Here is a 56,975-nt window from a genome sequence, read left to right on the forward strand (position 1 = left end):
CTTTCAGGGCATCGCTGTCTGCGCTACGGGCGACCAGCATGGAGCCGTCCGCTGATGCTTCGTTGCCGACCAGCAGGGTCGTACAAGCAAAACCTGATGAAACAACGGCCAAATTTATAGAAAGTGCAATCAGGCACTTTTTAAAAGTAAACATTACGTATCCCTCATATGTACGCCAAAAATACACCGGAAACATACCGTTTCCTGAAATGCGATAACGCCTGAACGCTCAGACATTGCTCGCGAGAGAGATAAACGCCCCTGCCCACGTCTTCTCCAAATATCCATCCGTAGGTTGAAGTCTTCTGGGCAAAATATAACGCCCATTTCGCTTAATTATTACGCAACGGATATTATGATATTCAGGATGTTTCCTGATTCGCGATGAAGAATAGCAATGGGTTATGTGTGGATTCAGTGACCCATGTCGCGTAAGTCAATGATGAAAAATGTGAATTTCATTGAGGGGCCGTGCTTTTTGTTTCCGGATATGACGTTACCTTTTGCGGCAATACAGCGAGGGCACATTGGAGCTGGCAAAAATCCATGCACCTTTATACTCCTCCATGACCAGGCTCAGGCTTCGTCCGCTTTGGCGGTAAAATCCAGGTAATGTGTCGTTAATATCCGCTTCATCAGCGGTGTCAGCGAAGGTTTTGACGACCTGCATCGCCTGTAGCACTCGGGCATCGCGCTTTTGGGTGTAGTTAAAATAGATGTTCCTGCTAATGTCTGAGGTATTACGCCCGTACAGTTTGCCGGTAATAGTGGCCAGGCCTTCACTGTTGTACATCCGAAACGATAACGTACCGGTAAAGCGGTTGCTGCCAATATTCCATTCCATGTTACCGATGCAATTCAGCGGTTTGTCGGCATAGCGTGAATGCCATAACCATCCGCCTGAACCGAGCACAGTAACCAGCCCGGCCACGAGCACTATAAGGTGGCGTGTTTTTTTCATTGCCCGCGCATCCAGTAATAATGAGTAGAACAAAATGCGTTAGCATCCACCCGTGCATCTTTATCACAGACAAATGCCACGATCCTTTCCGCTTTGCTGTAACCGGTAAGAAACACGTGCTTGTTGTTTTCACAGAGATAGGGATGTAACTGCATCAGATTGAAATAGCCTTGCTGGTCGTGTTCATTTGGTGAGTAATAGATTTTGCAATTTTGCCGCGATGGCGTTTGCATGGAAGCCTGGACAAATTTACTAAACGGCATAACAGGGCGCGTTTGATACCACACCAGCCAGATGATCAACGTGGCAATCACGACACTGGCGCTAAATAAAACCTCAAACCAGGGTATCTGCGTCGTTTGTTGTGGTGTCGAAGGAATTATCTTTACGGGGGGGATTTCTTCAATAACCGGCGGCGGGGAAACTTCACTCTGTTGAAGCGTTATTGTCTCTACTTGCGTATTCTCATTTAATCTGAGCCCGCGTCGGGAAATAGTTTTCACCGTATCACGAGGCAACCCCACGTCCGCCAGCGCGTTTCGTAGCGTCAGAATAGCCTGGTAAAATGTGTTGGTGGTGGTCACATTATTTCTTTCACCCCAACCAATTGTCATCAACGTGTTCTGGGAAACAATGTCACTTGCGTGAGTAATTAAATAGAGAAAACAGAGCGAGGCAGGGAGCTGGAGCTGAATTGCTCGCCCGGTCTGACGATTGACCAGACTTTTGCTATCAGGATTAAATTCGACCAACTGATTGATAAGGTACAATTGCCCAGCCCTCAGTAACCAAAACGAATCACAGCGTGCGCTAACGCATCCTTTAAATTTTACATCCAAATCGAAAATGCGCCTCACTCTTTGTTCGTGAACGAAGATAAGAATTTCACTTATTCATTAAAACTTCTTTAAATACAACATGTTAGCAATCTTATTTCTTAGGTGAGAATTAACTAAGGTTAAATAATGAGAATTCATTACAGTTTTATCTGAATTATCTTTATATTTGTCCACAACATGACAAGGGTGATTGAGTTATCAGAATTACGTAATTAGTAAGTAACTTTTATGCAGGTTGTTTTTTAGCAAATAGTGCTTTTTTACTGTTTATCCTGGAACCTGAATTTATGCATAAAATTCCTAATGCATAGGTTGTTATTCTGAGATAAAGCTTAAATAAGCTTAGCGCAATCGTATTACTCACAGACCATACATATTAGTACATCAGGAGTTTATTACATTTTATTAGCGCCACTGTTATTAACTGACAAGGAACGTACAACGTGTTGGATTGACACATTTATTTACCAATGAAATATTTATGGAAAAATAACAGGAGTCATTTTTGATGAAGAGATCACCGTCACAGACTGTTCGTTGCATAAGCTGTGAATTATCCTGTCAATTATTTCCGGATACTGCGGTTCGCGCCAGTTACTGCCACCGTGCCGCTTTTGCGATCTGGCCTGAGGGGAATGGTTTTCTGCAAAAAGGAATTATTGAAAAGCTTCTGCTTAATAATCAAAACCATTTGTCGCGTGGGTTTATTTTTGTGGACTTTTCTTTCCCGAATCTGCGCTTGTTTGCCGACCCGCAATGGGTTGACCGGCTTGCCTACAGCGGTATGCATATTGTGTTGATAGCAGACAGGAACCTGGCGCCGTTAGCCAACTACTGGCTGTCCAAAAGCAATAAAATACAAGGGATTATATATTCTGATGATGATGACGAAGTTCAAGATCAGAAAATTAGGCGACTCTTTACTGGTCATCTCGCTAACAGCAAACGTGGACGCTCACTTAACTATACTGAAATGATATTACTGAAGCGTTTTGTGTCAGGGAAAAGTATTCAGCAAATTACCAAAATAGATAATATCGATATTAAGAAAATATATGTCTACAAGCTCAGGCTTGAAGATAAGTTAGGCCATAGTATTCATCAAATATTGTCGAATATTTTATAACGTTTTTTTGAATTTTATTATTTCACATCCTTGCGATGTGGTGGACGCTCTACGCCTGAAAGCAGGAGGCTAATATGCCAAATCCCAAATCTTATTCTCGTATTGCCATAGCGGTTTCAGCCGCATTAACCTCTATGGTATTTTCAGCTCAAGCGGCATGGGTTGACGTTGATAGTCTACCCTCCACCGGACTGGTTAGCAGTCTGCCCCCGGAATTGCAGGCAATAATTCCAGCGCAGGCAAATGCCAGTTTCGCTAAAACCAGCGCCATGCCGAATTATGTTTATCAATGGAGTGCGGGCACGATTCCCGTTTATGGCAATGGATTAACGATTAATGGACCCGGCGCTGAAGCTTTTGAGCACTCTGTTACCGTTATTCAGAACAGTACAACGGGTAGTCCGGGCGTTATTTTTGGGGATGACCTGACGATTCGCACGCAGTCGAAGAATGCCGCCAATAATGGTAAAGATGTTGACGGTATCCGCACGCACGGGGCCAATACGCCGGATAACCCGGTCTTTATCATCACCGGGGATCGCACCAGTATTTATGTGGACGGTCAGGATGGTGACGGTATTAACGCAGGTTACAACTCCTATAGCCAGGGTTGGAAGGGCTCGGCCAGCATTTACGTCGGCGACGATCTGTATATTCAAACCACCGGTTCCCAGGGACGTGGTATCACAGCAAACGCGATGAAAGACGCCACGCAGGCCAAAAATACAATTGTGGTCGGCGATCGGGCACACATTGTGACGACAGGTGACAGTTCAGAGGGTCTTCGCACCGGGCAGAGCGGTTCCTCGATACTGCTTGGCAATGACGCCACCATTGAGACTTCGGGTGCTTCTTCAACGGGGATTTATGCCGCCTCATCGTCCAAAACGGAACTGGGCAACAACGCGACGATTACGGTCAACGGCGTCAGCGCACATGCGGTTTATTCCACCAACGCGACCGTGAATCTCGGTGAAAACGCAACGATCAACGTGAACAGTTCGGCGAAAGCGGCGTCATACAGCAAAGCGCCACGTGGCCTGTATGCGACTTCACGCGGGGCGATAAACCTGGCAGGCGGTGCCGCCATTACCATGGCGGGCGATCATAGCAACGAAAGTTATGCCATCAGCACTGAAACGGGCGGCATCGTAGACGGTTCTACTGGCGGGCGTTTTCTTATCGACGGCGATCTTCATGCCGCTGGCGCGACTGCTGCAACCAGCAGCCTGCCGCAGCAAAACAGTACCATTAAGCTCAACATGACCGACAACTCGTTGTGGAGCGGGGCGTCATACATCACCAGCGCCACTGCCGGGACGGGCGTTATCTCGCTGCAAATGAGCGACGCGACCTGGAACATGACTAACAGCTCAACGCTCACCGACCTGACGCTGAACGGCGGGTCAGTGGTGAACTTTGGGCATGCTGACGGCGAACCGTGGCAGACGCTTACCATCAATGAAGATTTTACCGGGAACGGCGGCAAACTGGTTTTCAATACTGTCCTGAATGACGATACCTCCGAAACCGACAAGCTGAAAGTGCTCGGCAACACTGCGGGTAATGCGTTTGTGGCGGTGAATAACATTGGCGGAACCGGGGCGCAGACCATTGAAGGTATTGAGATCATCGAAGTGGCCGGTAATTCTGACGGTACTTTTGAGAAAGCGGGCCGTATTGTTGCCGGTGCGTACGACTATAACGTTGTGCAGAAAGGCAGTAACTGGTATCTGACCAGCTTTATTCCTGCTCCTCCGGATCCGGAAGACCCGGACCCCGTCGATCCGCATGACCCTGACCCTGTTGATCCGGACCCGGTTGACCCTATTGATCCAGACCCGGTCGATCCTGTAGACCCGATTATCCCTGAGCCGGAAGAACCTGTTGCGCCTCCTGTCACTGAGCAGCAATACCGTCCGGAAGCAGGCAGTTATCTGGCGAACAACTATGCGGCTAACACGCTGTTTATGACCCGACTGCACGATCGTCTGGGTGAAACGCAGTACGTCGATATGCTGACAGGCGAGAAGAAAGTTACCAGCCTGTGGATGCGTAACGTTGGGGCGCATACCCGCTTCAAAGACGGTAGCGGGCAGTTGAAAACCCAAAGCAACAGCTATGTGATGCAGCTAGGCGGCGACCTGGCGCAGTGGAGTAGCGACGGTCTTGACCGCTGGCACCTCGGCGCGATGGCCGGTTATGCCAACAGCCAGAACCGCACGCGGTCCAGCCTGACCGGCTACCATTCACGTGGCCAGGTCACCGGTTACAGCGTGGGGTTGTACGGCACATGGTATGCCAATGACGCCGACAAGACCGGCACCTACGTAGATACCTGGGCGCTGTATAACTGGTTTGATAACAAAGTGATGGGCCAGGAGCAGGCAGCAGAGAAATACAAATCCAGCGGGATAACCGCTTCGGTTGAAGCCGGTTACAGTTTCAAACTGGGTGAAAGCGAGCGCAACAGCTACTGGCTGCAACCGAAAGCGCAGGTGGTATGGATGGACGTGCAAGCCGACAGTCACCGCGAAGCGAACGGTACCCGCGTGAAGGACAACACCGATGGAAACCTGATGACCCGTCTGGGCGTGAAAGCCTTTATTAATGGTCACAACGCCATCGACGACGGTAAATCTCGCGAGTTCCAGCCGTTTGTTGAAGCCAACTGGATCCACAACACACAGACGACCAGCGTGAAGATGGACGATGTTAGCAATGACATGCGCGGCACCAAAAACATCGGCGAGCTGAAAGTCGGCGTTGAAGGTCAAATCACTCCGCGACTCAACGTGTGGAGCAACGTGGCCCAACAGGTTGGTGACAAAGGCTACAGTGATACCCGCGGTATGCTCGGGGTGAAATATAACTTCTGATGCATCACAGGTAATAGAAAGCCGCTGAATAATCGATCGGCGGCTTTTTTTTGGAAGCGGTAGGTTGGATAAATGGCATCCGTCAATAAGGCTCAGTCATAAAGCCATTTACCTGCTTTTGCAGACTCTGTCAGCATACGGAGGGTTAATGGCTGTGGCTCATCGTCATCCCTGCTACAGGTAAAAATTGCATAAAGTATGAATGTCTCAATAGGCCAATATTTATAGAAATCGAAATTGGCGCAATCAACATTGAAAGTTGCAAAGTAAGCATCCATGATGTCTGCGCCCGTTTCACTGGCCCACACATAATCTCCTGTTGAAAGACTTGTGTCGAGGGTGACTGGCCAACGCTTTTTAAAGAATAAGCTGGGTTTATTAAATGTCTCATCGTACCAGGCGATGACATCATTATCACTTACCATAGCTTATCTTTACCTCTGGCTATAGTGTTGTATTTAATTGTGGCTTTGTATGAAATCGCAGTCACGTCATAAGCCATTATGACAATTCCCAATATTGGAATCCATCTTCCAACAAAAGCGCCCAGATTTGTTACATATGCAAATTTTAATCGTCTTATACTTCCTGTAGTTAGGGTGGGTAAACGTCTGGTTTCTATATTTAACCAGTGTCGTAGCTGAGAGCTCAGTGGTGATGTGCCTGCTGTTGCCCCTATCGGCTTACCTCTGGTTGCGATCGTAGGTTGACCAAGTAAAATTAGACCCAAGGTCATGTAATCATTTACGCCAAATTGTTCACTTGTTTCATCCAGGAAAATCCAGAAAAGAAGTTCTCCTGCTGAAAGATTAGCAAACCCTCTGTAAAAATATGTACCGTTAAGCTCTTCGATAGTGTCCATATGATTTCACTTATTCGGTTATGCGTTCATTCCAGGCATCCGAATATTGGATGTTACCATCGAGATAATGCCAAGTAATTTTATCGTAACGCAGCTGTACTTGTTCTCTATGACCAACATTGATGACAGTTTTAGTGTCATGCATCATCGGTGTTACGGATACAACTTTAACCCCTTCGAGGAGCATGTTGTAGTACTCTGCTTCCTGACCTGCATTATTGATCTCGTACCACCTAAATTCTGCCGATTGCAAGCTTTGCCCTGTGGCAACGGCTTTAAAAAGATAAGGTGAAGCGCTATCGAATTCCTTCTCAAAAATCAATGCGCCGTGCACACGTGTGCCAGTAAGCTTTCCTGTATTGCCATCCGTTGGGATGTAAAGGTTATGGCTAAACGATGTCACCTCGATTGAGTGTTCGCGATTGGTTACATCAACAGATCCCTTTATAAGTAAGCCACCATCGTCTTTGAGCCAGAGATAAGCAGGAATTGCCATTTTAATAATCCATTTTGTTTAGAAAATAATATATGAGGGTTTTTGCGATTGGTTTGCAATAGTGAAGGTATTAATAATAGAGAAAAATAAATAAATTATTCTACGGCTGAATTTAAAATATTTATATATAGGCGGGATGATTGGTTATGGAAGAATAATTTATTTTGAAAGTAGGCCGGATAAGCGTCAGCTCCACCCGGCAAATAAGGTGGTGAGCTACAAACGTTGTCCCAGATGTTTTGTTGGTACTCGGCTTTGGTGTAAGACTGCCAATACAACAATATTTGTGTTTTGTGTACTGTAGTAAATCACATGGCTAACATAAGGAAAGCTGTAAATATTTTCACCAAAATCATCAATGCGATGCTGCCCCATGCCTGGCATTTCAGCTAACTGAGAGAGAACTACCTGTAATTTCTTAAGATAATCCCTGGACTGTTTAGCGCCCCAATTTCTTGATGTGTAATCACGGATTTCAATAATATCGTGCTGTGCTTCCCCAGTAAGTTTGTAACTCACTTTTTATCCTTTGTGTTGATCCATCAACTCATCAAAAAAAGCATCACCATCGACAGTATTGCCCAAATGAATATCGTTTTGAGCACGCTGAATTTTGGCTTTCAGTAACTGGAGCTTCATGGCTTCCATTTGTGCATAGTCCTCAATGGAAACGACAACTGCAACAGGCTTACCGTTACGATTAATTTGCACAGGTTCTCGCTGCGCTTTAAGTAGCATATCGCCAAACTGGGTTTTGGCTTCATTTGCCGTAAGAGTATGCATATTGTCACCATTTCGCATGAATCGTTCGATTCGTTCATTATAGTCGATATCTTTCTGGTGGTCACTATGAGGAGGCTAGCAGACAAAGAGGATTGTGAAAGTAGGCCGGATAAGCACAAGCGCCATCCGGCACCAAGTGAACCTGTTAGTACCGCTTGCAGGTTCAGCCGTACTTCACTGAAGAGTCGCCAGTGTGCTCTCAATTCTGTTCAACTTCTGATGTGCCTCTTTCAACTCATCCTGCAACCGTTGTTCCTGCTCGCCGTAGACCATCAGGACGATACAGCCATTCATCACTTTTACGGTAATCTGTTGCCCGGTATCAAACCCCGCAGCGCGTAGCCACTTACCGGAAAGAATAATTTTGGGTGTGGATTTGTCGAAAACATTCGGGCGATATCCCACAATTACCGAACGCTCGGTTCCGGATTGGTCGGTGTCTGGGGTAGAATGCGAATCAGCCATAATCAACTCCTTGATAGTTGGTGAGGTTAGACGCTCCGGCTGTGTTCCCGCACATCGAGGCGTTGTTAGTGTAGAAGGCTTTTAGGTGGCCTCCTATATGATTAAGATAGTTGGATAGGTGGCCCCATGTCAATCATATCGCGCGAAAAAAAACCAAAAGGCGGCGGGCAATCTCCGCAGTTTAAGATGCGTATTGATCCGGCATTGAAGGAACAGTTGGATGCTGTGGCGGCAGAAGAAGGGGTAAGTCTCGCCAGTTGGTTGAAGGAACTAGCGAGGGAGGCATTAAGAGCCAAGGGAATAGAACCTAACGGTTAGAAATTTTATCGTAAAGACCAATGATATGGAACTCTGCTCCAGAGGATTTTATTGCGTTATCTGAACTAACTAATAATACATCAAGCTGTCGCTTAATATTGTTATTTTGCGACTTTGTATAATAGCTCTTGGTTGTGTGAGGCTGTATAACTATTACTCTTGTTTTTATTTTATTAGGATTGGAATTTAAGGATGAAAGGTGCATCAGGAAATATGAAGCCTGAATCAATTTATTATCATGCCAACACATTTTATTTTGTGAGGTTGAAGCTCTATCTGTAAGATCCTGAATAAGATTTTTACGATTTGAATATCTGAGATTTTTAACTGCTTGACTCAAAACAATATCATGCGCACCTACTGATATTCTTCTGCTATGACTACTACTATTAGCGGCTTTGATATGGATAAGAGAAATTATGGTTTTATCATTATAATCATCAATATGAATAAAGTCTGCTTTTTCACCAGATCCATCATCACAATACAGCCATCCAGTAGGTTTCTCGGTTGTATTAAAGGTTTCTGATGAATCCCAACGACTATTCCAACGATTTTTCACCCAACAAAAAAGAGAATTTTGCATTCCGATTTTTGTCAGGTCCAGTTTATCTGAAATTAGCGGTTTCTCTTTGCAAATATCATATTTCTCAAAATCGGCCCAAATAAATCCATTATAAAATACATCTTTATAATCAGTTTTGAAAATCCATGAATTAACTACTGCGTGTCCAGATTCATACCAGCACTTAATAAACTCAGGATGTTTGAATATCTTAGAATAATTATTTAGTAATTCTTTTTTCTGTGCCACAGGTTGTTGATTATAAACCTCAAAGAAAACTTCATAATCTTTAATTGTTAGCCTTACATTTATTTCTCCACAATGAACATTTTCGTAAAAAACTTTCAACGAAAATGATGAGTTCAAGATTGGATAAACTTCAATTCTATATTTATTGGCGATTTTTCTCAGTAGATCAACTTTCGTAGGGCTCATTTCGTAAGGAACGAAGTCAGGATCAACTACAGAAAAATCATATGCGTCATTTACACCATTAAGTTCATTTATTGGACTTGCTAAAATACCTATTGGTGCCAGGTTGATTTGGTTATTAGCGTTCAACATGTCTAATATTTCTATAACGTTTTTTTCAAACGCATTCCAGTCCTTACATGGTCCTTTCCAAATCGATGATTTGAACGGGTTTAACCCTATGGTTTTATTATTAATTCCAATTTCAGTTCTCACTGCTGACATCATGTATGATTGATCTTCAAGAGGATCTAACGACTCAGCAACACTGTTACCGCCTAAAACTTTTGAATCAGCCTTGAAAGTTGTTTTCCCATGAATACCAAGGAGCCAGAGCATTTTGATATTATCTTCATTGATAAATAAGTGATTTAAATGTGATACATTCACAGGAAGTAAATTTGTTAGCGGTGAACTTTTGAAGTGTTCTCTTATTGAATCTTTCATTCCTTTTTCTGAAAAGTAAAATGCTACATAACTTCCAAGAGAAAATGTTAGTGCAATGTGATTCTCGATATCATGTATATCGTTTCTTTTAGTCCAACTGGGTGTTTTATTTATTGAGTAAGGAGAGATAAATACGGTAGCTTCGTTGATTGTTTCAGATTTAGTTAAGTATTGTTGTATATCTCCTTCATTGTATATTTTTTTGTCTATAATTTCCATTATAGAATTATGTAAATATTTAGCTGTGTAGTTTGATTTATTACAACCAATCAATATAGAAAAAAAAGGGGAAAGATGTTCCTTTTGAATATCGTCCATAACGATCTCATTCATTGTTTGCATGTAGAATGAAATAAATATATGAATTTTTGAAAAGATGTAGTGATGATTATCACAAAGATAGGATATATGACATGCATAGAAAAGACGTTTATTTTGGCGGAAGATCACAGGAGTCGAACCTGCCCGGGACCGCTGGCGGCCCCAACTGGATTTGAAGTCCAGCCACCTCACCGGAGATGACGATCTTCCGCGCCTCGATTGCTACATGGAGGCGGGGCGCATTATAGCTACTTCCAAACGTTTCCACACCCCCTCACTCACTTTTTTAACTTCCGTTTCTCCATACCATGACCAGTTTCAAATAAATCCCTACGAAATCCATAAGTTACAGTGATGTATGTTTTTTGACGCTACCCCGATCACAGAAAACAAGAATCGTAATTTGATAACGAGATATCGCAATACCCGCGCTCACAGGGATGGTTTACAAGAACTGTAACCGGTATCAGTGCGTGTGAAAGTGCTAACAAGGATGCGTAATGAAAAGTGAGATTTTGTCCGTTAAAGAGAAGATTGGCTACGGCATGGGTGATGCCGCCAGCCACATTATCTTTGATAACGTTATGTTATATATGATGTTCTTCTATACCGATATTTTTGGTATCCCGGCCGGTTTTGTCGGCACGATGTTCTTACTGGCTCGCGCGCTGGATGCTATCTCAGACCCTTGCATGGGACTGCTCGCCGACCGTACCCGTTCACGCTGGGGGAAATTCCGCCCGTGGGTGCTGTTTGGCGCTCTGCCGTTTGGCCTGGTCTGTGTGCTCGCCTACAGCACGCCGGATCTCAGCCTGCACGGCAAAATGATTTATGCCGCAATCACCTACACGCTGCTGACCCTGCTTTATACCGTGGTGAATATTCCCTACTGCGCGCTGGGCGGTGTGATAACTAATGACCCAACGCAGCGTATCTCCCTGCAGTCATGGCGCTTTGTGCTGGCGACGGCGGGCGGCATGCTCTCCACCGTGCTGATGATGCCGCTGGTGAATCTGATTGGCGGTGAAGATAAAGCGCTGGGCTTCCAGGGCGGGATTGCCGTGCTCTCGGTTGTGGCGTTCCTGATGCTGGCGTTTTGCTTCTTCACCACCAAAGAACGTGTTGAAGCGCCGCCGAGCAGCAACTCAATGCGTGAAGACCTGCGCGACATCTGGCAGAACGACCAATGGCGCATCGTCGGTCTGCTGACCATCCTCAACATCCTGGCCGTCTGCGTTCGCGGCGGGGCGATGATGTATTACGTCACCTGGATTCTGGGTACCCCGGAAGTGTTTGTCGCCTTCCTCACCACCTATTGCGTCGGCAATCTTATCGGCTCTGCGCTGGCAAAACCGCTGACCGACTGGAAATGCAAAGTCAGCGTCTTCTGGTGGACGAACGCCCTGTTGGCGGTCGTCAGTATGGCGATGTTCTTCGTGCCGATGCACGCCAACATCACCATGTTCGCCTTCATCTTCGTGATTGGCGTACTGCATCAGCTCGTGACGCCAATCCAGTGGGTGATGATGTCCGACACCGTTGATTACGGCGAGTGGTGCAACGGAAAACGTCTGACGGGGATCAGCTTCGCGGGCACGCTGTTCGTGCTCAAGCTGGGTCTGGCGCTCGGCGGGGCGATGATCGGCTGGATGCTGGCGGGCGGCGGTTACGATGCCGCAGCGAAAACCCAGAACAGCGCCACCATTAGCATCATTATCGCATTGTTCACGATTGTCCCGGCTATTTGTTACCTGTTGAGTGCCGTGATTGCCAAACGCTTCTATACCCTGAAAACGCCGTATCTGACGGAAATCATGAGTCAGCTGGCTCAGGGTGCGCACCGCAATCAGCAGGATTTTTCGACGAAAGAATTACAGAACTAAGGAACCAACGATGAAAATTAGCGACGGAAACTGGCTGACGCAGCCTGGCCTGAATTTAACTCACCCGATTCAGGTATTCGAGGTCGAACAGCAGGATAACGAGATGATTGTCTACGTTGCGCCGCGCGATGTGCGTGAACGTACCTGGCAACTGGATACTCCACTCTTCACCCTGCGCTTTTTCTCGCCACAGGAAGGCGTGGTTGGGGTGCGTATGGAACACTTCCAGGGTGCGTTGGATAACGGTCCGCACTATCCGCTGAACGTGCTGCAGGACGTCAACGTAGAGATACAAAACACCGCTGAATTTGCCGAACTGAAAAGCGGTAATTTGAGCGTGCGGGTCACTAAAGGCGAGTTCTGGTCGCTGGATTTCCTGCGTAGCGGCGAACGTATTACCGGCAGCCAGCTGAAAAATAACGGCTACGTGCAGGACACCAACAGCGGGAAAAACTATATGTTTGAACGCCTGGATCTGGGCGTTGGCGAAACGGTGTACGGTCTGGGTGAGCGCTTTACTGCGCTGGTACGTAACGGCCAGACGGTGGAAACATGGAACCGCGATGGCGGCACCAGTACCGAGCAGTCTTACAAGAACATCCCGTTTTATCTCACCAACCGTGGTTACGGCGTACTGGTAAACCATCCGCAGTGCGTGTCGTTTGAAATCGGCTCTGAGAAAGTGTCAAAAGTGCAGTTCAGCGTTGAAAGCGAGTATCTGGAATATTTCGTCATCGACGGCCCTACGCCGAAAGCGGTGCTGGATCGCTATACTCGCTTTACCGGTCGTCCGGCGCTGCCACCAGCCTGGTCATTCGGTTTGTGGCTGACTACATCGTTCACCACTAATTACGATGAAGCGACGGTGAACAGTTTTATCGACGGGATGGCCGAGCGCAATCTGCCGCTGCACGTCTTCCATTTCGACTGCTTCTGGATGAAAGCCTTCCAGTGGTGCGACTTTGAGTGGGATCCGGTGACCTTCCCTGACCCGGAAGGTATGATCCGCCGCCTGAAAGATAAAGGGCTGAAGGTCTGCGTATGGATAAACCCCTATATCGGCCAGAAATCCCCGCTGTTCAATGAACTGAAAGAGAAAGGTTATCTGCTCAAGCGCCCGGACGGCTCCCTGTGGCAATGGGATAAATGGCAGCCGGGCCTGGCGATTTATGACTTTACCAATCCTGAAGCCTGCGAGTGGTATGCCAACAAGTTGAAAGGTCTGGTGGATATCGGCGTTGATTGCTTCAAAACTGACTTTGGTGAACGCATTCCTACTGACGTTCAGTGGTTTGACGGTGCCGATCCGCAGAAAATGCACAACCATTATGCGTACATCTACAACGAACTGGTATGGAACGTGCTGAAAGAGACCGTCGGTGAAGAAGAGGCAGTGCTGTTCGCCCGTTCGGCCTCAGTGGGTGCGCAACAGTTCCCGGTGCACTGGGGCGGCGACTGCTACGCCAACTATGAATCAATGGCCGAAAGCCTGCGTGGCGGCTTGTCCATCGGCCTGTCCGGCTTTGGCTTCTGGAGTCACGATATTGGCGGCTTTGAGAATACCGCCCCGGCGCACGTCTACAAGCGCTGGTGTGCGTTTGGGCTGCTCTCCAGCCACAGCCGCCTGCACGGTAGTAAATCCTACCGTGTGCCATGGGCGTACGATGATGAATCCTGCGATGTGGTGCGCTACTTCACTGAGCAGAAATGCCGCATGATGCCGTACCTGTATCGCGAAGCAGCGCGCGCCAATGAGCTCGGAACACCGATGATGCGCGCAATGATGCTGGAGTTCCCGGACGATCCGGCATGTGATTATCTCGACCGCCAGTACATGCTGGGCGATAGCGTGATGGTTGCGCCGGTGTTTAGCGAGGCGGGTGATGTGCAGTTCTATCTGCCGGAAGGGAACTGGACGCATCTGTGGCGTAACGACGAGGTGGCGGGCAGCCGCTGGCATAAGCAGCAGCATGACTTCCTGAGTCTGCCGGTTTATGTGCGCGACAATACACTGCTGGCGCTGGGCTGCAATAACCAGAAGCCGGACTACGCCTGGCACGAACGGACGGCGTTCCAGCTGTTCCATTTGCAGGAGGGTCGGGAGGCGATTTGTGAAGTCCCGGCGGTTGACGGTTCGGTTATCTTCACGCTGAAGGCGACGCGCACGGGTAATACCATCACTGTGCAAGGAAGTGGCGAAGCGCGTAACTGGACGCTGTGTCTGCGTAATATTACGCAGGTTAGCGGCGTGAAGGGCGGCTCATCTGTGGGCAGTGAGTGGGGAACGGTTGTCACGCCGGATGCGGATATGCTGACGATTACCCTGTAAGTAAATCTCAACGTGGGCTGGATGGCGATGCAATGCGTTTTATCCGGCCCACGCTGCGAGCAGCATTCCAGATCTGAAAATCCAAAACATCCTGAATTAAATTTTTATCTCCCCATATTTGCGAGCGATATCACTCTGAATCCCGCGAAAAATGTGATCTGCGCCGTAAATATCTCACTATTTCTCGTTTTTGTCTTATTTCTGTCCGGAATACAGGACACGATTTAGTATTGTTGGCGCATCGTAGTCCTCTTATATTTATCATCACGGATTACACGTGGAGCATAAATGCTTCTTTATAACCTAAATAATTCGAGTTGCAGGAAGGCGGCGACGCAGCGAATCCCCTGAACGTACATAAGTACGTGACTGGGGTGAGCGAGGAAAGCCAACGCACATGCAGCTTGAAGTATGACGGGTATAGATATTTAATCTGGTATGTAATAAGGGTAAATAATGCAAATGATTACCTCGCGACAAAACAGATTATTAAAATTTCTTCTGTCTAAGAAGGAATATGTCACGCTGCTGAAAATTGCCGAATATTTATCTGTTTCAGAGAAAACTGTGCAGCGCGATCTGCGCTTACTGGAACCATGGTTATCAGAATGGAAAATAGCCATCGATAAACGTGCTGGTGCTGGGGTGATATTAAGTGCTGATAATATTACAGACCTTTTATATATGGACCAGTTATTAGGAACGGAGGGTGATGATGCTGACGGCATGATGAATAATTCACGGCGAGTCAAGATAGCCTCACAATTATTAAGCGAAACGCCGCATGAAACGTCGATCAGTAAATTATCCGAACGTTATTTTATTAGTAGCGCATCGATTGTTAACGATCTGAAAGTAATTGAATCCTGGATTACCCCACTGGGCCTGTCGTTGATTCGCAGTCAGAGCGGCACGCACATCGAAGGCAGCGAGAGCGGTGTGCGCCAGGCGATGGCATCGTTGATTAACGGTGTGATTAACCATAATGAACCCGGCAGCGTGATTTATTCACGCCTGGATCCGGGCAGTTATAAAGCGTTAGTGCATTACTTTGGCGAAGAAGACGTTTTATTTGTCCAGACGTTATTGCAGGAAATGGAGAACGACCTGTGCTGGTCGCTCGGCGAGCCTTATTACGTCAATATCTTTACCCATATTCTGATCATGATGTACCGCATCACGCGGGGCAATGCGCTTCCGAGAAAAGAAGAGAGCATCTCTACCTGTGATGAGAACATATTTTCCATTGCCAGTCGCATGATTCAGCATATCGAAAAACGCATTGCCCACCCGCTGCCGGAAGACGAAGTCTGGTTTATATATCAATACATTATCTCCTCGGGTGTGGTGATTGAAGAGCATAATGACGTGAGTGTGATTGGCCATATGCACTCCAGCGACGAAGCGCGTTTGATTACCCATCGGTTGATTGCCACCTTCGCCGAGATGGTCGACAGCGATCTTAGCCAGGACACGGCGCTGTATGACGGATTGCTGATCCACATTAAGCCGCTGATTAACCGACTGAACTACCAGATCCGCATTCGTAATCCGCTGCTGGAGGATATCAAAGGCGAGTTGCAGGACGTGTGGCGTCTGACCCAGTGTGCGGTGAATCGGGTGTTTAGCGGTTGGGGCGAGCGGGCCGTGTCGGAAGATGAAGTGGGATATTTAACCGTGCATTTTCAGGCCGCAATGGAGCGTCAGATAGCGCGTAAACGCGTACTACTGGTCTGTTCAACGGGTATCGGCACTTCTCACTTACTCAAAAGCCGTATTCTGCGCGCCTTTCCGGACTGGACTATCGTCGGCGTGGTGTCGGCAGGCAGCCTGCCCTCTGTACTGACGGACGATATTGAACTGGTGGTATCGACGATTAATTTACCCGCGGTTGCCATGCCGGTCGTGTATGTCACTGCCTTCTTCAATGATGCGGATATTAAGCGGGTAACAGAAACGGTTATTACGGAAAAATTACATCGGGCGACGTCGCTGGTCGTTGAAAATTAATGTCTGAACTCCATGAGGTATGATTGATGGACATCACGAAAATACTCAATACAAATCGCGTTATTTTGGACATGAAGGCTACAAGCAAAACGGAGGCTATTGAGGAACTGACGGATATTCTGCAAAAAGATGGAGCAATTAGCTGTCGCGAAACGTTTATTCAGGATGTCTGGCAACGTGAGTCAGAAGGCTCGACCGGCTTCGAAAACCATATTGCGATCCCGCACGGGAAATCCTCGGCGGTGGTCAATACCACGCTGGCGATTGGGCGTACCCGCGAGGATATTCCCTGGGAAACCCTGGATGGCAGCAATGTACGGTGCATTATTCTGTTTGCCGTACGTCTTGAAGATCAAAACACCACCCATATTCGTCTGCTTTCGCAGGTTGCTGGCGCGTTGGCAGATGACGACATTATTGAACAACTATTAGTTGAAAGTAGTCCACAAAAAATTATTGAGCTTTTTAGCCAATATGCTGAATCCAATGTCTGCTAAATAAAATGTGGAGCATGTTATGAATATTGTTTGTGTTGCCGCCTGTACGGCGGGTATTGCGCACACCTATATTGCCCGTGAGAAGTTAATTAAAGGTGCCAAAGCGCTTGGTCATAATATAAGAGTTGAAACCCAGGGCACCATTGGCACAGAAAACGAACTGCTGACAGAGGATATTTCTGCGGCTGATGTCGTAATTCTTGCTGTCGATGTAAAAATAAAAGGGGAGGAGCGATTTTCAAACAAACGCATTGTGCGAGTAAAAACTGAAATCGTCATAAAATCGCCCATTCAGTTTCTTGAAAAGGTCGAAAAATCATTAGTTAATAATAACCAGTAGCGATCCTCATTCTGGAGGGGTTTCACATGAGTGAAAATAAAATTCCGCTATCTCAGGAAATAAAAAAACATTTATTAACGGGAATTTCGTGGATGATCCCGTTAATTGTCGCCGCCGGGATCTGTATTGCTCTCGGGCAAATACTTGGCGGCACTAACGTCGGTGAAAAAACAGGAACCATTCCCTGGATGCTCAACCAGATTGGCGGCTGGGGGATGGGGTTAATCGTACCGCTGATTAGTGCGGCGATTGCGTACTCCATTGCTGACCGTCCGGGATTCGCGCCGGGCCTGATTGTCGGCTTCGTCTGCGGAGAAATTCATACCGGTTTTATCGGCGGGATGCTGGGCGGATTTCTGGTCGGTTATACCGTCCTGCTGCTCAAGCGCTATATCCGTTTGCCGCAGTCGATGCAGGGGTTGATGCCCATCATGGTGCTGCCGGTACTGAGTACCGTTATCGGCGGCCTGTTGATGATGACGCTAATCGGCAAGCCGATTGCCTGGCTGCAGGACGCGTTGATTCATCTGCTGGAGTCCATGCAGGGCGGATCCCGCTTTCTGATGGGCGCTATCCTCGGTGCGATGGCGACATTCGACTTCGGTGGGCCGGTGAATAAAACCATGTCGCTGTTTGCTGACGGCATGCTGGTCAGCGGCGTGTACGGTCCGGAAGCGGTGAAGTTTGTCGGTTCGATGATCCCTCCATTTGGCATTACGCTCTCTTTCCTGCTGACGCGACACAAGTACACCCGTGCGGAACGTGAGGCGCTGAAGGCCGCATTCCCGATGGGGATCTGCATGATTACCGAAGGGGTTATTCCGATTGCGGCGCGCGACCTGCTACGCGTAGTGGGCTCCTGCGTGGTGGCCTCGGCTATTGCGGGTGGCCTGATTATGGTGTGGGGTGTCGAAAGCCCGGTACCGCACGGCGGCATGTTTGTGGTTCCGCTCTTTACGCATCCGCTGCTGTTTTGCCTGGCGCTGGGGATCGGTACGGTGATTTGCGGCGTCATGCTGTCGCTGTGGAAGAAACCGGTAACCGAGCGTGATGAAGAGTTTGACGAACTCAGCGATCAAAAGCTGAAAGACGAAGAAATCACTTTCACCCTGGAATAACCGGAGGCCGTATGTTTGCCGATATGAAAAGCATGGTGACCAAAGCCTGGCGCGAGCAGTACGCGCTGCTGGCCATCAACTGTATGAACCTGGAAAGCGCCCGCGCAGCGGTGCGAGTGGCGGAGGAACACCGTGCGCCCATCATTCTGAATTTGTATCAGGGGCATCTGGAGCATTTTCCAGCCCCGATAGCGGCGGCGGTGGTCAAAACGCTGGCAGAGGAAGCCTCGGTACCGGTCGCGCTGGCGCTGGATCATGGAAAGGATCCTGTACGCATTCACCAGGCTTTTCGCGCCGGATTCAGCGGCTTAATGATCGACGCCTCCGCCTTTGCGCTGGAGGAGAACATCCGCCAGACCCGGGCGGTGGTTGAGCTTGCAGCCAGCTTTTCTCTGTGCGTGGAAGGCGAGCTGGGTCATTTGGCCGATGCTCCGTGCTATGACCACGCCGCTAACGCTGATTTGATGACCCAGGCCGCCGACGTGGAACCCTTCATCCAACAGACCGGGATCAATTTGCTGGCGGTGTCGGTGGGTACGGCACACGGCATGTACGCGCCGGGTATCACTCCTGCTATTGATTTCCAGCGGCTGGAGGAAATAGCCCGGTTATCAACGGTGCCGCTGGCGCTTCATGGTGGCAGCGGGACGCCGTTTGACCAGCTACAGCGCTGCCCGATGTTTGGTGTCGCCAAGATAAACGTTGGTGCGGCGGTTTTCGAAGCCGGAAAGGCTGCGCTACTGCATACCCTGTGTCGCGACACATCCGGTGAACTCGTTGATGCCCTGGCCCTGATGGAACAGGCCTGCGAGGAAGCCATTATTCCGTACCTGCAGGCCAGCGGCGCTATCGGCAAAGCCTGATTCATTTTCTGTAACGCCTTCTATGCCTCTGCGATGACGCACTGGCAGGGCTTTCTACACCCTGAAACTGGAGAATTAACATGTTAGTTTCGATGAAAGAATTACTGCAACCTACCCGTCAGCACGGTTTTGCCATCGGCGCATTCAACGTGGCGGACAGCTGCTTTGTACGCGCAGTAGTGGAAGAAGCGGAGGCGACCAATACCCCGGCGATTATCTCCATTCACCCCAGCGAACATGATTTTGTCGGCGATGCGTTTTTTAGCTACGTCCGTGATATCACCATGCGTAGCCCGGTTCCCTTTACTCTGCATCTGGACCACGGCGCTTCGGTTGAGCATGTCCTGCGGGCGATTCAGTGTGGGTTTACCTCGGTGATGATTGATGGCTCGCTGCTGCCATATGAAGAGAACGTGGCGCTGACCCGCGAAGTGGTCAAATTGGCGCATGCGGTAGGTGTTTCGGTGGAAGGGGAGTTGGGAACGATTGGCCAGACCGGGACATCAGTGGAAGGCGGCGTGTCGAAGGTTACTTATACCGATCCTGCTCAGGCAGAGGATTTTATCGCCCGAACCGGTGCAGACACGCTGGCGGTGGCGATTGGAACCGCGCACGGGATCTACCCGAAAGGGATGCAGCCTGAGCTGCAAATGAACATCCTGCGCGACATCGCCGGGCGTGTGGATATTCCGCTGGTGCTGCACGGTGGTTCCGCGAACCCGGATGCGGAAATTGCCGAATCCGTGACGTTGGGCGTTGGCAAAATCAACATTTCCAGCGATATGAAATACGCCTACTTCCAGAAAGTCCGTGAAATCCTGGCGAAAGAAACCTGGTGGGACCCGAACGTAATCTATCCGGAAGCCATTAGCGCCGCGCGGGACGTGATCCGCCACAAAATGAAACTGTTCGGTTCAACTGGCAAAGCATCACTTTACTAACGGCATGCAGGCGGGGCGACCCGCCTCTTTCGCAACAAGGAAAAGTGCAATGAAGCGTTCACACATTAATTATGCCGTCGATAAAGCGCATGCCATAGCTGAGACTTTTCGGGTCTGTCTGCCTGATTTCGCGTATTTTACGGTCGATGCCTGGCGGCAACAGGATCAAACTCTGTGGCGTGAAGTGCGTGATCTCCAGTTGGGCTGGGATATTACCGACTTCGGGCACGGAGATTTTGCGCAAACGGGGCTGACGTTACTAACGTTGCGCAATGGTCTGATGGGGTCAGCGGATTACCCCAAACCGTATGCCGAAAAGATGCTGCAAATTCAGCAGGATCAACAAACACCGTGGCATTTTCATCGCCATAAAATGGAAGATATCGTTAATCGCGGCGGCGGTGATTTATGTATGCAGCTGGCGTGGGTCACGCCTGATGATGAGTATGACGCCCGACGCGTTGTTGAGGTTAGCGTGGATGGTCAGCGGCGTACAGTTAACGCTGGCGAGACGCTGGTATTGAAACCGGGACAAGGAGTGTGCCTGCCACCGCGCTTGTATCATCGCTTTTGGGCGGAGAAGGCGTTCGTGCTGGGCTGGGAAATCTCGATGGTCAATGACGACCAGCATGACAACCACTTTCTGGAACCTGGCGGTCGCTTCCCGGTGATTGAAGAAGACGAGCCGGTGAAGTGGCTGCTGTGCAGTGAATATATTCGTTTATGAGCGTGAGTAGGCCCGGTAAGCGAAGCGCCACCGGGCAATAAATCATTGTGCAGGTGGTGGTGCAGTGACTTCACTCCCCGAAACCACGCCCGCCTGCATGGTTTGCGTTACCTGCTGTTTCTCCACGTTCACCGCATGCAGCTGACCGTTGACCGTTGGCTTGAGAGGCGCATCGGCCTGAATATTGCCGCTGGCAGTAAGCTGGATGTTGCCATCTCCGGAAAGCGGCAGTGCGGGCCAGCCCCACTGCTGCAGGATCGTCATTGGCACGCCGCGCCCGTTCAGGCTGACCTGCGTCTGGCGCTGAGGTAGCTGCGAAATGCTGGCGGTGGCCTCCAGCAGTCCTTTTTCCGTATAGGCGCTCAGTTCGCTGATATTGATGGTGCTGCTGTTTGCCGTTAGCGCCAGAGAAGGACGACGCACATCCGTACGGTTAAAGGTAGCGGCAGCGGCGTTGAGGGTGGCGCTACCGCTCCAGATCCCCCACTGATTGTTCTGTACCAGTCCGAGGTTAGCGCCGTAGCCGTCCAGCGCGGTGAGCTGCCACGGGAAATTCGGGTCGATATCAATCACCAGATTGCGGCTGGCGCTGAATTTCTTCAGCGTCAGGCTGTTTAGCCACGCTGGCAGGGGTTTCATCCACAGCTGCTTCCAGTTTTCCGGCAGCGTGTATTCCAGACCAGCAATAGCGGCATCGTCAAGGACCAGCGCTTTGTTGCTGCGCATCCAGTTTCCGGATGTTCTGACCATACCGCCTTCCCAGCGGGTGGTGAACTGGCGCAGCGCAATGCCCTGCGGTGAGAACTCGGCGTTCAGAATCGGATCGAAGAAGTGCAGAGAGCCGTAAATAAACTCGCTGGCGTTCATCGACAATTTTCCTTCCTGAGTTTGCCAGTCGTCCTTACTGAAGGTCATGTTGCGCAAGCTCAGATCGAGATCCGTCACCGCCCAGTCGGGGCCTTGCAGACGGGCATCCGTCACTTCCAGACGACCAATTTGCAGGGAAGGAATAGTGCTTAACGGGGCAAAAAAGTCGGCCAGCGATTTGTCGCTTTGCAGCCGGATATCGTTCAGGCGCAGATTCTCCACAACCCAACTTCCGTCTGCATTGCGTTGCGCTACGCCGGTTAATGCCCCACGCGCCACGTCAGCGCCAATATTGCTTAGCGTCACCCGGTCATGGTCGATGTTGCCTTCAATCAAGACGTTGGTAGTTGGAACATCGTTGAGCGTCAACGAACTGGCGCTGAGCTGAATTTGCGCTTTGCTCCCGAGAATTTTACCTGCCTCAGGGCTCCAGGGAATGACGCCGCCGTTAACGCGCTGGGCGCTGAGGTTCCACTCGCTGCCGGGGCTGTTAAGCGCCATATCCTGCAATTGCAGGCGATCGGCCTGGAACGGTAGCGGCGCGGTTTGCTGGGAAAGATTCAGTGTGCCGTTTTGCAACAAAATGGTGTCTACGTGCAGCGGGTCGGTGATTTGGCGGCTACTCAGCCCAATATCAACCATTTTAGCGACCAGCGTTGCGGGCTGACCATCCCGGCCAAAGGTGACGTTTTCCAGCAGAATATGGGAAGGGGAGGAAAACCGGTGATCGATGGCATCAAACGCCAGATGGTAGCTGCTGTTCTCCGAAACCCAGGCGCTGACGTGCTCTGCCCCCCAGCGGGTTTGCAGTAGAAAATAAAGGCCGAGAATCGCCACTGCAAGGGCGATCAGCACGTAAAGAAGCAGCTTTCCAATAAATTTCATGGTCTTCCATCCCGCGAAGTGCACATAGTCAAGTTATGCACGATTTAGGCGCAATGCTCAAGGCGGGAATGGTGAAAGAGCGTTACAGCGGCGTTGATTCAGAACCAACGCCGCATTTTGCTTATTGCTTTTCTGGCGGGAATACCAGATTCAGAACGATTGCGGTAATACCGCCAGCGGCGATACCGGAAGAGAGCAGGTTTTTCACCCAATCCGGGGCGAACTGGAGAATCAGCGGCTGCTGGGAAACACCCAGACCAACGGCCAGCGACAGCGCGATAATCAGAATCGCGCGGCGGTTCAACGGCTCGCGGGACACGATACGCACACCGGATGCTGCGATAGTACCGAACATCACCAGTGTTGCGCCGCCCAGTACCGGCTCAGGAATATGCTGTACAAAACCGCTGACTGCCGGGAACAGGCCCAGCGCGATTAACATCAGCGCCACCACAAAACCAACGTAGCGGCTGGCAACGCCTGTTAACTGAATAACCCCATTGTTCTGGCCAAAACAGGAGTTCGGGAAGGTGTTGAACACGGCGGAAACAAACGAGTTCAGACCGTTCGCCAGCACGCCGCCTTTCAGGCGCTTCATATACAGCGGACCCGAAACCGGCTGCTCGGAGACATCAGAGGTGGCCGTAATATCGCCGATGGTTTCCAGTGAGGTAATCATAAAGACCAGCATCAGCGGCAGCAGTAAACTCCAGTCGATTCCCAGGCCATAATACAGCGGCGTTGGCACCATCAGCAGGTCCTGGCTTACCGGTGCGGTATTTTGCGGCAGCATGTCCATAAACCAGGCCAGCAGATAGCCTGCCGCCATCGCAATCACCAATGACGCAACGCGCAGGTAAGGGTTGCGTTGACGGTTAAGCAGGATGATTAGCGCCAGCACCACGCCTGCCAACAGTAAATTCTTCGGCGCACCAAAGGTGTTGTCGCTCATTGCGGCATAGCCACCGCCAATCGATGTCAGACCTACCTGAATCAGCGACAGGCCGATAATCATCACCACCACCCCTGAGACCAGCGGAGTAATAATACGACGCGCCAGGTGCAGGACACGCGAGATAACCATCTCGGTGCAGCTTGCCAGCATCAGCGTACCGAACAGCGCCGCCATCATGGTTGGGACATCTGCGCCACCGGTTTTTAGCGCCGTACCGCCCATAATCAGTGGCGCAACAAAGTTAAAGCTGGTGCCCTGAATGGATAGCAGCCCTGAGCCTACTGGTCCCCAGGCTTTAATCTGAATGATAGAAGCCACGCCGGAGGCGAACAGCGACATACTGATAATGTGTTGAGTATCCTGAGCCGGTAAACCAAGCGCCTGGCAAATTAACAGAGCAGGGGTGATCACCGCGACGAACATGGCCAGCAGATGCTGGCAGGCGGCAAACAGGGTCTGGGCTAACGGGGGGCGATCTTCAAGACGGTAAATCAGTTCACTGTTGTGAGTCTGCGCAACCGGTTGCGCATTTGTTGACTCTACGGCGTTAACGGACATCAGAGGCAATCCCATGGTGGAAAAGCGGTGATTTTATCTGACCAGGGCAGAAAAGCAAACGTTTGCTAGCAGGTATTCTTAATATTTAAAACGGATAAACAAACATTTTTATATAACTTTTCATCATTTTCTGCTTAAAATCCACTCCGAAAACTCAATAAGAGCTAAAAATCGGTCTGGAATGCATCGTGCGTGATTGTGCTAAACGCACTAATGGAGCTGTAAATGTTTTATCTCGATACGTTATCAACGCTGGTTGCGGCAACCCTTGTGTTGCTGCTGGGACGTAAGCTCGTCCAGTCTGTTTCCTTCCTGAAAAAATACACCATTCCCGAACCCGTTGCAGGCGGATTGCTGGTGGCGATTGCGCTGCTGGTGCTGAAAAAAAGCATGGGTTGGGAAGTGAATTTCGATATGACCCTGCGCGACCCGTTGATGCTGGCCTTCTTCGCCACTATCGGTCTGAACGCCAATATCGCCAGTTTGCGTGCCGGTGGCCGCGTGGTGGGTATCTTTCTGATTGTGGTTGTTGGCCTGTTGCTGATGCAAAACGCCATCGGTATTGGTATGGCGACCCTGCTGGGTCTGGACCCGCTGATGGGTCTGATCGCTGGCTCGATCACCCTCTCTGGTGGACACGGAACCGGGGCCGCGTGGAGCAAGCTGTTTATTGAACGTTATGGCTTCACCAATGCAACTGAAGTGGCAATGGCTTGCGCAACGTTTGGTCTGGTGCTGGGCGGGCTGATTGGCGGCCCGGTGGCACGCTATCTGGTCAAACACTCCACCACGCCAGACGGTATGCCGGACGATCAGGCCGTGCCGACCGCATTTGAAAAGCCGGACGTTGGGCGCATGATCACTTCGCTGGTGCTGATTGAAACCATTGCTCTGATCGCTATCTGTCTGACGGTGGGTAAAATCGTTGCGCAAATGCTGGTTGGAACAGTGCTGGAATTGCCGACCTTCGTCTGCGTCCTGTTTGTTGGGGTGATCCTCAGTAACGGTCTGGCGCTACTGGGTTTTTATCGGGTGTTCGAACGTGCAGTTTCGGTGCTGGGTAACGTAAGTCTGTCGCTGTTTCTGGCGATGGCGCTGATGAGCCTGAAGCTGTGGGAACTGGCTTCACTGGCCTTGCCGATGCTGGCAATCCTGGTTGTGCAGACTATTTTCATGGCGCTGTACGCGATATTCGTCACCTGGCGCATGATGGGTAAGAACTACGATGCCGCCGTGCTGGCTGCCGGACACTGCGGTTTTGGTCTCGGCGCGACGCCGACGGCGATTGCCAACATGCAGGCGATTACCGAACGTTTTGGACCATCCCATATGGCGTTTCTGGTGGTGCCGATGGTGGGGGCGTTCTTTATCGATATCGTCAACGCGCTGGTGATTAAGCTGTATCTGCTGTTACCGATTTTCGCGCAATAACGGCTGTGCGGCGGGGTAACATCCGCCGCCGCTATGAATTAACTACGCGTTGGAGTAGCGTTCGGTTTCCGGCATCCAGCGCTCTATCAGTGCCACGGCCTGTTGCGGATAACGTTCGTGAATATGGCGGGCAATGCGCTGAACTTCCGGGATAATCGCCTGATCGCGCAGTAAATCTGCGACCTTGAATTCTGCTGTTCCGGTCTGGCGAGTACCTAACAGCTCGCCGGGGCCGCGAATCTCTAAATCTTTTTGCGCAATTACGAACCCGTCATTGCTGTCTCGCAGAACCTGCAGGCGTTTCTGCGCGGTTTTAGACAGCGGTGATTTGTAGAGCAGAACGCAGTGGGAAGCCACCGCGCCACGGCCTACGCGACCACGCAACTGGTGCAACTGGGCCAGACCTAAGCGTTCCGGGTTTTCAATTATCATCAGGCTGGCGTTTGGCACGTCCACGCCCACTTCAATCACCGTCGTGGCAACCAGCAGATGCAGTTCACCCTGCTTAAAGGCCGCCATTACAGACTGCTTCTCGGCGGGCTTCATGCGCCCGTGTACCAGGCCAATATTGAGTTCTGGCAGCGCCAGTTTAAGCTCTTCCCACGTCGCTTCTGCCGCCTGAGCTTCCAACAAGTCAGACTCTTCAATCAGCGTACAGACCCAGTATGCTTGACGTCCTTCGTGGGTACAGGCGTTGCGCACGCGATCAATAATATCGCTGCGGCGGGTATCCGGAATGGCGACCGTAGTGACCGGCGTACGCCCCGGAGGGAGTTCGTCAATGACCGACGTGTCGAGGTCAGCATAGGCCGTCATCGCCAGGGTACGTGGAATCGGCGTGGCGGTCATGATTAGCTGGTGTGGGTGGAAACCCTGCTGCTGACCTTTCTCCCACAGCGCCAGACGCTGATGTACGCCGAAGCGGTGCTGTTCGTCGATGATAACCAGCGCCAGCCCGTTGAACTGCACCTGTTCCTGGAAAATCGCGTGCGTGCCGACAATCATCTGCACCTGACCGCTGGCGATAGCTTCCTGTTGCGCCAGACGCGCTTTACCTTTCTGCTTGCCCGCCAGCCAGCCCACTTCAACGCCCAGTGGCGCGAACCAGTTGCGGAAGTTATTCGCATGCTGTTCAGCCAATAGTTCGGTAGGAGCCATTAGCGCAACCTGCTTACCATGTGCGATAGCCCGCAGCGCGGCCAGCGCGGCAACCAGCGTTTTACCGGAGCCGACATCACCCTGTACCAGGCGCATCATCGGCACATCCAGTGCCATATCGCGTTCAATCTCAGCGGTAACACGGGCCTGTGCGCCAGTAGGTTTGAACGGCAATGCTGCCAGCAGCTTATCTTTTAGCGCGTTGTTAGCACTTAACGGCTGGGCGTGAAAACGCTGTGCCCCGGCACGTAGTGCCAGCATGCTGAGATTATGCGCCAGCAGTTCTTCGAGAATCAGACGTCGCTGCGCCGGATGTTGTCCGGTTTCCAGATCGCTGAGTTGCAGCGAAGGTGGGGGGCGGTGCAATGTGCGCAGTGCTTCGGGTAGGCTCATCATGCCCTGTAACAGCTCTGGCGGCAGCAGTTCGGCAATGGCGCAGGTATCGAGCAGATCCAGTGCCTGATCGGTCAGCTTGCGCAGCGTGGCCTGCTTCACTCCTTCGGTGGTTGGATATACTGGTGTGAGTGTTTCCTGCAATTCTGGCGTGCTGAGATCGCCTTGTACGCGGTATTCCGGGTGAATCATCTCTGCGCCGTATTTCCCGCGTTTGGCTTCGCCGTAGGCCAGTACCCTACGCCCGGTAGCAAGGCTGTTTTTCATCGCTGCGCTGAAGTTGAAAAAGCGCATGGTGAGAATCCCCGAGCCATCGCTGATTTGACAGGTCATCATCCGGCGGCCGCCGAAGGTGATATTGCAGTTCAGCACTTCGCCTTCAACGGTGGCATAGACACCCGGCAGCAGTTCGCCAATTGGGTACAGATGGGTACGGTCTTCGTAACGCAAAGGGAGGTGGAGCAGGAGGTCCTGCACGGTGTGCAGGCCAATTTTAGCCAGTTTACTGCTTTGCGCTGCGCCAACGCCGGTCAGAGAGTTGAGTGGGATGGCATCCAGTAAACGGCCTTTCATCGCGTTTATCTCGCAGATTGCATAGTGGCCCACCACGTTGCATCGGCTTCAATTTCGCCCTGCGTGTTTACGTGAGGGTAGGGAAGACCTTTGCGCTTAGCGACATTCGCCAGCACCGGATAACCGCCTTCAAACAGTAAGCGCTGCTGCTCTTCTTGTGGCAGCATGCTGTTTTCTCGTCGGTACATCCCCGCGTTTTGCCGCTGGCGCTGTGCTTCGTACAGAATCAGCGCGGAGGCGACAGAAACGTTCAGTGACTGCACCATGCCAGTCATGGGAATGATGATGTCCTGATCAGCCAGATCCAATGCTTCCTGAGTGATGCCGGTTTTCTCCTGGCCCATCAGGATGCAGGTGGGGCGCGTGTAATCAATCTCGCGAAAATCCACGGCTTTATCTGACAGATGGGTTGCCAGGACCTGCATGCCCCGGCTTTTTAAATGTGTGACCGCATCGCCAATGGTAAGGTGAGTTTTCACCTGCACCCAACTGTTGCTGCCTGCGGCAGAAGAGGCCATGGTGCGCATACGGCTACCCGGCCAGACGGCGTGGACTTCATGCACGCCGACCGCATCTGCAGTACGAATAATCGCAGAAACGTTATGAGGTTTGTGAACCTGCTCCATGCAGACGGTCAGATCGGGCTGACGACGTGCGAGCATCTCGCGGATACGTGCATAGCGCTGTTCATTCATAAGACTAGTTTCGGTTACGGGTGACTTTTATCACGTCCGGCATGACGCGGATTTTGCGCATGATATTCGCCAGGTGCACACGATCGCGAGCGGTCAGGCGAATAAAGGCGCTATAAACGCGGCCATCTTTCTCTTCCGTATTCAAACTTTGAATATTGGAGGTGGTCGTGTTGATTGCCGCCGTCAGGTTCGCCAGAGCACCCTGGTGGTTAAACATATCCACCTTAATCTCGGTGATGAATTCCTGCTCCGTCTCTTTATCCCATTCCACCGCCATAAACTTCTCTGGCTCTTTCTGGTAGCCACGAATATTACGGCAGGACTCATGGTGGATCACCAGACCTTTACCCGGACTGACGTGGGCAATGATTGGATCGCCTGGAATTGGACGACAGCATTTCGCGAAAGTGATCAGCACGCCGTCTGCGCCTTTGATTGGCAGATGACCATGGCCAGATTGTGCTGGTACGTTCGCTGTTGCTTCGCCCTGCTGGAGGTTTTTCGCTACCACCACGCTCATGGCGTTACCCAGACCGATTTCTGCGAGCAGATCGTCAAGCGTGGCGAGCTTCATACGCTCAAGCTCACGCTGGATGCTCTCTGGCGGGATCTCAGCCAGTTTACGGCTACCGCCCAGGGCATGGTTGAGCAGTCGACGACCCAGACTGACGGAATCATCGCGCTTGAGGTTTTTCAACAGTTGGCGAATCTTGGCGCGCGCTTTCGAACTGACGACGAAGTTTAGCCACGCGGCATTCGGACGTGCGCCCGGCGCGGTGATAATCTCAACGGTCTGGCCGCTAAAGAGCGGTTGTGAAAGCGGGTAAGGCTGTCTGTCGACGCGCGCGCCGACGCAGGCGTGACCGATATCGGTATGCACAGCGTAGGCGAAGTCGACAGGCGTTGCACCAGCGGGCAGTTCGACAATGCGCCCTTCCGGTGTGAAAACATAAATCTCATCCGGGAAGAGATCAGATTTGACGCTTTCAATAAATTCAAACGAGCTACCGGCGCTCTGCTGCAGTTCCAGCAAGCTTTGCATCCAGCGCTGAGCGCGGATTTGCGCAGTGGTGCTGCTTTCGCCGCCGTGCTCTTTGTAAGCCCAGTGCGCTGCGACACCCATCTCTGCCATCTGGTCCATGTCTTCAGTACGAATCTGTACTTCAACCGGGACGCCATGAGGGCCGATCATTGAGGTGTGCAAAGACTGATATCCGTTCGCTTTCGGAATGGCGATATAGTCTTTCACGCGACCAGGGCGTGGTTTGTACAGGCTGTGCATCTGGCCGAGTACGCGATAGCAGGTATCGGAATCATGAACGATGACGCGAAATGCGTAGATATCCATGATGGAGTGAAAACGCTGCTCTTTGAGCACCATTTTGCAGTAAATAGAGTACAGGTGCTTCTCACGCCCGCTTACGCGACACGGAATACCTGCCTCCTGCAAACGCCCTTCGATTTCCGAGAGGATTTTTTGGATCATCTCTTTGCGGTTGCCGCGAGCGGCTTTAACCACTTCTTTAATCACGCGATAGCGGTTTGGGTACAGCGCTTCAAAACCCAGCTCTTCCAGCTCGGTTTTAATGTGATGAATACCTAAACGGTGTGCCAGCGGACTATAGATTTCGAGAGTTTCACGGGCGATGCGGCGACGCTTGTCCGGGCGTAATGAACCCAGCGTGCGCATGTTGTGGGTGCGGTCGGCAAGTTTGATGAGAATGACGCGGATATCCTGCACCATCGCCATAATCATCTTGCGAAAGTTTTCAGCTTGCGCCTCTTTCTTATCGCGAAACTTAAGCTTATCAAGCTTCGATACCCCTTCTACCAGCTCTGCAACGCTTTTACCAAAAAGCTGTTCCATGTCCTGATAGGTGGCTGGGGTATCTTCAATCACGTCATGCAGCAGCGCAGCCATCAGCGTTTCGTAGTCGAGTTTCATCTCGGCCAGAATGCAGGCTACCGCTACCGGGTGCGTGATATAGGGTTCACCGCTTGAACGTGTCTGGCCCTCGTGAGCGTCACGTGCAACGAGATACGCCTGCCGAAGACGCTTAATCTGGTCTTCCGGCAGGTAGTTTTGAATCAGTTGATTCAGGCTTTCAAACAGATACAAGGGCGACCCGCTTTGTGATTAACGACGACCTTCAGCAATAGCGGTAACGGCTTGTAATTCAGCGGCTTCCTGCTCTTGCTGTTCCTGGCGCTCACGCACGTCGAGGATCTGGTTGTTGATCAGACCTTCTTCGATTTCGCGCAGCGCGATAACGGTAGTTTTATCGTTTTCTTCTGGTACGAGCGGATCCTTTCCGCCTACCTGCATCTGACGAGCGCGACGCGCGGCGACCAGTACCAGGTCAAAACGGTTACCAATTTTCTCTACAGCGTCCTGAACAGTTACGCGTGCCATACTTAAAATGCTCCACAGGTGAAGAAATGACTGGGCATGATACTGAATGTGGGTTCAGTCTGCCAACAGTTTGCTGATTAAAGCGTCATGACGCTGCTTTTGGCGGCTCATGCGCAGACGTTCGGCGCGAATGATGGTTTTCAAATCGCCCAGGGCGGTATCGAAATCATCGTTCACAATAAGATAATCATATTCGGCGTAATGGCTCATTTCTGCAACAGCTTGCGCCATACGTTTCGCGATCACGTCTTCGCTATCCTGACCGCGGCCACGCAGGCGGCGGTCCAGCTCAATCTTAGACGGTGGCAAAATAAAAATACTGCGCGCATGCGGCATTTTTTCACGAATTTGCTGCGCACCTTGCCAGTCGATATCTAAAAAGACGTCTACGCCGGATGCTAATACTTGCTCAATGGTTTCACGCGAGGTGCCGTAGTAATTACCGAAAACCTCCGCGTGTTCCAGGAACGCGTCTCTGCCAATCATGGTTCTGAATTCATCATGGTTCACAAAGAAATAGTGTTCACCGTGCACTTCCCCCGGGCGCGGTGCGCGCGTGGTGTGCGAAACAGAAACCTGGGTGTCATACAACGGTTGGGTCTTTAATAAAGCCTGAATCAGGCTGGATTTACCCGCGCCACTGGGGGCAGAAACAATATAAAGCGTGCCTTGAGCCATGAGTATCTTAATGTATGTGATTGTCGAAAGAGAGCCTACATACGGGCTTATTATACACGTAGCCGCTATGTGACGTAGCCCTTGTCACACTTTTTGCGCATGTTTATTGCGTTTTGCGTACCAGTTTCCTGTTTTATCGATGATTTGCAGCAATACATGCAAATGTCCGGAAAGCTGTTCGCAGGATGAATTTTTGCCGCTCTGTTTCTATTTCACTTCGCGCTATACCTGCCGGGAAACGTATCGTTCAGCGGAGATAGCATGGGATTATGGAAATGCATAGGGCTGGTTTTACTGGTGTGGCATTTACCTGCGTGGGCGGTATGCCCCGTCTGGTCGCCTGCCAGGGCAAACGAGGAAATTTCACGACTACAGCAGCAGATTACACAGTGGAATGACAGTTACTGGAAACAAGGGGAAAGTGCCGTAGACGACGGCGTTTATGACCAGCTCAATGCGCAACTCATCCAGTGGCAGCGCTGTTTTGGCGATGAAGTCCCACCAGATCTGTCTGTGCCCCCAATAAGTGGCACTGTCTCGCATCCAGTTCCCCACACGGGCGTTCGAAAACTAGCTGATAAGCAAGCGCTACAGCAATGGATGCTCGCTCGCAGCGATCTCTGGGTGCAACCGAAGGTGGATGGCGTGGCGGTGACGTTAGTCTATCGCAATGGCAATCTGGTACGGGCGATTAGCCGTGGTAATGGCCTGAAAGGCGAAGACTGGACGCAAAAGGTTCTGCAGATCCCTTCTGTACCACATTCCACCAAGGGGAAACTCGCTAACAGTACGTTGCAGGGTGAGATATTTTTGCAGCAAGAGGGGCATATTCAGAAGCAGAGAGGGGGAATGAACGCCCGCTCGAAGGTTGCTGGATTAATGATGCGCCAGGGCAATCCGGAAATGTTACGCTCGCTGGCAATTTTTATCTGGGCCTGGCCTGATGGTCCGGTGGTCATGCCTGAAAGACTGGAGCAGCTCACGGCTGCCGGGTTCAGTTACACGCAACGCTATACTCAGGCCGTGAAGAATGCGGATGACGTCGAAAAGTCGCGCGCCAGGTGGTGGAGTTCAGCATTACCTTTTGTGACGGATGGTGTCGTGGTGCGAACGGCAAAAGAACCACGGGCACAGTATTGGCTACCCGGACAGGGGGACTGGCTGGCTGCGTGGAAATATCCTCCCGTGACGAGGGTATCTGAGGTAACGGGTATTCAGTTCTCCGTTGGTAAAAGCGGGAAAATTGCGGTGGTTGCATTGCTGACTCCCGTCATGCTGGATGATAAACGCGTACAGCGCGTCAATATTGGCTCCGTCCGACGCTGGAATGAATGGGATATCGCGCCTGGCGATCAGATTCTGGTGAGCCTGGCCGGACAAGGGATACCCCGTATAGACGAGGTGGTCTGGCGCAGCACTCAGCGTACTAAGCCAATACCCCCCGAGGGGCGCTTCAATTCACTAACCTGTTTTTATGCTACAGCGGAGTGCCAGGAACAGTTTGTTGCCAGACTGGTCTGGCTGGGCGGTAAAGAAGTGCTGGGGCTGGAGGGTATCGGCGAGGCAGGATGGCGTGACCTTCATCAGGCGTATCACTTTGAACATATCTTTTCCTGGCTCGGATTAACTCAGGAGCAGCTCCAGTCCACATTAGGCGTAAGCAAAGGGGAGAAGATGTGGCATCAGTTCAACCTGTCGCGCCATCTTCCGTTCACACGTTGGGTTATTGCCATGGGAATACCGTTAACACAGGCAACCCTGAATGCCAGTCGGGATGCTTCGTGGCAACAATTGCAGCACCGTGATGAGCAAAGCTGGCGGCAGCTCCCTTTAATGGGGGAACGCCGGGCACGACAGATCATTCAGTGGCTGGAGACCAGGGAGGTCATAGCGCTGAGCAACTGGCTGGCTGCTCAGCGGATCGCGGGCTTTATGCCTTAATGGCCTTCATGGCGATAGTAAAATACCGGTAGCCCTAACTTCAGGCGCAGCGCCAGCAGTCGGGCGGTAAAGCCGAAGAGCAGAGTAGAGATAACCACTACATCATGACTGGAGACATAATGCTGTAGCACGATGTACAACACAGCAGCGGCGAATGATACGCCAGCATACAGCTCTTTCTGGAACACTAACGGGATGCGTTTGCAGAACATGTCGCGTAATACGCCACCGAAGACGCCGGTCGTGACCGCAGCGACCACGGCGATAATCGGTCCATGACCCATATCCAGTGCCACCTGAGCACCGATAATAGAAAAGACCACCAGGCCCAGCGCATCCAGTACGAGGAATATTTTGCGCAGATAGGGCATGACGGGAGCAATAATGGTGGTGAGTACCGCAGCGGTCGCTACGATAATGACGTATTCAGGGTGCTTTACCCAGCCAAGCGGATAGTGGCCGAGAAGAATATCGCGTACCGATCCGCCGCCAATGGCCGTCGCGGTGGCAATGATGATGACGCCAAATGTATCCATACGACGACGCCCAGCAGCAAGCGCACCGGTCATGGCTTCGGCAGTAATACCAATTAAATATAAAACGTGTAACAGCATGTATTCCCCCTGATTTGCTGGGGGCTAAGGTTAACGATTTGTGCGCCTTGTCACGATTGAGATTTTCTAAGGTGAAGTGATTTTAATAACTACAGCTAATGCTGGTTTGGCGAAAATGCCATATGATATGCGATATCACGATATTAATGATGTTGATAAATGATGAGAAAATATAATGCGTAGTGAGAGGTTATAAACATGCTCATCGGAAAAAACGCGTAGCGCCGCCGTTTACTGGCGAGCCACGTATGATATTTCATCAAACTATCCCCCCGACCATAGGACAAGTTGACACTCCAGAAGCCATTAGGGACGTCATCCTGAGTAAACTCTGATATGCAGCGGCTTCTATTCTGAAAAATGGTTCCCCTCAGCTATCGCCTCTATGCGTGTAGGCGCATTTACAGCAAAATTTTCAGCATTAAGTGAGTCGGAGTGATAGACATGAGCGTAAGATAGTAACCCATTCCCGCTATTGCAGCCTGTCAGCAAAGAGGAAGCCCTCAGACGTTGGGATTATTATGGTCCAATCGGCTCTTTTAAAAACACCTCATTCCAACCGATTTTATTTCCCGATCCGATGAAATCAGCTTTAGCTCTTCCTGTAAAAGGTGTTTTACCCTCATTCATGAGAACAGTGATACCTTACAGTGACTTCAGTTCTGGTAACGTTAAAATAGTTTCCAGAGATGGAACGGTCGTTAACTGGTAAAAAAGGGAAACATATGAAACAGGCAGTCATAATAGTGCTGATGGTAATAGCTATATGCAGCTCTTATTTCTGGCCTAATATTAAAATGAGACTTGCAGGTAACGCACAATATTCAGAGTTTGATAAAGCCAAATATGATTATTACACTCCCCAAGTTTTAAAAAAAATGCCGAGAATATCCCAAGTGTATGACTTTAATTATACGAACATTTCTGGCCCTAAGGCTGATGTATGGAGTGTGACGTTCTATAATACCAAGGATACGTGGAAAATTAGTGAATATCTCTCAATGGCGGGCTATGAAAAACAGGAAAAATGCGATATAGAGGCAGAATGTTGGCGCCTCAGGGGATCTGATGAAGTACTGACAGTTGTGAATATGAACAGCAGCAACGCTGTTCGGGTTGATATTCTGAAGAGTCTTTATAACGACAAATATATGCCAGATAAATAATTACTCCAATTTTATATCAATCAGCACTTATTGGCGGTAGGGATAGCCCGCATTTAGCAGGCTATCCTGTGCTTTACGATAGCATAGGTATGGTACGCAAAATTACTCGATATTCTGAATCTGCTCGCGCATTTGCTCGATCAGAACCTTCAGTTCAATCGCGGAATTCGTCACTTCGGCATTGATAGACTTCGATGCCAGAGTGTTCGACTCACGGTTGAATTCCTGCATCATGAAGTCCAGACGACGGCCAACCGCCTCTTTTTTCTTCAGAATGTTGTAGGTTTCTTTGACGTGGGCTTCCAGACGATCTAATTCTTCTGCCACATCGATACGCTGCGCCATCAGCACCAGCTCTTGCTCAAGGCGGTTATTTTCCAGTTGCACCTGGGCGTCTTCCAGTTTGGCTACCAGACGCTCGCGCTGCCATTGCAGGATTTCTGGCATATGTGCACGCACTTTTGTGACTTCAGCACTGACGCCTTCCAAACGCTGCTCGATCAGCGCTTTCAGCGCCTGACCTTCGGTTTCACGCGCAACGATGAAGTCATCCAGCGTACCGTCAAGCGCGGCGAGGATTTCGGCGGCAATGGCGTCCAGATCCTGCTCCTGGGCAGCCATTACGCCAGGCCAGCGCAGGATATCAACTGGGTTGATTTCACCTTCATCGCTCTGCATTTTGACCCAGTTAGCAGCGCTAACGAGCTGTTTAGCGAGTTTTTCATTCAGAATCAGCTCGCCTTGCGCGCTGGCATCAGGCTCAAAACGCAGCGTACATTCGACTTTACCGCGCGTCAGACGCGTGCGAATACGTTCGCGAACAACGGGTTCGAGACTACGGAACTGCTCCGGCAGGCGAAAATAAGTTTCCAGATAACGCTGGTTTACCGAGCGCATTTCCCAGGTGGCGCTACCCCATTCACCCTTGATTTCACGCCGGGCGTAGGCGGTCATGCTGCGGATCATAGACGTTCCTGTTTTTAAAGATGAGATGGGAGGATTATAGCCATCCGCGTCTTGTCAGGATAGGAATAACAGTCGGAAGTCCGTATAATGCGCAGCCACATTCGTTTCAAGCCGGAGATTTTATCATGCGTCCAGCAGGTCGTAGTGCCAATCAGGTGCGTCCCGTCACCCTGACCCGTAATTATACAAAACACGCTGAAGGCTCCGTGCTGGTCGAATTTGGTGATACCAAAGTGCTGTGTACCGCTTCTATTGATGAAGGCGTCCCACGTTTTTTGAAAGGTCAGGGCCAGGGCTGGATCACCGCAGAATATGGCATGCTGCCACGCGCCACGCACACCCGTAACGCCCGTGAAGCGGCAAAAGGTAAGCAGGGTGGTCGTACCATGGAAATCCAGCGTCTGATCGCCCGCGCGCTGCGCGCTGCTGTTGATCTGAAAACGCTCGGCGAATTCACAATTACGCTGGATTGCGATGTTATTCAGGCCGATGGCGGTACGCGCACCGCATCAATTACCGGCGCATGCGTTGCGTTGGCTGATGCGCTGAACAAGCTGGTGGCGAGCGGTAAGCTGAAAACTAACCCGATGAAAGGGATGGTCGCCGCGGTTTCCGTGGGCATTGTGAACGGTGAAGCACTCTGTGACCTTGAGTACGTTGAAGACTCTGCTGCTGAAACCGACATGAACGTAGTGATGACTGAGGACGGTCGCATTATAGAGGTTCAGGGTACGGCGGAAGGCGAACCGTTCAGCCATGAAGAACTTCTCACCCTACTGGCATTGGCCCGAGGGGGAATCGAATCCATTGTAGCGACGCAGAAGGCGGCGTTAGAAAATTGATTTTAAAGGCGACTGATGAGTCGCCTTTTTTTTGTCTGTAATAAAGTGAGATGAGGAGCGAATCCATGAAACCGTATCAGCGCCAGTTTATTGAGTTTGCGCTTAGCAAGCAGGTACTAAAGTTTGGCGAATTTACGCTGAAATCCGGGCGCAAAAGCCCCTATTTCTTCAACGCCGGGCTGTTTAATACCGGGCGCGACCTGGCACTGTTAGGCCGTTTTTATGCCGAAGCGCTGGTGGATTCCGGTATTGAGTTCGATTTGCTGTTTGGCCCTGCCTACAAAGGTATTCCGATTGCGACCACAACGGCCGTTGCGCTGGCGGAACACCACGATAAAGATTTGCCGTACTGCTTTAACCGTAAAGAGGCGAAGACCCACGGTGAAGGCGGCAATCTGGTCGGTAGCGCACTAGAGGGACGTGTGATGCTGGTGGATGATGTTATCACCGCAGGTACGGCGATTCGTGAGTCGATGGAAATTATCCAGGCGAATGGCGCCACTCTGGCGGGGGTACTGATTTCTCTCGATCGTCAGGAACGCGGTCGCGGCGAGATTTCCGCGATTCAGGAAGTGGAACGTGATTATGGCTGCAAGGTGATTTCTATCATTACCCTGAAAGATCTGATTGCGTATCTGGAAGAGAAACCAGAGATGGCGGAGCATCTGGTGGCAGTACGGGCCTATCGCGAAGCGTACGGCGTTTAAGAACTGCCGGATGGCGCTGTGCTTATCTGGCCTACGTAACCCCGTAGGCCAGATAAGACGAAATCGCTACTGCAATTGAGCGGCGACCAACGGCCAGCGGGTGTCAAAATCATCCGTTGGGCGGTATTTAAATTCGCTACGTACAAACCGGGACAGCATACCTTCGCAGAAAGCCAGTAACTGGCTGGCCAGCAGCGTTTCATCCACGGTGTAGCCTTCACCTTCACGCATTCTTTTTTCTCGCAGAACCTGGCGCAACTGCGCTTCAATGCGCTCAAAAAGTTGGTTAATGCGACCTTGCAGACGGTCTTGCTCGAACATCAACGCGTGTCCGGTCAGAATTCGTGTCAGGCCTGGATTACGCTCACCAAACCCTAAAATCAGCAGAACGATCAGACGCAGACGCGCGTTGGTGTCTTTTTCATCTTTCAAAATCAGATTGATACGCGTAATCAGACTATCTTCGATAAACTCAATCAGGCTATCGAACATACGGGTCTTGCTGGGGAAATGGCGATACAATGCCGCTTCGGATACGCCAACTGAGGCTGCCAGCTTTGCTGTGGTGATGCGTTGGCTACCATCGCTGGACTCAAGCATCAGTGCCAGAGACTGAAGTATTTCTTCGCGACGATTCCTTTTCGCAGTTTGCTTTTCTACCATGTTACAAAATACCCCTGAAAATAAGCTCTTGCCAGGCAGGCATCCACACAGCGACCGCAAACTGTTGTTTGCGGTGTGTTATTGCGTTATTACGCTATGGGATGCTTTTCTGCGGGTTACTTGCGCCCGGAATGGCCGAAGCCACCTTCGCCACGATCGGTGGCTTCAAACTCTTCCACCAGATTAAATTCAGCCTGCACGACCGGTACAAATACCATCTGCGCGATACGTTCGCCCGGCTCAATAGTGAAGCTGTCCTGACCACGGTTCCAGACAGACACCATCAGTTGGCCCTGGTAGTCGGAATCAATCAAACCAACCAGATTGCCCAGCACGATACCGTGCTTATGGCCCAGCCCGGAGCGCGGGAGCATTACCGCTGCCAGAGAAGGATCGGCAATGTGGATAGCTAACCCGGTTGGCACCAGCGTTGTTGCGCCCGGCGCCAGCTCTACGGCGTCATCAAGACAAGCACGCAGGTCAAGTCCGGCAGAACCAGAAGTGGCGTACGTCGGGAGCGGAAATTGTTGCCCTACGCGCGGGTCCAGAATCTTAACGTCGATTTTTTTCATCATAACGGGTCACGATCTCGTCGAGTAATAATTGGCCCAGGAGTTCTTTACGCTCAAGCGGTAAGACTTTGTCTCCATCCTGCCAAAAAAGGTGTAATGCGTTGCTATCGCTGTTAAACCCTTGAGTTGACAGCGAAACGTCGTTCGCACAGATCACATCAAGGTTTTTGCGGATGCGTTTTTGCCGGGCATATTCTTCCACATTATTTGTTTCGGCGGCAAACCCAACGACAAAAGGACGGTTAGCATCCAGTGCGGCAACACCGGCGATAATGTCCGGGTTTTTGACCATTTTTACTGTTAATTCATCACCCTGCGTCGCTTGTTTTTTTATTTTTTCGTGGGCGACAGTTTCAGCGCGATAATCAGCGACTGCAGCGCAACCGATAAAAATATGCTGTTGTTGAACCGCAGATTGCACAGCGGCTTCCATTTCCAGCGCGGTCATCACATCAACCCGCTGAACAAATGGTGGTGTGGATAACGAAACCGGACCCGATACCAGTGTGACGTTTGCACCGCGCTTTGCGGCAGCGGCCGCGATCGCAAACCCCATCTTCCCGGAACTGTGGTTGGAAATATAACGCACGGGATCAAGCGGTTCACGCGTCGGGCCCGCCGTAATCATGATGTTGAGATGTTGCAGATCGTTGACAGGTGAAAAATGTTCTGCCGCCATATCCACAATCGTTAACGGATCCAGCATACGTCCAGGGCCGATATCACCACATGCCTGACTACCGCTGTCAGGACCCCAAATGAGCAAACCGCGTGAGGCAAGAATACCCAGATTGTGCTGGGTCGCGGCAGCGCGATACATCTGCTGGTTCATGGCTGGCAGTACAGCAACAGGAGCAGGCGTTGCCAGACAAATCGTTGACACCAGGTCGTTGGCCATACCTGCGGCGACACGAGCAATCAGGTCTGCTGTAGCGGGTGCCAGGATGACCAAATCGGCCCATTTTCCCAGCTCAATGTGGCCCATCGCGGCTTCGGCTGCGGGGTCAAGCAGGCTGTCGGAAACGGGATAACCTGAAACCGCCTGTAAACTCAGGGGAGTAATAAATGCTTTTGCCGCTTCGGTCATCGCCACGCGGACGTCAGCGCCGCGTTCCCGTAAACGACGCACCAACTCAGGGGTCTTGTACGCAGCAATACCACCACTGACGCCAAGTACGATTTTTTTACCGGCCAGGCTCATCATGATCTTTCCTGTTGGGTTTCACCAGAAGGCGGATATTTTATCACAATCCGCAATTTGTCGTGCTTTTGACCGTACTCCACTTTGCGAGGCGCTACGAAGAAGTGAAAACAGCACGTCGATTCACCGTCGGTGTTATGCCACTATGCGGACGCGAGAGGAGGGAGAAGCATGGAAAATACAGGAAGTATGATGCCCCGGGAAAAGCTGTTGGCGCAGGGGGCCAGTTCTCTGACCGATGTTGAGCTTTTGGCTCTTTTTTTACGTACCGGCATGCAGGGTAAAGATGTGCTTACGCTGGCGAAAGAGATGCTTCAGCATTTTGAGTCGCTGTATGGTCTGCTGTCTGCTGATTACATGGATTTTAGCTATGTTCAGGGAATCGGTATCGCGAAGTACGCACAGTTGAAGGGGATTGCGGAGCTGGCAAGACGCTACTACAACGTGCGAATGATAGAGGAGCGTGCTCTACTTAGTCCGGAAATGGCGCGTGAATTTCTGCAAAGCCAGCTTTCGCAAGAGGAACGCGAGATCTTTCTGGTGATCTTTATGGATTCTCAACATCGCGTGATTAAACACAGCAAACTTTTTTCCGGTACGCTTAGCCATGTCGAGGTGCATCCGAGAGAAATTGTCCGTGAAGCGATAAAAATGAATGCTTCTGCGGTGATCCTTGCGCATAATCACCCTTCGGGGTGTGCAGAGCCGAGTAAAGCAGATAAACTCATCACTGAGCGTGTTGTGAAATGCTGTCAGTTCATGGATATCCGGGTGCTTGATCATCTGGTCATTGGGCGCGGAGAGTACGTTTCTTTTGCGGAACGCGGTTGGATTTAACGCACTTTACGCGATCCATCGGGATCTTTGTCTGTTCGGGACTTGAGCACATCGCTGACTCAGCGTATACTACGCCACCTTTGAGAATCTCGGGTTTGGCATTTGGGCCTGGCAATCGAGAGTTCGCAAATACGCAAAATCATTCTTGTTGCGTCCAATGACGAGGCAACATTGAAAGATTAAGTGTATTGAACTGCGATAACCGGGCTGAGAAGCCTGACGAGGCGCCAATACCCCATACGAAGCTCGAGCTAATTTGATTTTTGGAGAATAGACATGTCCCGAGTCTGCCAAGTTACTGGCAAGCGTCCGGTGACCGGTAACAACCGTTCCCACGCACTGAACGCGACTAAACGCCGTTTCCTGCCTAACCTGCACTCTCACCGTTTTTGGGTTGAGAGCGAGAAGCGTTTTGTCACCCTGCGTGTATCTGCTAAAGGTATGCGTGTTATTGATAAGAAAGGCATCGAAACAGTTCTGTCTGAACTGCGTGCCCGTGGCGAAAAGTACTAAGTACTAAGAGGAAATAAATCATGGCTAAAGGTATTCGTGAGAAAATCAAGCTGGTTTCTTCTGCTGGTACTGGTCACTTCTATACCACTACGAAGAACAAACGTACTAAGCCGGAAAAACTGGAACTGAAAAAGTTCGATCCAGTTGTTCGTCAGCACGTTTTATACAAAGAAGCGAAAATCAAATAATTTTCGTTTTGATGTAAAGAAAAACCCTGCCTCGGCGGGGTTTTTTGTTTTCTGGCCGTCCCCATATTAATGAGACCTGACATACCGCCGGAGATACTATGCCTGAATTACCTGAAGTCGAAACCAGCCGCCGTGGTATTGAGCCGCATTTGGTGGGGGCAACGATTATGCACGCGACGGTGCGTAACGGTCGTTTGCGTTGGCCAGTATCTGAGGAAATCTATCGTCTGAGTGATCAACCTGTCCTCAGCGTACAGCGGCGCGCGAAATACCTGCTGCTAGAACTGGCGGATGGCTGGATAATCATTCATCTGGGGATGTCGGGTAGCTTGCGTATCCTTCCTGAAGAGCTTCCGGCAGACAAGCACGACCACGTTGACTTAGTGATGAGCAACGGCAAAGTTCTGCGTTATACCGATCCCCGCCGCTTTGGCGCCTGGCTGTGGACTAAAGAACTGGATGGACATAATGTCCTCGCTCATCTTGGCCCTGAGCCGCTGAGCGACGATTTCAACGCCAATTATCTACAGCAGAAATGTGCGAAGAAGAAAACGGCGATTAAACCCTGGCTGATGGATAACAAGCTGGTGGTGGGTGTGGGTAATATCTACGCCAGCGAGTCGCTATTTGCGGCTGGGATTCATCCTGACCGTCTTGCGTCATCGCTGTCGAAAGATGAGTGTGAATTGCTGGTACGCGTTATCAAGGCGGTGTTGCTGCGTTCTATCGAGCAGGGCGGGACGACGCTGAAGGACTTTCTGCAAAGTGACGGTAAGCCTGGCTATTTTGCCCAGGAGCTGCAGGTCTATGGGAGAGAAGGTGAACCTTGCCGCGCATGTGGCGCACCGATTGTTGCGACAAAACACGCCCAGCGTACAACGTTCTATTGTCGTCGCTGTCAGAAATAGTTTCATTGCTGGCCGGATGCTGCATCCGGCCAGGTGCATTACTTCAGTTTACTCATTAACGCCTGATGGACGTTTTCCGGCAAAAAGTGCGTCACGTCACCCTGGTGGCGGGCAACTTCTTTCACCAGTGACGATGAGATAAATGACCACTCTTTAGATGGCATCAGAAAAACGCTTTCCAGCTGTGGCATGAGGTGGCGGTTCATATGAGCCAGCTGCATTTCATACTCAAAATCGGCTACCGCGCGCAGGCCACGGATCAGAATGTTCGCCTGATTATCACGGGCAAAGTTTGCCATCAGATCGCTGAATCCCAGCACTTCCACATTGCCAAGATGCGCCGTTGCCTGTTGTGCCAGCTCAACGCGCTCTTCCAGAGTAAACATCGGCTTTTTACTGGGGCTTGCGGCAATCGCCAGAATCACGTGATCAAACATGCTTGTCGCACGCGTCACGATATCGAGGTGGCCGTTAGTAATAGGATCAAAGGTTCCTGGATAAATCGCCCGTTTTTGCATGACTTGCCTCAATGCGTTTTGGGTGGCAGGTAAGGTTCCAGCAGTTGCAGCAGACGCTGTAGAGCGCCCTGATTTTGATACAGAACTTCAACTGCGTGACGGCCATAAAAATTACGATAATCTGCATCGGTCAGTAAAGAAGAGACCTCTTTCACCAGCGTAGCTGCGTCGGTGACGGTGATCAATCCGCTTGCCTGTTCGAGACGGGCGCAAATATCTTTAAAATTAAACGTATGTGGTCCCATCAACACCGGAATAGCATGCGCTGCCGCTTCCAGCGGGTTGTGTCCACCACGTTCAACCAGTGAACCGCCGACAAAAGCAAGGTCGGCAATGCCATACAGCAACATCAGCTCACCCATGGTATCGCCGATCACAACCTGAGTACCTGATGATGGAACTTCACCCGAAGAACGAGTGGTATAGCTTAGTCCAGCCTGGCGTACGAGGTTAATGGCATCCGGGAACCGTTCAGGATGTCTGGGAACCAGAATCAATAAAAGATTCGGGAACTGATTTAATAACGCCTGATGGGCGGCAATGATGATGCTTTCTTCGCCGTCGTGGGTGCTGGTTGCAATCCATACCGGGCGGTGAGGCGCCCATTGACGACGTAATGTCACCGCTTTTGCGGCCAGTTGCGGTGTTACGGATATATCAAACTTCAGGCTGCCAGTAACGGTGACTTGATTGCTTCTGGCGCCAAGCGTAATAAAACGTGCGCCATCTTCTTCGTTTTGTGCGGCAATCAACGTAATTCGACGCAGTAGTCTGCCAACAAATTTACCTAATTTCGCATAACCAGCGGCTGAACGAGCAGAAAGACGTGCGTTGGCAATGACCAGAGGAATGTGGCGCTTATGGAGTGCCGCGATCAGATTTGGCCACAGCTCGGTTTCCATAATTAACACCAGTTTGGGGTCAACTTTATTCAGAAAACGGTTCAGGGCATCCGGTAAATCGTATGGTAAATAAATGTGCTGAACGTCAGTACCAAAAGCAGATTGTACGCGCTCGGAACCGGTTGGCGTCATGGTGGTTACCGTGATCGGCAAGTCGGGATAACGATGTCGCAGAGCGCGAACTAATGGGATTGCAGCCAGCGTTTCGCCCACAGAAACCGAATGAAGCATGATGCCGCCAGGTTTTAGCGGGCGGCGATAAAAGCCGTAGCGTTCGCCCCAGCGTTTACGGTAGGCCGGAGCCTTACGTCCGCGCACCCAAAGCCGTATCCAGATCAAAGGCTGAATAAGGTAGAAAAGGGCGGTGTAAAGCAATTCGAGCATAATGGTAGCTGACTTATGAATGTGCTGGGGATTCTATGTATTTAACTATGGCTTTACCATCATTTTTATCCAGGTTGTATCAAAACGATGGAATTGATGAGGGACCGATTTCGCTGATGGCTATTTCAAAAATGCACATGGCCGCATTTATATGTCTTAACCTCTTGTGCGGTGTACGTTTTCTGATGAACTGGTGTCTTTTTTATCTGTATGTTTTTCATGGTTTATTTTGTATTTTGTTCAAAAAATATTCATTTCGGAATGCGTGATAATAAATGATATACTACTGCGCAATTTCAGGTAGCTAGCGGGCAGAAACGTTTCGAAAGCACAGAAAGTCATCTTTGGATGCTTTAGGCAAGGATTACACGATTCTGATGCTTCAAACCTGACATGCCTGGCGACGCGATGCGGATATTAATGCATGAATATTGCTTTTTGTTTGTACAAGTATTTTCCCTATGGTGGGTTACAACGTGATTTCTTGCGGGTAGCGCTGACGGTTGCTTCTCGTGGCCATCATGTTCAGGTATTTACCCAGTCATGGCAGGGCGAGCGTCCGAAAGGGCTGGAGATTATACTCGTCCCCGTCACATCCAGAACGAATCATGGGAAAAACGAGCAATATTATCAGTGGGTTCAGAATTATTTAACTCAACATCCCGTCGATCGTGTCGTTGGTTTTAATAAAATGCCTGGGTTGGATGTGTATTACGCTGCGGACGTTTGCTATGCAGAAAAGGTCGCCCGCGAGAAAGGCTTTTTCTACAAATTGACTAGCAGGTACCGACACTATTCTGCATTTGAACAAGCTGTATTTCAGCGGGGTGCCGGCACTACGCTTTTGATGTTAACCGATAAGCAAATTGGTGACTTCAAACATCATTACCAAACTGAGAGCCAGCGTTTTTGTATCCTGCCACCAGGAATCTATCCTGACCGAAAGTACAGCCAACAACCTGAAAACAGCCGGCAGGTTGTCAGAGAAAAAAACGGTATTGGTCTCGATCAGTACTTACTCTTACAGGTAGGTTCCGATTTCAAACGCAAAGGCGTGCCAAGAACATTACAGGCGTTGGCTTCTTTGCCTGATGTCATCCGCCACCGCACGCGATTGATGGTTGTTGGTCAGGATAAGGCCGATCGCTATCGCGCTCAGGCTCGTCAATTGGGGGTTGAAGAACAAGTGCAGTTCTTCTCGGGGCGAGACGATGTCGCAGAATTGATGTCTGCTGCTGATTTATTACTTCACCCCGCTGTACAGGAAGCTGCCGGTATTGTCTTGCTAGAAGCTGTAGTTGCCGGGCTACCGGTATTGACTACCGAAGTTTGCGGCTATGCGGGTTATATCAACGCCGCACAATGTGGGGTGGTGATTCCTGAACCTTTTGAGCAGGAAAATCTGAATACAGCACTTTTCGATGCGCTGCAAAATAATGAGCAGAGAAGCCGTTGGGCCGGGAACGCGCGGCATTTTGCTGATACAGAAGATCTCTACAGCCTGGCAGATAAAGCTGCAGATATCATTTTAGGTCCTAAGAATGATTGAATTAAAAGAACCATTTGCCACGCAGTGGCAAGGAAAAGACCCGTTTACTGAAGTCACTAAGCTGGATGGTGAGGTTTTTCGCGCTCTGGAAACACGGCGTACCCTACGTTTTGAGATGATGGGAAAGGGTTATTTTCTTAAATATCATCATGGAACCACGCTTAAAGAAGTGGTGAAGAACCTTATATCTCTGCGTATGCCTGTACTGGGTGCCGACCGTGAGTGGCTGGCGATTCACCGCTTAAAAGAACTGAATGTTGATACTATGACAGGGGTTGCATTTGGTCAAAAAGGTCTGAATCCGTTAGAGCGAACCTCGTTTATCATCACTGAGGATCTTTCTCCCGCCATCAGCCTTGAAGATTTTTGTGCCGGGTGGGGAGTTGAGCGTCCTGATTTTGTATTAAAACGGACCATTATTACCCGTGTGGCAGAAATGGTGGGTAAAATGCATCGGGGTGGAGTAAATCATCGGGATTGCTATATTTGCCATTTTTTACTCCAACAACCGATGCCAGAAAATATTGCGGATATCAAACTTTCCGTAATCGATCTGCATCGTGCACAAATTCGTCAACATGTACCGCGCCGCTGGCGAGACAAGGACTTGATCGGACTCTATTTCTCTTCACTTGAGATCGGTCTGACGTCCAGAGATATCTACCGTTTTTTACGTGTCTATTTTTCGATGCCACTACGTGAAATCTTTCGTCAGGAAGTCAGGTTGTTTGAACAGGCTGTCACAAAAGCGCAAAAAATAAGACGAAGAACAATAAGAAAAGCGCTATAAATCACACATAAAGTTTGAGGCCATTTTATTATGAACATTGATTTCCAGAAGCTAGTTATTCAAAAACACGTCATAGACAGCTCTACGCATGAGAAGAGTAAAAAACTAAGTGTTGCGTATGGTGTCGACCGTAATTTTTTATTTGGTTCTGGCATTTCAATGACCTCAGTATTAGTGAATAACCCTGATATTGATATTCACTTTTATATAGCAACAGACTATATAGATGACGATTATCTGGAGAGTGTAAAACGCCTGACCCAAATGTATAGTACGACTGTGACGGTTCTTGTGTTCGATAACGCGGTATTTCGTGAACTACCGAGTACGAAATCATGGACTTATGCGATGTACTATCGTTATCTTGCATTTGAATATTTAAGTACGGAGCTAAGCTCTGTACTGTATCTTGATGCCGATGTTATCTGTAAAGGTTCATTGCAAGAGCTTACGGAGATTAATTTCTGTGGGGAATATGCGGCTGTCATCAATGATATCGATGATGTGCGTATTAAATCCGGCAACAGGCTCGGCATTCCTGAACTGAGTAACGGTTACTTTAACTCTGGCGTGGTATTTGCCAATCTCGAAGTGTGGCGTGAACAGCAGTTGTTGACTAAAGCATTTTCCATTTTAGACAAACGTCAAAAAGAGCTTCTTTATTTTGATCAGGATGTGCTGAACATCTTGTTTGTCGGTAATGTTATTTTCCTGAGAAGAGATTTTAACTGTATTTATGGTGTGGATCAGGAATTGAAAAATAAGAATGATAAACTATATCAGAATTTCATCACCGATAATACGGTATTAATACACTATGTCGGTGTTACTAAGCCATGGCATTCATGGGCCAAATACCCGGTAGCCAAGTTTTTTATAGATGCCTATAAAAAATCAGCATGGGCGGAAAAATCTTTATTAAATGCAAATACGGCAAAACTATATAAACGCAAGTCACGGCATGAAAGGGCACAACGTAAATATATCCGTTCGGTGCTTAGTCATGTAATGTATATAAAAAATAAACTACATAACGCACGGTCACACTAGTTAGTTGTGCATATAATTGTCAGATAGCATATTGAAAAGGTGTAGTACATGAATTTTGATTGTCATCAGTCTATCAAGGATACCATTGAGTTCTTTGGTGCTCCAAAAGAACAAAACCCACAGCTCAATATCGCCTGGGGGGTTGATCAGAACTTTATGTTTGGCGCGGCGGTTTCGATGTCGTCCGTTTTACTACATAATCAAGATATCAATATTCATTTTCATCTTTTTACTGATTATATTGACTCAGACTATCAGCAAAAATTAGAAATATTAGCAAAGCAGTATTCAACGAATATAACTGTTTATGTGATGAATGCTGAAGGATTAAAGGTTTTGCCATGCGGGAATGCGTGGTCTTATGCGACCTATTTTAGGTTTATTGCATTTGAGTATCTTAGTGAAAAAATTGATAATTTATTATATATAGATGCCGATGTGGTATGTAAAGGGTCGTTGATTGAATTAACAAAAATTCAGTTTGAGCATCATGTGGCTGCAGTTATTCAAGATATTGATGGCAGTCGTTCATATGCTGCCACTCGACTTAACGTTCCGGAATTTGTTGAGCAATATTTTAATGCTGGTGTTATTTTTGCTAATTTAAAGAAGTGGAAGGAACAACAGTTTTTCGCTAAAGCATTTTCTATTCTGTTGGACAAAACCAAGAAATTTGCGTTTCTTGATCAGGATGTTTTGAATATTATGTTTTTAGGGAAAACCATTTTTCTACCTAGAATCTACGATGCAATATATGGCATTAAACAAGAGTTAAAGAGTAAAGACACTTCTCGATATAAAGAATACATCACCAATGACACTATTCTTATTCATTATGTTGGTGTAACTAAACCCTGGAATTCATGGGCTAACTATCCTTCAGCACAGTACTTTGTTGAAGCCTGGAAGGCTTCTCCGTGGGCGACAGTTCCACTGCTACCTGCCAGAACGCCAAAACAGTACAAAAAGAAGTCACGCCATGAAAGGTTACAAGGGAAGTATTTCGCCTCAGTAATCAGTTATATTGGTTATTTGCGTGAAAAATTAAAAAAATAATAAAAAACTCCCGTAAGGGAGTTTTTTATTAACGTAATTTAGTCTTAAGGTATTTCATATACCATTTGAGAGAGGCATAGTAATTTCCCTTTTGGGCTTCCTGACGTGAGTAAACACGATAATCAGTAGGCCTCATACGTGGAGCATAAGACCGTAGTTCAGTATTTCGCCATGGCGTGAAATGATGGTAGAAAAGATAAAGTTGCTGTGAAAGCCCAGTGTGTTCTTTATACCAGGGTTTCCTTCCACCGGTGAAATGGATAATACGTGGTAGAGTATCTTTTTGAAAAAAGAAGGTCTCTTTCTGTTGTTCAGTAAACCAGTTAAATAAAAAATTCCATTTGTTATCAATAAATTTAACATTGCTATTAATAGCAATGTTCAGAGCATCTTGATCCGGATAAGGGAGATTTTTGACCCGATCGAACAATATTTGGTTGGCTTTTATTTCAATATTATGTTCAGTCCATTTTTTGATATTAATATACATAAATCCGGAGTTGAAATAAAAATCTGTCGTTAAATTTAATCGTTTCGCATTTTTGTTGCTACTATTATCAAGCGAATCATGACTGACGGCACAAATAACTTCACTAATGTCAATGTTATTAATTTCATGAATGCTGTCGAAGCACAGTGTGTCTGCATCTAAATAAATAAAAGATTCTACCTTATCCCTAAGCAGTCGTGGGACCGCTAATCGCATATAGATTGAACGGTTCAGGTGTTTGATTGCAAAGTCATTGTTATACTTTTCAATCTCTTCCTTATCGATATTGATAACCTGAATTTTATCACTGGTAGAACGTAGTTTATTGATTTCTTCATCTGTAACGTCATAGACAAAGACGAAGAATGACAGATCTTGCCCCGGGTTGTTCATTATGACAGACATAATGGACACTGCTACATATTCCAGATAATTGGCATCTGTACAGTAAGCAATGTTAATAACGTTTTTTTTGCTGTCCATTTATGCTTTCTCATTACCTTTTATATTGTCACTATCATGAAGTACCTTATCGATAGCGTCAATCACAGCTTGCTCCGGTATCCATGTTAGATATTTTTTAGATCTGTCGAGTTTATCTCGAGAAGGCATCGGATGATAATCGCCAGCCCAAATCAATAAAGCTTTATCTGACCATGGCTTCCACTGTTGATAATTGGTGGCGCCAAACAGGCAGACCTGCGGTGTCTTTAGCGCCGCTGCCATATGCATAGGAGCAGAATCGACGCCAATGTACAGAACTGCATGATCGATCAATGCAGCCAACTGCAAAAAGGTGGTTTTACCTGCCAGCGTCAGATCAGGGGAAGATTGACACAGTTCAGCAATGCGCTGAACCTGCTGCTGCTCACTTAGCGCTGGCCCACAGGTAAGATAAACATGCAGACCACGCCGATGAAGGTGGTCTATAACATGCGCGAATTTTTCATCGTCCCAGCATTTAAACTCTTGTCTGGCAGTGGGTTGAATAACGACATATTTTTGTGAAGGCAATTCCGGGAGTAGGGTAACTAAATGTTGATAGTCGTCAGGGCGATAACAAAGAGACATCTCTTTCTTCAGTTCTGTTTCGCTAAACCCGATACCTTTTAGAATAGATAAATTTTGTTCAACAATATGTGTTCCAATGGATGGCGTTACTCGCGTAAAAAGTCGGTTCCACTGATCTTTTTCGCGCTCAAAAGCAATTGAAGGGCAACGCAAAGACGCTATAAGAGCGCCGATCGGCCATTGTTCGGTGAGGTTAACGATCAGGTCGTAGTGATTTTTTTTCAGTTGTTTACGTACTGAAAGGTAATTTTTCACTGTTGACAGCAGGCCTTGCTTTTTCTCAATCAGATAAAAATTATTGATATCTTTATGGGCAGCTAAGATTGCTTTGGTATCTTTATAGAGCAACAGATCGATCTTAGCTTGTGGATAACGTGCCCGAATGCTGGCAATGACAGGCGTAGTTAGCAGAACATCCCCATAAAACTTGAGCTTGCAAATAAGAATCCGGTCAACTTTTTCAAACATGTTAAAATCCCTTTCGCAAGAATAAGCTTTTGCAAGCAGATATTATCTTATATCTTGTTTCAGAAATAGAACGATCGATATGGGGATATTTCATCTTCAGAATTATTTTCTTCTTAACGATTTTCGTATCGCAGCATGCAAGTGCATTCTGAATGTCATTTAGCATACTCTCGCTATAGCGATAATAGCCTTTTTTCTTGCGTAAAAGTTTACGTCCTTCGAGAAAGCAATTGATAATCATAAATGTCGCAACAGTACGCTTGGACCTATTTTCATTAATATAGTTATACATTTTTCGCATAGCAAAGAAGATGCTGTCAGCGTCACTATCAATAATGTTCTCGGTAATACTTTTATCGTTTACTCGGTAGTAATATAACTTATTCTCGATTTTTAGAATCTTATGGCATTTAAAATACTGGAATGGGCAAAAAATCATGTCTTCGTAGCGACGATGTTCCTCGAACTTATCGCTACCAATGATATTGCGGTGAAAGATTTTTGTCATCAGATGCCATTGCCCTGCCTTGAATGTTGGTAATAGAGGGGCGTAATTGTCATCTGATAAGATTATTTCGCGCTGGGTAATGTTGTTTTCCATTTTTGGCGCGTTCTTATACAAATTGTTTATATCTCGAGTTAAGTTAAATTCGATGATGTCATATTTTTCGTCTCTTAACTTAGGCAAGAGAATTGTAAAATAATTCTGGCAGACAATATCATCACTGTCTACAAAGCCAATATATTTCCCTGTCGCATGAGCAAGCCCAACATTACGGGTGATTGCAACACCCTGATTTTTTTGACTTATATATTTAACATTATGACAATCTTTTTCGCGGTAAAACGCATTTATACGCTCTTCGGTTAAATCCGTAGAGCCATCATTAACAATTATTACCTCCACATCATCAGTGATGCTCTGATGTATAGACGCCAACGTCGCTGTGATGAGTTCAGCGTTGTTGTATGTAGGTATAATAATGCTCAGTAAATAACCGGAAGCGTTAACCATGGCATCGTTCTCTTGTTGGACTCGAGCTCAGTACTGCTGCTACACATAACGCCAGCACGCTGCTCAGGGCTTCACCTTTGGCATATAATAATAAATCACTCAAGCCATAGACTGCGATAGCGCCTGAGACGACGAACAACAGAGGACTACGTTGCCAGTAAGCTATTAAAAACATGGCAGTATAGAGCAAGAGTAGCACAACAACACCAGGGATGCCTTTTAGTGAGAAGGTATCAACTATTTCGTTATGCAAGTGGACGTTAATGAACTCAAGTGCCCCTTGCAGCGAGGTGTCCTGCACCGCAAGTCGCTGAATTTCTGCTCCGCGTTGTTCGAGTGACTGTCCCCAGTGGTGCACTTTCCCGGCTTCAATACCTGCCCGTTGCATCGCCAGTCTCGCGCCGATAGAAGTATTACTATTGTTTTGATTATAAGAGTGCAGATCAACCAGGAAGTTCTGATAGCGGCTTTCAATGATTGGTTTTAAGGGGATTGCAGCAACCCCCACCAGTATTACAAAACCTAGCAGTGCCCTTAATAGCATGGTGCGGTTGTGACGATAGTACATCAGGAATAGGCCGACACTCAGGATCGGGTATACCAAAATAGCGGCTCGAGTTTGCGTTGTGATGATGACTGCCAGCGATATCAAAAAATGTAACAGATAGAGTGCAACGGTGTGTTTTAGACGCAGATTAATAATGGCCTGAGAGGCTAATAATGCAATTAGCGTCAGAGCGTAGGCTGTGCCGGTTTGGTGTTCAAAGCCCAGCGCAACACGGTAGGTCATAATATCTGGTGCCTCGGCGACCTCGTAGCCTGCGAAAAGATACAGGCCTATTGCTGTAAGAATCGTCCAGATACTGGTGATGCGAGTTATGTTGGCACATGGCTCTCGCGATGCCAAAGCGGTCATAACCAGTGCGGAAAAAATCATCACTTTGCCACCGTTCTGGTATGACCTATAGGCTCCGGTAAAAGCAGATCCTGGCTGTTTAAATATTTCTACCCAAATAATCTGGAGTAAACCGAAGAGCAACAACATAACAGGTAAAACCAGGTTTTGTTTGTTACTGCACACATGTTTTATATTTTTTCCTATAAGCGGTAGAGATAGCGCCGTGGAGAAAATAAATACCTTCAGCGCTTCATCTGGATTGACCAGCACCATCGCAAGCGTTGCCAGGATCCCAGCGTAAAATAAGAAGTATATAAAATCGAATGGATTATTTTTTATACTACAAATAAAACGAGAAAACATGTGTTGGCGAAGCATGGTTCATCTCTTAAAGTTAAAGCAAATTATTATCAACTAGCGATATGTTGACTAAGTTAGCATCCAGATCCTGCAATTTTCCGGAATGGCTTTGCTGTGTGTATTGATTCTTCCCATATCCCCCAATCAGTCCGGGATCCGTTGGGCCATACAACGTAATATTAGGGCGATCCAACGCGGCGGTTAAATGGCTCAATCCTGTATCAACCGACACCACAAACTTTGCCCCCGCCAGAATGCGAGCCACATCTTCCAGACTCATTCGCGGCAGGACATCAACGTAGGGAAACCCTTCTGCCAGCCTTTTGGCGCGCTCTTCTTCATGAGGAGCACCCCAGGGGAGTTTAATACGGATGCCCGTATTATTTAACAGGCCAATCAGCTCCCGCCAGTTGGCTTCTGGCCAGTGCTTATCATCACGTGTCGTGGCGTGCAGAAATACAGCATACTGGCCTGCATCAGCCTTATGTTCATTCATAAAATGCTGCGCAATCGCGTAATCACCCTGCAACTGCGGTTTAGCATACCCCAGACTTTTGGCGAACAATTCACGCGTACGTTCTACCGCGTGCTGCTGTTTGGCTATGTGATGTTTGCGATTATAAAACAGACTCGCCAGCGGTTCGCGGGCTGTGCTCCAGTCCATACCATGCTTGATGCCACGTGCCAGACGTGTCACCAACGCGGCGCTTTTAACTAAACCCTGAGCATCGATTATTGCGTCATAATGCTGTAAACGCACCGCATCGTGAAACGCTTTACGCTCGGCTTTAATCGGCGCTGAAAACCAGGCTTTACGCCAGCGACGGATCGCTACTGGAATAACCCGGTCAACAGCTGAATGCCAGGAGGGGATTTGAGCGAACCCTTCTTCCACCACCCAATCAAATTGAATACCCGGAATAGCCTGCTGCGCATCGGTTAATGCGGGCAACGTATGCAGCACATCGCCCATAGACGACGTTTTAACGATCAGAACCCGCATCCGTCAGGCTTCCTCTTGTAACAACAGGTCGTTGAGTTCTTCCTGCACGCGCTGCGGCGTGATGTCAATCAGGCTCTGGTGATAGCCTTCTGCCGCATCGCCCTTACGCACTTTGTGATACCCCGTAATCAGGCGAATGACACGTGCCTTGTGGGAAAGCGGGGGCGTAAAATCCGGGCTGCTTGGACCATACAATGCGACCAGTGGACGGTTCAGTGCTGCGGCCACGTGCATTAATCCAGAATCGTTGGTGACGACCGCTTTGCAGGCGGCGAGCAGAATGACGGCCTGTTCCAGCTGTGTTTCGCCCGCCAGATTACGGCACCAGGCTTGCTGTTCAGTGCTCAGCGTTGCCAGGATCTCATTGCCAGCTTCATGGTCTTTTGCTGAGCCAAACAGCACAATCTGATGGCCTTCATCGATCAACTGCTTCGCCAACTCTGCGTAGTGGTAATGTGGCCAGCGTTTTGCTGGACCAAATTCCGCACCCGGGCAAAAGCCGATGATGGGACGTTCGGCTGAAAGGGAGAACTGGCTACAGGTTAGCGATTTTTCACCCTCGCTGACCTGCAACTGTGGCCATAGCAGAGGCTGCGGCAAATCTTTGGCCGTCAGCATCACGCCTTTATCATAAGCCAGAGCCACATAGCGCTCGACCATCAGTGGCCATGCGTCTTTATCCAGTACGCGCGCATCGTTCAGCAGACCGTAGCGCATCTCGCCACGCCAACCGGTACGATGGGGAATACCCGCAAAGAATGGCACCAGAGCTGATTTAAACGAGTTAGGCAGCACATAAGCGCGGTCATAGCGCTTCTCACGCAGACTGTGGCCGAGTTTACGGCGCTCGCCGATCTCCAGCGCGCCGTGCCCCAACGGCATGGCGATAGCTTCGTTGACTTCTGGCATGCGCGACAATAACGGACGGCACCATGCAGGTGCCATCACATCGATTATCGCTTGGGGATAACGCGCCTTGAGCGTGCGATAGAGACTTTGCGACATCATCATGTCGCCCACCCATGACGGGCCGATCACCAGTATTTTCATGCTAACTTCTTACGCGTCGCGGTTCAGCCAGGCCATATATTCCGTGACGCCTTCGGCGACGGTTTTAAACGGCTTGTCATAGCCCGCTGCGCGCAGGTTCGTCAGATCTGCCTGGGTAAATGCCTGGTAGCGGCCTTTCAGTTTTTCCGGGAATGGAATGTACTCAATGCTGCCTTTTTTGTGGTACGCCAGCGTAGCATCGGCAACGGCCTGGAAAGATTCCGCACGACCTGTACCGAGGTTAAAGATGCCGGAAACCCCGTTTTCCAGGAACCACAGGTTTACCGCAGCCACGTCGCCTACGTAAACGAAATCACGTTTGAAGTTTTCACTGCCTTCAAACAGTTTTGGCGTTTCGCCATTGTTAAGCTGGGTGTTGAGGTGGAAAGCAACGCTTGCCATGCTGCCTTTGTGGCCTTCACGCGGTCCGTAGACGTTGAAATAGCGGAAGCCAACAATCTGAGAATTGGCTTCTGGCAGGATCTGACGCACGTACTCGTCGAACAGGAATTTTGAGTAGCCGTAGACGTTCAGCGGTTTCTCATATTCACGGGATTCGATGAAATCAGAAGTGCGACCGCCGTAGGTGGCGGCAGAGGACGCGTACAGGAACGGGATTTCACGCTCCAGGCAGTAGTGCAGTAGCTCTTTGGAGTATTGATAGTTGTTGTCCATCATATACTTGCCGTCCCACTCGGTGGTGGAAGAGCATGCGCCTTCGTGGAAAATCGCTTCGATATCGCCGAAATCTTCCCCGGCCATAATCTGGATCAGGAAGTCTTCCTTGTCCATGTAGTCAGCAATATTCAGATCCACCAGGTTAACAAACTTGGTGCCGTCTTTCAGGTTGTCCACCACCAGGATGTCGGTGATGCCTTTATCATTCAGGGACTTAACGATGTTGCTGCCGATAAAGCCCGCGCCGCCGGTAACGATGATCATAAATGTAACCTTCGAATTATGGAGTCAGAGACAATCTCAGACACGAATACTTCTATCATATCACTACATGGCTTAGGCTTCAGCCATTCACCGATAAGCCGTGCGGGTACACGTGATTTATGCTTCATTTTGAAGAAGTGATGATGCGTCATCTCGTATCAACGTATAGCTTTGGGTAATATGTGCTGAAATTTGCCCAGTCTGGAGAATTGAAATGCGTGGGGATTTTTACAAACAGTTAACGAACGATCTCGAAACCGCACGTGCGGAAGGATTGTTTAAAGAAGAACGCATTATTACATCTGCCCAGCAGGCGGATATTACCGTGGCGGATGGAAGCCACGTTATTAACTTTTGTGCGAACAACTATCTGGGACTGGCTAACCATCCGGAACTGATTGCAGCGGCAAAAGCGGGTATGGATTCTCACGGATTTGGTATGGCTTCGGTTCGCTTTATTTGCG

The 56,975-nt window shown here is 49.3% G+C and carries 57 protein-coding genes, 1 tRNA gene and 1 pseudogene (2 of these 59 only partly in view); 27 read left to right on the forward strand and 32 right to left on the reverse strand.

Annotated features, from left to right (window positions below):
* The 3 genes from OGY33_RS21690 to OGY33_RS21700 form a co-directional block, all read right to left on the reverse strand.
* Positions 1-154 carry the start of a C69 family dipeptidase gene (locus OGY33_RS21690; protein ID WP_003827181.1) on the reverse strand. Its footprint begins 1,343 nt before the window's first position, so the window shows 154 of its 1,497 coding nt (coding positions 1-154); it begins with the start codon at positions 152-154; its stop codon lies beyond the left edge, outside the window.
* Positions 155-496: 342 nt separating this feature from the next.
* Complete coding sequence (locus OGY33_RS21695; RefSeq protein ID WP_003827183.1) at positions 497-961, reverse strand: YqeJ family protein; 465 nt, start codon at positions 959-961, stop codon at positions 497-499.
* Positions 958-1,731 carry a winged helix-turn-helix domain-containing protein gene (locus OGY33_RS21700; protein ID WP_191237998.1) on the reverse strand — a complete coding sequence of 258 codons (774 nt, stop codon included), beginning with the start codon at positions 1,729-1,731 and terminating at the stop codon, positions 958-960. Before OGY33_RS21700 ends, OGY33_RS21695 begins: the two co-directional genes overlap by 4 nt.
* A 577-nt stretch (positions 1,732-2,308) precedes the next feature.
* Here OGY33_RS21700 and OGY33_RS21705 point away from each other — a divergent pair.
* Positions 2,309-2,926, forward strand: coding sequence for a helix-turn-helix transcriptional regulator (locus tag OGY33_RS21705; protein ID WP_191237999.1), 618 nt, complete (start codon positions 2,309-2,311; stop codon positions 2,924-2,926).
* A gap of 74 nt (positions 2,927-3,000) precedes the next feature.
* Positions 3,001-5,805 (forward strand): intestinal colonization autotransporter adhesin MisL, encoded by a 2,805-nt coding sequence (gene misL / locus OGY33_RS21710; RefSeq protein ID WP_191238000.1) that lies wholly within the window; start codon positions 3,001-3,003, stop codon positions 5,803-5,805.
* A 92-nt stretch (positions 5,806-5,897) separates the two neighbouring features.
* Here misL and OGY33_RS21715 read toward each other — a convergent pair whose 3' ends face one another.
* The 6 genes from OGY33_RS21715 to OGY33_RS21740 form a co-directional block, all read right to left on the reverse strand.
* Complete coding sequence (locus OGY33_RS21715) at positions 5,898-6,230, reverse strand: DUF1493 family protein (RefSeq protein WP_079934363.1); 333 nt, start codon at positions 6,228-6,230, stop codon at positions 5,898-5,900.
* Positions 6,224-6,667 carry an STM2901 family protein gene (locus OGY33_RS21720; protein ID WP_079934362.1) on the reverse strand — a complete coding sequence of 148 codons (444 nt, stop codon included), beginning with the start codon at positions 6,665-6,667 and terminating at the stop codon, positions 6,224-6,226. Before OGY33_RS21720 ends, OGY33_RS21715 begins: the two co-directional genes overlap by 7 nt.
* Before the next feature lie 10 nt (positions 6,668-6,677).
* The gene (locus OGY33_RS21725) at positions 6,678-7,163 is read right to left on the reverse strand and encodes an Hcp family type VI secretion system effector (protein WP_079934361.1); all 486 of its coding nucleotides are present in this window, start codon (positions 7,161-7,163) and stop codon (positions 6,678-6,680) included.
* 216 nt (positions 7,164-7,379) lie between these two features.
* Positions 7,380-7,682, reverse strand: coding sequence for a type II toxin-antitoxin system RelE/ParE family toxin (locus OGY33_RS21730; RefSeq protein ID WP_191238001.1), 303 nt, complete (start codon positions 7,680-7,682; stop codon positions 7,380-7,382).
* Between the two features lie 3 nt (positions 7,683-7,685).
* Positions 7,686-7,946, reverse strand: coding sequence for a type II toxin-antitoxin system Phd/YefM family antitoxin (locus OGY33_RS21735; protein ID WP_191238002.1), 261 nt, complete (start codon positions 7,944-7,946; stop codon positions 7,686-7,688).
* 174 nt (positions 7,947-8,120) lie between these two features.
* Entirely contained in the window at positions 8,121-8,411 is a 291-nt protein-coding gene (locus tag OGY33_RS21740) for a SymE family type I addiction module toxin (protein WP_191238003.1), read from the reverse strand.
* Positions 8,412-8,537: 126 nt separating this feature from the next.
* On the opposite strand from OGY33_RS21740, the gene OGY33_RS21745 reads away from it, so the two are divergent.
* A complete protein-coding gene (locus OGY33_RS21745; RefSeq protein WP_032937148.1) occupies positions 8,538-8,729 on the forward strand; it encodes a toxin-antitoxin system HicB family antitoxin in 192 nt (63 codons plus the stop codon).
* Here OGY33_RS21745 and OGY33_RS21750 read toward each other — a convergent pair.
* Together OGY33_RS21750 and OGY33_RS21755 are read right to left on the reverse strand one after the other, a co-directional pair.
* The gene (locus tag OGY33_RS21750) at positions 8,719-10,530 is read right to left on the reverse strand and encodes a hypothetical protein (RefSeq protein ID WP_223123724.1); all 1,812 of its coding nucleotides are present in this window, start codon (positions 10,528-10,530) and stop codon (positions 8,719-8,721) included. The genes OGY33_RS21745 and OGY33_RS21750 overlap by 11 nt on opposite strands.
* Before the next feature lie 118 nt (positions 10,531-10,648).
* Positions 10,649-10,743, reverse strand: a tRNA-Sec gene (locus tag OGY33_RS21755).
* Positions 10,744-11,033: 290 nt separating this feature from the next.
* Here OGY33_RS21755 and OGY33_RS21760 point away from each other — a divergent pair.
* From OGY33_RS21760 to OGY33_RS21800, 9 genes are all read left to right on the forward strand, one after another.
* The gene (locus OGY33_RS21760) at positions 11,034-12,416 is read left to right on the forward strand and encodes a glycoside-pentoside-hexuronide family transporter (RefSeq protein WP_191238005.1); all 1,383 of its coding nucleotides are present in this window, start codon (positions 11,034-11,036) and stop codon (positions 12,414-12,416) included.
* Positions 12,417-12,426: 10 nt separating this feature from the next.
* Positions 12,427-14,745 carry an alpha-xylosidase gene (gene yicI, locus OGY33_RS21765; protein WP_191238006.1) on the forward strand — a complete coding sequence of 773 codons (2,319 nt, stop codon included), beginning with the start codon at positions 12,427-12,429 and terminating at the stop codon, positions 14,743-14,745.
* Between the two features lie 456 nt (positions 14,746-15,201).
* Positions 15,202-16,755 carry a BglG family transcription antiterminator gene (locus tag OGY33_RS21770; RefSeq protein ID WP_048215284.1) on the forward strand — a complete coding sequence of 518 codons (1,554 nt, stop codon included), beginning with the start codon at positions 15,202-15,204 and terminating at the stop codon, positions 16,753-16,755.
* A gap of 26 nt (positions 16,756-16,781) precedes the next feature.
* Positions 16,782-17,252, forward strand: coding sequence for a PTS sugar transporter subunit IIA (locus OGY33_RS21775; RefSeq protein ID WP_128316420.1), 471 nt, complete (start codon positions 16,782-16,784; stop codon positions 17,250-17,252).
* Positions 17,253-17,271: 19 nt separating this feature from the next.
* Positions 17,272-17,592, forward strand: coding sequence for a PTS fructose transporter subunit IIB (locus tag OGY33_RS21780; protein WP_003844521.1), 321 nt, complete (start codon positions 17,272-17,274; stop codon positions 17,590-17,592).
* 26 nt (positions 17,593-17,618) lie between these two features.
* Complete coding sequence (locus OGY33_RS21785; RefSeq protein WP_003827232.1) at positions 17,619-18,710, forward strand: PTS fructose transporter subunit IIC; 1,092 nt, start codon at positions 17,619-17,621, stop codon at positions 18,708-18,710.
* A gap of 11 nt (positions 18,711-18,721) precedes the next feature.
* Positions 18,722-19,573: a class II fructose-bisphosphate aldolase gene (locus OGY33_RS21790; protein WP_191238007.1), complete on the forward strand. Its 852-nt coding sequence runs from the start codon at positions 18,722-18,724 to the stop codon at positions 19,571-19,573.
* 80 nt (positions 19,574-19,653) lie between these two features.
* Entirely contained in the window at positions 19,654-20,514 is an 861-nt protein-coding gene (locus tag OGY33_RS21795; RefSeq protein ID WP_003827236.1) for a ketose-bisphosphate aldolase, read from the forward strand.
* A gap of 49 nt (positions 20,515-20,563) precedes the next feature.
* Positions 20,564-21,241, forward strand: coding sequence for a D-lyxose/D-mannose family sugar isomerase (locus OGY33_RS21800; RefSeq protein ID WP_103014667.1), 678 nt, complete (start codon positions 20,564-20,566; stop codon positions 21,239-21,241).
* A 42-nt stretch (positions 21,242-21,283) separates the two neighbouring features.
* Here OGY33_RS21800 and OGY33_RS21805 read toward each other — a convergent pair whose 3' ends face one another.
* Both OGY33_RS21805 and xanP read right to left on the reverse strand, forming a co-directional pair.
* Entirely contained in the window at positions 21,284-22,993 is a 1,710-nt protein-coding gene (locus tag OGY33_RS21805) for an AsmA family protein (RefSeq protein WP_275260084.1), read from the reverse strand.
* A 121-nt stretch (positions 22,994-23,114) separates the two neighbouring features.
* Positions 23,115-24,506 (reverse strand): xanthine/proton symporter XanP, encoded by a 1,392-nt coding sequence (gene xanP, locus OGY33_RS21810; protein ID WP_003024026.1) that lies wholly within the window; start codon positions 24,504-24,506, stop codon positions 23,115-23,117.
* Between the two features lie 225 nt (positions 24,507-24,731).
* Here xanP and gltS point away from each other — a divergent pair, with 225 nt between their 5' ends.
* Entirely contained in the window at positions 24,732-25,937 is a 1,206-nt protein-coding gene (gltS, locus tag OGY33_RS21815) for a sodium/glutamate symporter (protein ID WP_003024029.1), read from the forward strand.
* 42 nt (positions 25,938-25,979) lie between these two features.
* On the opposite strand, the gene recG is transcribed toward gltS, so the two are convergent.
* The 5 genes from recG to gmk are packed head-to-tail and all read right to left on the reverse strand — an operon-like array spanning position 25,980 to position 31,847.
* Positions 25,980-28,061 (reverse strand): ATP-dependent DNA helicase RecG, encoded by a 2,082-nt coding sequence (recG, locus tag OGY33_RS21820; protein WP_133087150.1) that lies wholly within the window; start codon positions 28,059-28,061, stop codon positions 25,980-25,982.
* A 5-nt stretch (positions 28,062-28,066) separates the two neighbouring features.
* Positions 28,067-28,756, reverse strand: a complete 690-nt coding sequence (gene trmH / locus OGY33_RS21825; RefSeq protein WP_032945382.1) for a tRNA (guanosine(18)-2'-O)-methyltransferase TrmH — start codon at positions 28,754-28,756, stop codon at positions 28,067-28,069.
* A gap of 4 nt (positions 28,757-28,760) precedes the next feature.
* Positions 28,761-30,875: a bifunctional GTP diphosphokinase/guanosine-3',5'-bis pyrophosphate 3'-pyrophosphohydrolase gene (gene spoT / locus OGY33_RS21830; RefSeq protein ID WP_003024038.1), complete on the reverse strand. Its 2,115-nt coding sequence runs from the start codon at positions 30,873-30,875 to the stop codon at positions 28,761-28,763.
* Positions 30,876-30,893: 18 nt separating this feature from the next.
* Positions 30,894-31,169, reverse strand: a complete 276-nt coding sequence (gene rpoZ, locus OGY33_RS21835; RefSeq protein WP_000135058.1) for a DNA-directed RNA polymerase subunit omega — start codon at positions 31,167-31,169, stop codon at positions 30,894-30,896.
* Between the two features lie 54 nt (positions 31,170-31,223).
* Positions 31,224-31,847, reverse strand: coding sequence for a guanylate kinase (gene gmk, locus OGY33_RS21840; RefSeq protein ID WP_003024042.1), 624 nt, complete (start codon positions 31,845-31,847; stop codon positions 31,224-31,226).
* Positions 31,848-32,108: 261 nt separating this feature from the next.
* Here gmk and ligB point away from each other — a divergent pair, with 261 nt between their 5' ends.
* Positions 32,109-33,788 (forward strand): NAD-dependent DNA ligase LigB, encoded by a 1,680-nt coding sequence (ligB, locus tag OGY33_RS21845; RefSeq protein WP_191238009.1) that lies wholly within the window; start codon positions 32,109-32,111, stop codon positions 33,786-33,788.
* Here the strand turns inward: ligB and OGY33_RS21850 are convergent.
* The gene (locus OGY33_RS21850) at positions 33,785-34,402 is read right to left on the reverse strand and encodes a trimeric intracellular cation channel family protein (RefSeq protein ID WP_003024049.1); all 618 of its coding nucleotides are present in this window, start codon (positions 34,400-34,402) and stop codon (positions 33,785-33,787) included. The genes ligB and OGY33_RS21850 overlap by 4 nt on opposite strands.
* A 460-nt stretch (positions 34,403-34,862) precedes the next feature.
* Between OGY33_RS21850 and OGY33_RS21855 the strand changes: the two are divergent.
* Both OGY33_RS21855 and OGY33_RS21860 read left to right on the forward strand, forming a co-directional pair.
* Positions 34,863-35,114: pseudogene (locus OGY33_RS21855) on the forward strand (hypothetical protein); the annotation flags it as partial.
* 13 nt (positions 35,115-35,127) lie between these two features.
* Positions 35,128-35,568: a hypothetical protein gene (locus OGY33_RS21860; RefSeq protein ID WP_149607897.1), complete on the forward strand. Its 441-nt coding sequence runs from the start codon at positions 35,128-35,130 to the stop codon at positions 35,566-35,568.
* Positions 35,569-35,670: 102 nt separating this feature from the next.
* Here the strand turns inward: OGY33_RS21860 and OGY33_RS21865 are convergent, their stop codons facing one another.
* Entirely contained in the window at positions 35,671-36,534 is an 864-nt protein-coding gene (locus OGY33_RS21865) for a YicC/YloC family endoribonuclease (protein ID WP_003024052.1), read from the reverse strand.
* Between the two features lie 125 nt (positions 36,535-36,659).
* Between OGY33_RS21865 and rph the strand changes: the two genes are divergently transcribed.
* Together rph and pyrE are read left to right on the forward strand one after the other, a co-directional pair.
* A complete protein-coding gene (rph, locus tag OGY33_RS21870) occupies positions 36,660-37,376 on the forward strand; it encodes a ribonuclease PH (RefSeq protein WP_003024054.1) in 717 nt (238 codons plus the stop codon).
* Between the two features lie 65 nt (positions 37,377-37,441).
* Entirely contained in the window at positions 37,442-38,083 is a 642-nt protein-coding gene (gene pyrE, locus OGY33_RS21875) for an orotate phosphoribosyltransferase (protein WP_003837602.1), read from the forward strand.
* Between the two features lie 66 nt (positions 38,084-38,149).
* Here pyrE and slmA read toward each other — a convergent pair whose 3' ends face one another.
* The 3 genes from slmA to coaBC form a co-directional block, all read right to left on the reverse strand.
* On the reverse strand, positions 38,150-38,746 hold the full coding sequence (gene slmA, locus OGY33_RS21880) for a nucleoid occlusion factor SlmA (protein ID WP_003827257.1): 597 nt from the start codon (positions 38,744-38,746) through the stop codon (positions 38,150-38,152).
* 116 nt (positions 38,747-38,862) lie between these two features.
* Positions 38,863-39,321 carry a dUTP diphosphatase gene (gene dut, locus OGY33_RS21885; RefSeq protein ID WP_003827259.1) on the reverse strand — a complete coding sequence of 153 codons (459 nt, stop codon included), beginning with the start codon at positions 39,319-39,321 and terminating at the stop codon, positions 38,863-38,865.
* Positions 39,299-40,519 (reverse strand): bifunctional phosphopantothenoylcysteine decarboxylase/phosphopantothenate--cysteine ligase CoaBC, encoded by a 1,221-nt coding sequence (gene coaBC / locus OGY33_RS21890; RefSeq protein WP_095533115.1) that lies wholly within the window; start codon positions 40,517-40,519, stop codon positions 39,299-39,301. The genes dut and coaBC overlap by 23 nt, the downstream gene beginning before the upstream one ends.
* 171 nt (positions 40,520-40,690) lie before the next feature.
* Between coaBC and radC the strand changes: the two genes are divergently transcribed.
* From radC to mutM, 4 genes are all read left to right on the forward strand, one after another.
* Entirely contained in the window at positions 40,691-41,356 is a 666-nt protein-coding gene (radC, locus tag OGY33_RS21895; protein ID WP_048227329.1) for a RadC family protein, read from the forward strand.
* A gap of 276 nt (positions 41,357-41,632) precedes the next feature.
* The gene (gene rpmB / locus OGY33_RS21900; protein WP_003024071.1) at positions 41,633-41,869 is read left to right on the forward strand and encodes a 50S ribosomal protein L28; all 237 of its coding nucleotides are present in this window, start codon (positions 41,633-41,635) and stop codon (positions 41,867-41,869) included.
* A gap of 20 nt (positions 41,870-41,889) precedes the next feature.
* Positions 41,890-42,057: a 50S ribosomal protein L33 gene (gene rpmG / locus OGY33_RS21905; RefSeq protein ID WP_003024094.1), complete on the forward strand. Its 168-nt coding sequence runs from the start codon at positions 41,890-41,892 to the stop codon at positions 42,055-42,057.
* A 98-nt stretch (positions 42,058-42,155) separates the two neighbouring features.
* Complete coding sequence (mutM, locus tag OGY33_RS21910) at positions 42,156-42,965, forward strand: bifunctional DNA-formamidopyrimidine glycosylase/DNA-(apurinic or apyrimidinic site) lyase (protein WP_003827288.1); 810 nt, start codon at positions 42,156-42,158, stop codon at positions 42,963-42,965.
* Between the two features lie 38 nt (positions 42,966-43,003).
* On the opposite strand, the gene coaD is transcribed toward mutM, so the two are convergent.
* Positions 43,004-43,483, reverse strand: coding sequence for a pantetheine-phosphate adenylyltransferase (coaD, locus tag OGY33_RS21915; RefSeq protein ID WP_003024099.1), 480 nt, complete (start codon positions 43,481-43,483; stop codon positions 43,004-43,006).
* 8 nt (positions 43,484-43,491) lie between these two features.
* Positions 43,492-44,769, reverse strand: a complete 1,278-nt coding sequence (gene waaA, locus OGY33_RS21920; protein WP_048215295.1) for a lipid IV(A) 3-deoxy-D-manno-octulosonic acid transferase — start codon at positions 44,767-44,769, stop codon at positions 43,492-43,494.
* Between the two features lie 424 nt (positions 44,770-45,193).
* Here waaA and OGY33_RS21925 point away from each other — a divergent pair, with 424 nt between their 5' ends.
* From OGY33_RS21925 to OGY33_RS21940, 4 genes are read left to right on the forward strand one after another with little or no spacing between them, the layout of a single operon-like run.
* Positions 45,194-46,318 (forward strand): glycosyltransferase family 4 protein, encoded by a 1,125-nt coding sequence (locus OGY33_RS21925; protein WP_048227326.1) that lies wholly within the window; start codon positions 45,194-45,196, stop codon positions 46,316-46,318.
* Positions 46,311-47,108, forward strand: coding sequence for a lipopolysaccharide core heptose(I) kinase RfaP (rfaP, locus tag OGY33_RS21930; RefSeq protein ID WP_048215298.1), 798 nt, complete (start codon positions 46,311-46,313; stop codon positions 47,106-47,108). Before OGY33_RS21925 ends, rfaP begins: the two co-directional genes overlap by 8 nt.
* Positions 47,109-47,138: 30 nt before the next feature.
* Positions 47,139-48,158, forward strand: coding sequence for a glycosyltransferase family 8 protein (locus OGY33_RS21935; protein WP_137377631.1), 1,020 nt, complete (start codon positions 47,139-47,141; stop codon positions 48,156-48,158).
* A gap of 48 nt (positions 48,159-48,206) precedes the next feature.
* Positions 48,207-49,214 (forward strand): glycosyltransferase family 8 protein, encoded by a 1,008-nt coding sequence (locus OGY33_RS21940; RefSeq protein WP_191238010.1) that lies wholly within the window; start codon positions 48,207-48,209, stop codon positions 49,212-49,214.
* A gap of 28 nt (positions 49,215-49,242) precedes the next feature.
* Here OGY33_RS21940 and OGY33_RS21945 read toward each other — a convergent pair whose 3' ends face one another.
* Genes OGY33_RS21945 through rfaD form a run of 7 tightly spaced genes read right to left on the reverse strand, consistent with a single transcriptional unit; the run spans position 49,243 to position 56,511 of the window.
* Positions 49,243-50,187, reverse strand: a complete 945-nt coding sequence (locus OGY33_RS21945; RefSeq protein WP_191238011.1) for a glycosyltransferase family 8 protein — start codon at positions 50,185-50,187, stop codon at positions 49,243-49,245.
* The gene (gene rfaQ, locus OGY33_RS21950) at positions 50,188-51,243 is read right to left on the reverse strand and encodes a lipopolysaccharide core heptosyltransferase RfaQ (protein ID WP_149607893.1); all 1,056 of its coding nucleotides are present in this window, start codon (positions 51,241-51,243) and stop codon (positions 50,188-50,190) included.
* 1 nt (position 51,244) lies between these two features.
* Positions 51,245-52,258 carry a glycosyltransferase family 2 protein gene (locus OGY33_RS21955; protein ID WP_079934344.1) on the reverse strand — a complete coding sequence of 338 codons (1,014 nt, stop codon included), beginning with the start codon at positions 52,256-52,258 and terminating at the stop codon, positions 51,245-51,247.
* Positions 52,251-53,534: an O-antigen ligase family protein gene (locus OGY33_RS21960; RefSeq protein ID WP_191238012.1), complete on the reverse strand. Its 1,284-nt coding sequence runs from the start codon at positions 53,532-53,534 to the stop codon at positions 52,251-52,253. Before OGY33_RS21960 ends, OGY33_RS21955 begins: the two co-directional genes overlap by 8 nt.
* 16 nt (positions 53,535-53,550) lie before the next feature.
* Positions 53,551-54,519 carry a lipopolysaccharide heptosyltransferase RfaC gene (gene rfaC / locus OGY33_RS21965; RefSeq protein ID WP_103014674.1) on the reverse strand — a complete coding sequence of 323 codons (969 nt, stop codon included), beginning with the start codon at positions 54,517-54,519 and terminating at the stop codon, positions 53,551-53,553.
* 3 nt (positions 54,520-54,522) lie between these two features.
* Positions 54,523-55,569 (reverse strand): ADP-heptose--LPS heptosyltransferase RfaF, encoded by a 1,047-nt coding sequence (gene rfaF / locus OGY33_RS21970; protein WP_191238013.1) that lies wholly within the window; start codon positions 55,567-55,569, stop codon positions 54,523-54,525.
* A gap of 9 nt (positions 55,570-55,578) precedes the next feature.
* Entirely contained in the window at positions 55,579-56,511 is a 933-nt protein-coding gene (gene rfaD / locus OGY33_RS21975; RefSeq protein ID WP_003827312.1) for an ADP-glyceromanno-heptose 6-epimerase, read from the reverse strand.
* A 214-nt stretch (positions 56,512-56,725) separates the two neighbouring features.
* Between rfaD and kbl the strand changes: the two genes are divergently transcribed.
* Positions 56,726-56,975, forward strand: partial view of a glycine C-acetyltransferase gene (gene kbl / locus OGY33_RS21980; RefSeq protein ID WP_003827313.1) — the 5' portion only. It continues 947 nt past the right edge of the window; only the first 250 of its 1,197 coding nucleotides appear in the window; the start codon lies at positions 56,726-56,728; its stop codon lies off the right edge, out of view.

It is taken from the genome of Citrobacter sp. Cpo032 (genome assembly GCF_030332975.1).
GTDB lineage: Bacteria > Pseudomonadota > Gammaproteobacteria > Enterobacterales > Enterobacteriaceae > Citrobacter > Citrobacter portucalensis.

Excerpts from the sequence above, each read along its gene's own strand:
- yicI (WP_191238006.1), top strand. The coding sequence starts at position 12,427 with ATGAAAATTAGCGACGGAAACTGGCTGACGCAGCCTGGCCTGAATTTA.
- OGY33_RS21790 (WP_191238007.1), top strand. The coding sequence starts at position 18,722 with ATGTTTGCCGATATGAAAAGCATGGTGACCAAAGCCTGGCGCGAGCAG.
- OGY33_RS21750 (WP_223123724.1), bottom strand. The coding sequence starts at position 10,530 with ATGGACGATATTCAAAAGGAACATCTTTCCCCTTTTTTTTCTATATTG.
- mutM (WP_003827288.1), top strand. The coding sequence starts at position 42,156 with ATGCCTGAATTACCTGAAGTCGAAACCAGCCGCCGTGGTATTGAGCCG.
- OGY33_RS21945 (WP_191238011.1), bottom strand. The coding sequence starts at position 50,187 with ATGGACAGCAAAAAAAACGTTATTAACATTGCTTACTGTACAGATGCC.
- rfaQ (WP_149607893.1), bottom strand. The coding sequence starts at position 51,243 with ATGTTTGAAAAAGTTGACCGGATTCTTATTTGCAAGCTCAAGTTTTAT.
- rfaP (WP_048215298.1), top strand. The coding sequence starts at position 46,311 with ATGATTGAATTAAAAGAACCATTTGCCACGCAGTGGCAAGGAAAAGAC.
- OGY33_RS21715 (WP_079934363.1), bottom strand. The coding sequence starts at position 6,230 with ATGGTAAGTGATAATGATGTCATCGCCTGGTACGATGAGACATTTAAT.
- OGY33_RS21775 (WP_128316420.1), top strand. The coding sequence starts at position 16,782 with ATGGACATCACGAAAATACTCAATACAAATCGCGTTATTTTGGACATG.
- rpmG (WP_003024094.1), top strand. The coding sequence starts at position 41,890 with ATGGCTAAAGGTATTCGTGAGAAAATCAAGCTGGTTTCTTCTGCTGGT.
- OGY33_RS21705 (WP_191237999.1), top strand. The coding sequence starts at position 2,309 with ATGAAGAGATCACCGTCACAGACTGTTCGTTGCATAAGCTGTGAATTA.
- OGY33_RS21850 (WP_003024049.1), bottom strand. The coding sequence starts at position 34,402 with ATGCTGTTACACGTTTTATATTTAATTGGTATTACTGCCGAAGCCATG.
- slmA (WP_003827257.1), bottom strand. The coding sequence starts at position 38,746 with ATGGTAGAAAAGCAAACTGCGAAAAGGAATCGTCGCGAAGAAATACTT.
- OGY33_RS21865 (WP_003024052.1), bottom strand. The coding sequence starts at position 36,534 with ATGATCCGCAGCATGACCGCCTACGCCCGGCGTGAAATCAAGGGTGAA.
- rpmB (WP_003024071.1), top strand. The coding sequence starts at position 41,633 with ATGTCCCGAGTCTGCCAAGTTACTGGCAAGCGTCCGGTGACCGGTAAC.
- recG (WP_133087150.1), bottom strand. The coding sequence starts at position 28,061 with ATGAAAGGCCGTTTACTGGATGCCATCCCACTCAACTCTCTGACCGGC.
- OGY33_RS21760 (WP_191238005.1), top strand. The coding sequence starts at position 11,034 with ATGAAAAGTGAGATTTTGTCCGTTAAAGAGAAGATTGGCTACGGCATG.
- OGY33_RS21860 (WP_149607897.1), top strand. The coding sequence starts at position 35,128 with ATGAAACAGGCAGTCATAATAGTGCTGATGGTAATAGCTATATGCAGC.
- OGY33_RS21780 (WP_003844521.1), top strand. The coding sequence starts at position 17,272 with ATGAATATTGTTTGTGTTGCCGCCTGTACGGCGGGTATTGCGCACACC.
- OGY33_RS21725 (WP_079934361.1), bottom strand. The coding sequence starts at position 7,163 with ATGGCAATTCCTGCTTATCTCTGGCTCAAAGACGATGGTGGCTTACTT.
- ligB (WP_191238009.1), top strand. The coding sequence starts at position 32,109 with ATGGGATTATGGAAATGCATAGGGCTGGTTTTACTGGTGTGGCATTTA.
- radC (WP_048227329.1), top strand. The coding sequence starts at position 40,691 with ATGGAAAATACAGGAAGTATGATGCCCCGGGAAAAGCTGTTGGCGCAG.
- rfaD (WP_003827312.1), bottom strand. The coding sequence starts at position 56,511 with ATGATCATCGTTACCGGCGGCGCGGGCTTTATCGGCAGCAACATCGTT.
- rfaF (WP_191238013.1), bottom strand. The coding sequence starts at position 55,569 with ATGAAAATACTGGTGATCGGCCCGTCATGGGTGGGCGACATGATGATG.
- OGY33_RS21805 (WP_275260084.1), bottom strand. The coding sequence starts at position 22,993 with ATGAAATTTATTGGAAAGCTGCTTCTTTACGTGCTGATCGCCCTTGCA.
- gmk (WP_003024042.1), bottom strand. The coding sequence starts at position 31,847 with ATGGCTCAAGGCACGCTTTATATTGTTTCTGCCCCCAGTGGCGCGGGT.
- rpoZ (WP_000135058.1), bottom strand. The coding sequence starts at position 31,169 with ATGGCACGCGTAACTGTTCAGGACGCTGTAGAGAAAATTGGTAACCGT.
- OGY33_RS21745 (WP_032937148.1), top strand. The coding sequence starts at position 8,538 with ATGTCAATCATATCGCGCGAAAAAAAACCAAAAGGCGGCGGGCAATCT.
- OGY33_RS21695 (WP_003827183.1), bottom strand. The coding sequence starts at position 961 with ATGAAAAAAACACGCCACCTTATAGTGCTCGTGGCCGGGCTGGTTACT.
- OGY33_RS21935 (WP_137377631.1), top strand. The coding sequence starts at position 47,139 with ATGAACATTGATTTCCAGAAGCTAGTTATTCAAAAACACGTCATAGAC.
- coaD (WP_003024099.1), bottom strand. The coding sequence starts at position 43,483 with ATGCAAAAACGGGCGATTTATCCAGGAACCTTTGATCCTATTACTAAC.
- OGY33_RS21940 (WP_191238010.1), top strand. The coding sequence starts at position 48,207 with ATGAATTTTGATTGTCATCAGTCTATCAAGGATACCATTGAGTTCTTT.
- waaA (WP_048215295.1), bottom strand. The coding sequence starts at position 44,769 with ATGCTCGAATTGCTTTACACCGCCCTTTTCTACCTTATTCAGCCTTTG.
- coaBC (WP_095533115.1), bottom strand. The coding sequence starts at position 40,519 with ATGAGCCTGGCCGGTAAAAAAATCGTACTTGGCGTCAGTGGTGGTATT.
- trmH (WP_032945382.1), bottom strand. The coding sequence starts at position 28,756 with ATGAATGAACAGCGCTATGCACGTATCCGCGAGATGCTCGCACGTCGT.
- OGY33_RS21955 (WP_079934344.1), bottom strand. The coding sequence starts at position 52,258 with ATGGTTAACGCTTCCGGTTATTTACTGAGCATTATTATACCTACATAC.
- gltS (WP_003024029.1), top strand. The coding sequence starts at position 24,732 with ATGTTTTATCTCGATACGTTATCAACGCTGGTTGCGGCAACCCTTGTG.
- rfaC (WP_103014674.1), bottom strand. The coding sequence starts at position 54,519 with ATGCGGGTTCTGATCGTTAAAACGTCGTCTATGGGCGATGTGCTGCAT.
- OGY33_RS21735 (WP_191238002.1), bottom strand. The coding sequence starts at position 7,946 with ATGCATACTCTTACGGCAAATGAAGCCAAAACCCAGTTTGGCGATATG.
- OGY33_RS21800 (WP_103014667.1), top strand. The coding sequence starts at position 20,564 with ATGAAGCGTTCACACATTAATTATGCCGTCGATAAAGCGCATGCCATA.
- misL (WP_191238000.1), top strand. The coding sequence starts at position 3,001 with ATGCCAAATCCCAAATCTTATTCTCGTATTGCCATAGCGGTTTCAGCC.
- OGY33_RS21720 (WP_079934362.1), bottom strand. The coding sequence starts at position 6,667 with ATGGACACTATCGAAGAGCTTAACGGTACATATTTTTACAGAGGGTTT.
- OGY33_RS21785 (WP_003827232.1), top strand. The coding sequence starts at position 17,619 with ATGAGTGAAAATAAAATTCCGCTATCTCAGGAAATAAAAAAACATTTA.
- OGY33_RS21740 (WP_191238003.1), bottom strand. The coding sequence starts at position 8,411 with ATGGCTGATTCGCATTCTACCCCAGACACCGACCAATCCGGAACCGAG.
- rph (WP_003024054.1), top strand. The coding sequence starts at position 36,660 with ATGCGTCCAGCAGGTCGTAGTGCCAATCAGGTGCGTCCCGTCACCCTG.
- dut (WP_003827259.1), bottom strand. The coding sequence starts at position 39,321 with ATGATGAAAAAAATCGACGTTAAGATTCTGGACCCGCGCGTAGGGCAA.
- OGY33_RS21795 (WP_003827236.1), top strand. The coding sequence starts at position 19,654 with ATGTTAGTTTCGATGAAAGAATTACTGCAACCTACCCGTCAGCACGGT.
- pyrE (WP_003837602.1), top strand. The coding sequence starts at position 37,442 with ATGAAACCGTATCAGCGCCAGTTTATTGAGTTTGCGCTTAGCAAGCAG.
- OGY33_RS21770 (WP_048215284.1), top strand. The coding sequence starts at position 15,202 with ATGCAAATGATTACCTCGCGACAAAACAGATTATTAAAATTTCTTCTG.
- OGY33_RS21960 (WP_191238012.1), bottom strand. The coding sequence starts at position 53,534 with ATGCTTCGCCAACACATGTTTTCTCGTTTTATTTGTAGTATAAAAAAT.
- xanP (WP_003024026.1), bottom strand. The coding sequence starts at position 24,506 with ATGTCCGTTAACGCCGTAGAGTCAACAAATGCGCAACCGGTTGCGCAG.
- OGY33_RS21925 (WP_048227326.1), top strand. The coding sequence starts at position 45,194 with ATGAATATTGCTTTTTGTTTGTACAAGTATTTTCCCTATGGTGGGTTA.